The organism is Pseudomonas sp. PS02302, assembly GCF_029959585.1.
Classification (GTDB): Bacteria; Pseudomonadota; Gammaproteobacteria; order Pseudomonadales; family Pseudomonadaceae; genus Chryseomonas; species Chryseomonas aestiva.
The window spans coordinates 1-55,992 of sequence record NZ_JASCON010000006.1 but is presented as its reverse complement, the minus strand read 5'-3'; the positions used below and the strand labels follow the sequence as shown (position 1 = coordinate 55,992).

General features: G+C 66.5%; 53 protein-coding genes, 1 tRNA gene and 1 other RNA gene (1 of these 55 only partly in view). 25 read left to right on the top strand and 30 right to left on the bottom strand.

Annotated features, from left to right (window positions below):
* The 3 genes from QMX82_RS03735 to selO form a co-directional block, all read left to right on the top strand.
* A protein-coding gene (locus QMX82_RS03735; RefSeq protein ID WP_158889462.1) for a potassium/proton antiporter crosses the window boundary here: on the top strand, positions 1–579 show its 3' portion. 1,161 nt of this gene lie to the left of the window's left edge; 579 of the gene's 1,740 nt are visible here — the last part of the coding sequence; its start codon lies off the left edge, out of view; the stop codon is at positions 577–579.
* A 98-nt stretch (positions 580–677) separates the two neighbouring features.
* Positions 678–4,022, top strand: a complete 3,345-nt coding sequence (mscK, locus tag QMX82_RS03730) for a mechanosensitive channel MscK (RefSeq protein WP_282281288.1) — start codon at positions 678–680, stop codon at positions 4,020–4,022.
* A 30-nt stretch (positions 4,023–4,052) separates the two neighbouring features.
* Complete coding sequence (selO, locus tag QMX82_RS03725; protein ID WP_208694131.1) at positions 4,053–5,513, top strand: protein adenylyltransferase SelO; 1,461 nt, start codon at positions 4,053–4,055, stop codon at positions 5,511–5,513.
* Between the two features lie 27 nt (positions 5,514–5,540).
* On the opposite strand, the gene pncB is transcribed toward selO, so the two are convergent.
* The 10 genes from pncB to QMX82_RS03675 all read right to left on the bottom strand — a co-directional run bounded on the left by pncB (position 5,541) and on the right by QMX82_RS03675 (position 14,468).
* Entirely contained in the window at positions 5,541–6,743 is a 1,203-nt protein-coding gene (pncB, locus tag QMX82_RS03720; RefSeq protein WP_208694130.1) for a nicotinate phosphoribosyltransferase, read from the bottom strand.
* An 83-nt stretch (positions 6,744–6,826) separates the two neighbouring features.
* Positions 6,827–7,045 (bottom strand): hypothetical protein, encoded by a 219-nt coding sequence (locus QMX82_RS03715; protein WP_178083940.1) that lies wholly within the window; start codon positions 7,043–7,045, stop codon positions 6,827–6,829.
* A complete protein-coding gene (locus QMX82_RS03710) occupies positions 7,042–7,740 on the bottom strand; it encodes a lipopolysaccharide kinase InaA family protein (protein WP_208694129.1) in 699 nt (232 codons plus the stop codon). The genes QMX82_RS03715 and QMX82_RS03710 overlap by 4 nt, the downstream gene beginning before the upstream one ends.
* A gap of 27 nt (positions 7,741–7,767) precedes the next feature.
* Positions 7,768–8,454 carry a class I SAM-dependent methyltransferase gene (locus QMX82_RS03705; RefSeq protein WP_133863002.1) on the bottom strand — a complete coding sequence of 229 codons (687 nt, stop codon included), beginning with the start codon at positions 8,452–8,454 and terminating at the stop codon, positions 7,768–7,770.
* 91 nt (positions 8,455–8,545) lie between these two features.
* On the bottom strand, positions 8,546–9,835 hold the full coding sequence (locus QMX82_RS03700; protein WP_208694128.1) for a sensor histidine kinase: 1,290 nt from the start codon (positions 9,833–9,835) through the stop codon (positions 8,546–8,548).
* Between the two features lie 2 nt (positions 9,836–9,837).
* Positions 9,838–10,512: a response regulator transcription factor gene (locus QMX82_RS03695; protein ID WP_208694127.1), complete on the bottom strand. Its 675-nt coding sequence runs from the start codon at positions 10,510–10,512 to the stop codon at positions 9,838–9,840.
* A gap of 175 nt (positions 10,513–10,687) precedes the next feature.
* Complete coding sequence (groL, locus tag QMX82_RS03690; protein ID WP_208694126.1) at positions 10,688–12,328, bottom strand: chaperonin GroEL; 1,641 nt, start codon at positions 12,326–12,328, stop codon at positions 10,688–10,690.
* 39 nt (positions 12,329–12,367) lie between these two features.
* On the bottom strand, positions 12,368–12,661 hold the full coding sequence (locus QMX82_RS03685) for a co-chaperone GroES (protein WP_007161933.1): 294 nt from the start codon (positions 12,659–12,661) through the stop codon (positions 12,368–12,370).
* Positions 12,662–12,850: 189 nt separating this feature from the next.
* The gene (locus QMX82_RS03680; RefSeq protein ID WP_133863006.1) at positions 12,851–13,309 is read right to left on the bottom strand and encodes an FxsA family protein; all 459 of its coding nucleotides are present in this window, start codon (positions 13,307–13,309) and stop codon (positions 12,851–12,853) included.
* Between the two features lie 151 nt (positions 13,310–13,460).
* A complete protein-coding gene (locus QMX82_RS03675; protein ID WP_282281287.1) occupies positions 13,461–14,468 on the bottom strand; it encodes a DUF481 domain-containing protein in 1,008 nt (335 codons plus the stop codon).
* Positions 14,469–14,708: 240 nt separating this feature from the next.
* Between QMX82_RS03675 and QMX82_RS03670 the strand changes: the two genes are divergently transcribed.
* Both QMX82_RS03670 and QMX82_RS03665 read left to right on the top strand, forming a co-directional pair.
* The gene (locus QMX82_RS03670; protein ID WP_208694125.1) at positions 14,709–15,047 is read left to right on the top strand and encodes an MGMT family protein; all 339 of its coding nucleotides are present in this window, start codon (positions 14,709–14,711) and stop codon (positions 15,045–15,047) included.
* A 28-nt stretch (positions 15,048–15,075) separates the two neighbouring features.
* The gene (locus QMX82_RS03665; RefSeq protein WP_158889438.1) at positions 15,076–16,791 is read left to right on the top strand and encodes an AmpG family muropeptide MFS transporter; all 1,716 of its coding nucleotides are present in this window, start codon (positions 15,076–15,078) and stop codon (positions 16,789–16,791) included.
* A gap of 7 nt (positions 16,792–16,798) precedes the next feature.
* Here QMX82_RS03665 and QMX82_RS03660 read toward each other — a convergent pair whose 3' ends face one another.
* Positions 16,799–17,635, bottom strand: a complete 837-nt coding sequence (locus QMX82_RS03660; protein ID WP_410003719.1) for a mechanosensitive ion channel family protein — start codon at positions 17,633–17,635, stop codon at positions 16,799–16,801.
* Between the two features lie 104 nt (positions 17,636–17,739).
* A complete protein-coding gene (locus QMX82_RS03655; RefSeq protein WP_133863011.1) occupies positions 17,740–18,219 on the bottom strand; it encodes a YajQ family cyclic di-GMP-binding protein in 480 nt (159 codons plus the stop codon).
* A 124-nt stretch (positions 18,220–18,343) separates the two neighbouring features.
* On the opposite strand from QMX82_RS03655, the gene QMX82_RS03650 reads away from it, so the two are divergent.
* From QMX82_RS03650 to QMX82_RS03635, 4 genes are all read left to right on the top strand, one after another.
* Positions 18,344–19,258 (top strand): putative 2-dehydropantoate 2-reductase, encoded by a 915-nt coding sequence (locus QMX82_RS03650; protein WP_208694123.1) that lies wholly within the window; start codon positions 18,344–18,346, stop codon positions 19,256–19,258.
* A 43-nt stretch (positions 19,259–19,301) separates the two neighbouring features.
* Complete coding sequence (locus QMX82_RS03645) at positions 19,302–21,323, top strand: sensor histidine kinase (protein WP_133863013.1); 2,022 nt, start codon at positions 19,302–19,304, stop codon at positions 21,321–21,323.
* Between the two features lie 180 nt (positions 21,324–21,503).
* Positions 21,504–22,064, top strand: a complete 561-nt coding sequence (locus QMX82_RS03640) for a cob(I)yrinic acid a,c-diamide adenosyltransferase (protein WP_187978453.1) — start codon at positions 21,504–21,506, stop codon at positions 22,062–22,064.
* Entirely contained in the window at positions 22,061–23,125 is a 1,065-nt protein-coding gene (locus QMX82_RS03635) for an ion transporter (RefSeq protein ID WP_187978452.1), read from the top strand. Before QMX82_RS03640 ends, QMX82_RS03635 begins: the two co-directional genes overlap by 4 nt.
* Here QMX82_RS03635 and QMX82_RS03630 read toward each other — a convergent pair.
* From QMX82_RS03630 to QMX82_RS03620, 3 genes are all read right to left on the bottom strand, one after another.
* A complete protein-coding gene (locus QMX82_RS03630; RefSeq protein ID WP_208694122.1) occupies positions 23,106–23,960 on the bottom strand; it encodes an ATPase in 855 nt (284 codons plus the stop codon). The two genes, QMX82_RS03635 and QMX82_RS03630, sit on opposite strands and share 20 nt — an antisense overlap.
* Positions 23,961–24,133: 173 nt before the next feature.
* Entirely contained in the window at positions 24,134–25,078 is a 945-nt protein-coding gene (locus QMX82_RS03625; protein WP_282281286.1) for an NAD-dependent epimerase/dehydratase family protein, read from the bottom strand.
* 81 nt (positions 25,079–25,159) lie between these two features.
* On the bottom strand, positions 25,160–26,047 hold the full coding sequence (locus tag QMX82_RS03620; protein WP_282281285.1) for a LysR family transcriptional regulator ArgP: 888 nt from the start codon (positions 26,045–26,047) through the stop codon (positions 25,160–25,162).
* A gap of 99 nt (positions 26,048–26,146) precedes the next feature.
* On the opposite strand from QMX82_RS03620, the gene QMX82_RS03615 reads away from it, so the two are divergent.
* Together QMX82_RS03615 and QMX82_RS03610 are read left to right on the top strand one after the other, a co-directional pair.
* Positions 26,147–26,746: a LysE/ArgO family amino acid transporter gene (locus tag QMX82_RS03615; RefSeq protein ID WP_158889420.1), complete on the top strand. Its 600-nt coding sequence runs from the start codon at positions 26,147–26,149 to the stop codon at positions 26,744–26,746.
* A 62-nt stretch (positions 26,747–26,808) separates the two neighbouring features.
* Positions 26,809–27,774: a hypothetical protein gene (locus QMX82_RS03610; protein WP_187978449.1), complete on the top strand. Its 966-nt coding sequence runs from the start codon at positions 26,809–26,811 to the stop codon at positions 27,772–27,774.
* A gap of 9 nt (positions 27,775–27,783) precedes the next feature.
* On the opposite strand, the gene QMX82_RS03605 is transcribed toward QMX82_RS03610, so the two are convergent.
* Positions 27,784–28,398, bottom strand: a complete 615-nt coding sequence (locus QMX82_RS03605; RefSeq protein ID WP_208694119.1) for a pseudouridine synthase — start codon at positions 28,396–28,398, stop codon at positions 27,784–27,786.
* 236 nt (positions 28,399–28,634) lie between these two features.
* Here QMX82_RS03605 and QMX82_RS03600 point away from each other — a divergent pair, with 236 nt between their 5' ends.
* Positions 28,635–29,666 (top strand): MBL fold metallo-hydrolase, encoded by a 1,032-nt coding sequence (locus tag QMX82_RS03600; RefSeq protein WP_282281284.1) that lies wholly within the window; start codon positions 28,635–28,637, stop codon positions 29,664–29,666.
* 2 nt (positions 29,667–29,668) lie between these two features.
* On the opposite strand, the gene QMX82_RS03595 is transcribed toward QMX82_RS03600, so the two are convergent.
* The 4 genes from QMX82_RS03595 to QMX82_RS03580 form a co-directional block, all read right to left on the bottom strand.
* A complete protein-coding gene (locus tag QMX82_RS03595; RefSeq protein WP_282281283.1) occupies positions 29,669–30,130 on the bottom strand; it encodes a hypothetical protein in 462 nt (153 codons plus the stop codon).
* Positions 30,127–30,801: a SatD family protein gene (locus tag QMX82_RS03590; RefSeq protein WP_282281282.1), complete on the bottom strand. Its 675-nt coding sequence runs from the start codon at positions 30,799–30,801 to the stop codon at positions 30,127–30,129. The genes QMX82_RS03595 and QMX82_RS03590 overlap by 4 nt, the downstream gene beginning before the upstream one ends.
* 166 nt (positions 30,802–30,967) lie before the next feature.
* Positions 30,968–31,303, bottom strand: a complete 336-nt coding sequence (locus tag QMX82_RS03585) for a protealysin inhibitor emfourin (RefSeq protein WP_017640065.1) — start codon at positions 31,301–31,303, stop codon at positions 30,968–30,970.
* Positions 31,304–31,315: 12 nt separating this feature from the next.
* Complete coding sequence (locus tag QMX82_RS03580; RefSeq protein ID WP_282281281.1) at positions 31,316–32,377, bottom strand: M4 family metallopeptidase; 1,062 nt, start codon at positions 32,375–32,377, stop codon at positions 31,316–31,318.
* A 134-nt stretch (positions 32,378–32,511) separates the two neighbouring features.
* On the opposite strand from QMX82_RS03580, the gene QMX82_RS03575 reads away from it, so the two are divergent.
* Positions 32,512–32,585: transfer RNA gene (locus QMX82_RS03575), tRNA-Gly, on the top strand.
* A gap of 94 nt (positions 32,586–32,679) precedes the next feature.
* Here the strand turns inward: QMX82_RS03575 and QMX82_RS03570 are convergent.
* Complete coding sequence (locus QMX82_RS03570) at positions 32,680–34,857, bottom strand: hybrid sensor histidine kinase/response regulator (protein WP_336619059.1); 2,178 nt, start codon at positions 34,855–34,857, stop codon at positions 32,680–32,682.
* A 245-nt stretch (positions 34,858–35,102) separates the two neighbouring features.
* Here QMX82_RS03570 and cycA point away from each other — a divergent pair, with 245 nt between their 5' ends.
* The gene (cycA, locus tag QMX82_RS03560; protein ID WP_282281280.1) at positions 35,103–36,485 is read left to right on the top strand and encodes a D-serine/D-alanine/glycine transporter; all 1,383 of its coding nucleotides are present in this window, start codon (positions 35,103–35,105) and stop codon (positions 36,483–36,485) included.
* A gap of 15 nt (positions 36,486–36,500) precedes the next feature.
* Here cycA and QMX82_RS03555 read toward each other — a convergent pair whose 3' ends face one another.
* From QMX82_RS03555 to QMX82_RS03545, 3 genes are all read right to left on the bottom strand, one after another.
* Positions 36,501–37,772, bottom strand: coding sequence for a Y-family DNA polymerase (locus QMX82_RS03555; protein ID WP_282281279.1), 1,272 nt, complete (start codon positions 37,770–37,772; stop codon positions 36,501–36,503).
* Entirely contained in the window at positions 37,765–38,196 is a 432-nt protein-coding gene (locus tag QMX82_RS03550) for a LexA family protein (protein WP_282281278.1), read from the bottom strand. The genes QMX82_RS03555 and QMX82_RS03550 overlap by 8 nt, the downstream gene beginning before the upstream one ends.
* Before the next feature lie 96 nt (positions 38,197–38,292).
* On the bottom strand, positions 38,293–40,311 hold the full coding sequence (locus QMX82_RS03545) for a methyl-accepting chemotaxis protein (RefSeq protein WP_282281277.1): 2,019 nt from the start codon (positions 40,309–40,311) through the stop codon (positions 38,293–38,295).
* Positions 40,312–40,486: 175 nt separating this feature from the next.
* Between QMX82_RS03545 and QMX82_RS03540 the strand changes: the two genes are divergently transcribed.
* The 8 genes from QMX82_RS03540 to QMX82_RS03505 all read left to right on the top strand — a co-directional run bounded on the left by QMX82_RS03540 (position 40,487) and on the right by QMX82_RS03505 (position 47,560).
* Positions 40,487–41,950, top strand: a complete 1,464-nt coding sequence (locus tag QMX82_RS03540) for an N-acyl-D-amino-acid deacylase family protein (RefSeq protein WP_282281276.1) — start codon at positions 40,487–40,489, stop codon at positions 41,948–41,950.
* A gap of 265 nt (positions 41,951–42,215) precedes the next feature.
* Positions 42,216–42,995 (top strand): transporter substrate-binding domain-containing protein, encoded by a 780-nt coding sequence (locus QMX82_RS03535; RefSeq protein ID WP_236712125.1) that lies wholly within the window; start codon positions 42,216–42,218, stop codon positions 42,993–42,995.
* Positions 42,996–43,043: 48 nt separating this feature from the next.
* Positions 43,044–43,706, top strand: a complete 663-nt coding sequence (locus tag QMX82_RS03530; RefSeq protein WP_133862070.1) for an amino acid ABC transporter permease — start codon at positions 43,044–43,046, stop codon at positions 43,704–43,706.
* Between the two features lie 10 nt (positions 43,707–43,716).
* A complete protein-coding gene (locus QMX82_RS03525; protein ID WP_133862071.1) occupies positions 43,717–44,379 on the top strand; it encodes an amino acid ABC transporter permease in 663 nt (220 codons plus the stop codon).
* Positions 44,376–45,152 (top strand): amino acid ABC transporter ATP-binding protein, encoded by a 777-nt coding sequence (locus QMX82_RS03520; RefSeq protein WP_133862072.1) that lies wholly within the window; start codon positions 44,376–44,378, stop codon positions 45,150–45,152. The genes QMX82_RS03525 and QMX82_RS03520 overlap by 4 nt, the downstream gene beginning before the upstream one ends.
* A gap of 28 nt (positions 45,153–45,180) precedes the next feature.
* Positions 45,181–45,567, top strand: coding sequence for a RidA family protein (locus QMX82_RS03515; protein WP_133862073.1), 387 nt, complete (start codon positions 45,181–45,183; stop codon positions 45,565–45,567).
* A 14-nt stretch (positions 45,568–45,581) separates the two neighbouring features.
* Positions 45,582–46,355 carry an IclR family transcriptional regulator gene (locus QMX82_RS03510; RefSeq protein ID WP_208694110.1) on the top strand — a complete coding sequence of 258 codons (774 nt, stop codon included), beginning with the start codon at positions 45,582–45,584 and terminating at the stop codon, positions 46,353–46,355.
* A complete protein-coding gene (locus QMX82_RS03505) occupies positions 46,352–47,560 on the top strand; it encodes an amino acid deaminase (RefSeq protein WP_282281275.1) in 1,209 nt (402 codons plus the stop codon). Before QMX82_RS03510 ends, QMX82_RS03505 begins: the two co-directional genes overlap by 4 nt.
* A 4-nt stretch (positions 47,561–47,564) precedes the next feature.
* Here QMX82_RS03505 and QMX82_RS03500 read toward each other — a convergent pair whose 3' ends face one another.
* From QMX82_RS03500 to QMX82_RS03490, 3 genes are all read right to left on the bottom strand, one after another.
* Entirely contained in the window at positions 47,565–47,993 is a 429-nt protein-coding gene (locus QMX82_RS03500) for a pyridoxamine 5'-phosphate oxidase family protein (RefSeq protein WP_133862076.1), read from the bottom strand.
* 112 nt (positions 47,994–48,105) lie between these two features.
* Positions 48,106–49,044: an AraC family transcriptional regulator gene (locus QMX82_RS03495; protein WP_282281274.1), complete on the bottom strand. Its 939-nt coding sequence runs from the start codon at positions 49,042–49,044 to the stop codon at positions 48,106–48,108.
* 12 nt (positions 49,045–49,056) lie between these two features.
* Entirely contained in the window at positions 49,057–49,887 is an 831-nt protein-coding gene (locus tag QMX82_RS03490; protein ID WP_282281273.1) for an oxidoreductase, read from the bottom strand.
* 348 nt (positions 49,888–50,235) lie between these two features.
* On the opposite strand from QMX82_RS03490, the gene QMX82_RS03485 reads away from it, so the two are divergent.
* Entirely contained in the window at positions 50,236–50,976 is a 741-nt protein-coding gene (locus QMX82_RS03485; RefSeq protein ID WP_282281272.1) for an NPP1 family protein, read from the top strand.
* A gap of 83 nt (positions 50,977–51,059) precedes the next feature.
* Here QMX82_RS03485 and QMX82_RS03480 read toward each other — a convergent pair whose 3' ends face one another.
* A complete protein-coding gene (locus QMX82_RS03480) occupies positions 51,060–51,995 on the bottom strand; it encodes a DMT family transporter (RefSeq protein WP_282281271.1) in 936 nt (311 codons plus the stop codon).
* A gap of 138 nt (positions 51,996–52,133) precedes the next feature.
* Between QMX82_RS03480 and QMX82_RS03475 the strand changes: the two genes are divergently transcribed.
* Positions 52,134–52,637 (top strand): Lrp/AsnC family transcriptional regulator, encoded by a 504-nt coding sequence (locus tag QMX82_RS03475; protein ID WP_133862081.1) that lies wholly within the window; start codon positions 52,134–52,136, stop codon positions 52,635–52,637.
* A 66-nt stretch (positions 52,638–52,703) separates the two neighbouring features.
* Here QMX82_RS03475 and hrpB read toward each other — a convergent pair whose 3' ends face one another.
* A complete protein-coding gene (hrpB, locus tag QMX82_RS03470; protein WP_282281270.1) occupies positions 52,704–55,208 on the bottom strand; it encodes an ATP-dependent helicase HrpB in 2,505 nt (834 codons plus the stop codon).
* A 43-nt stretch (positions 55,209–55,251) separates the two neighbouring features.
* Positions 55,252–55,327, bottom strand: a non-coding RNA gene (locus QMX82_RS03465) — sX9 sRNA.
* A gap of 127 nt (positions 55,328–55,454) precedes the next feature.
* Between QMX82_RS03465 and QMX82_RS03460 the strand changes: the two genes are divergently transcribed.
* The gene (locus QMX82_RS03460; protein ID WP_027598502.1) at positions 55,455–55,880 is read left to right on the top strand and encodes a hypothetical protein; all 426 of its coding nucleotides are present in this window, start codon (positions 55,455–55,457) and stop codon (positions 55,878–55,880) included.
* Positions 55,881–55,992 lie beyond the last annotated feature (112 nt).

Sequence of the window (55,992 nt, the reverse complement as noted above, 5' to 3'; positions counted from 1 at the left end):
AAGCTGCTCAAGGTGACGGTGCCACCGGAGCCGGCGCCCTTCTCTCGCGCCGGTCTGCAGGTCCATCCGACCAGCGAATGGGAGCTGTTCATCTATCGCCTGGGCGCCGAGAAATGGTGCATCGGCGCCGCCCTGCGCGAGTTGAAGATGCCCGAGGGCACCCGTATCGCCGCGCTGTTCCGCGGCGAGACCTTGCTCCACCCCTCCGGCAGTACCACCCTGGAAGCCGGCGACATCCTCTGTGTGGTCGGCCACGAGCACGATCTGCCGGCCCTCGGCCGGCTGTTCAGCCAGGCACCGCAGCAGACCCAGAGATTCTTCGGCGACTTCGTCCTGGAAGCCGACGCCGAACTCAGCGCCGTGGCCGCGCTGTACGGCCTGCAACTGGGCGAGGTGGACGGCAACCAGCGCCTCGGCAGCTTCATCACCCACGAGATCGGCGGCGAACCCATCGTCGGCGACCTGGTGGAATGGAACGGCCTGGTCTGGATCGTCGCGGCCATCGAGAACAAGCGCGTGCGCAAGGTCGGCGTGAAGTTTCCCGAAGGCCGCAGCAGCGGGCCCGCACTCTTTCTTTAACGGTGGATGAACAGGGTTCGCGCCCTGGAAAGCGCTATCTTGCGCCCATGGCAGCCTGGCTTTAACCTCGCGCCTTTCCACTGCCCGACGCCCGCCGCATGCACCGCCTGTCCGCTCTGCTTCGCGCCGCCGCTCTCTGCGGTTGCCTGTTCACCCTTCCCGCCGTGGCTCAGGATTCCGGGCCGCCGGATGCCCAGCAGGTGCAGCAGAATCTCACCGGGTTGGCCGATCGCAAGCTGCCCGCCCCCGAGCAGAGCGCCGCCCAGGACAGTTTGCAGCAGACCCTCAAGTTGCTCGACCAGCGCGACCAGTACGTCAAGCAGTTGGCCGATCTGCGCCAGCAACTGGCCCAGGCGCCGCAGCAGATCAAGGATGCCCAGCGGCAACTGGCGCGACTGCGCGCCGAGCCGATCAAACCGGCCGAACAGCGCTATGCCGGCGCCACGCCCCAGGCCCTGGAGCAGCGCTTGAGCGAGACCAGCCTGGCGCTCAACAGCGTGCAGGACGACCTCAATGCGGCCAACAGTCTGGTGATCAATGCCCAGACCCGTCCCGAACGCGCCCAGGTGGACATCGCCAATCTGCAGACGCGCCTGCAGCAGATCGCCGATCTGCTCAAGAACGGGCGCGAGAACGCCAAGTCAATTACGCCCGAGCGACGCGGTCAGTTGCTGGCGGAACAGGCGGCCGCCAATGCGCAGATCCAGCTGCTGCGCCAGGAACTGGGCGGCAACAGCGTGCTGCAGGATCTCGGGGCGATCCGCCGCGAACTCTTCACCGAGCAGGTCAAGCGCTACGAGCAGGAGACCCTGGACCTGCAGACGCTGATCAGCGGCAAGCGCCGCCAGCAATCGGAAAAGACCCTGGCCGAAGCCTCTCGCGAATCGGAAAAGACCGCCGGGGACGATGTGCTGTCCCAGGAGACCGGACTCAACCTGCAACTGTCGGACTACCTGCTGCGCGCCACCGATCGCCTCAACGACCTCAATCGCCGTAATCTCGAGTCGCGCCAGCAGCTGGACCAGCTCAAGCAGACCTCCGAGAACATGGAACAGCAGATCGGCGTGCTCAAGGGCAGCGTGCTGCTGTCCAAGCTGCTCTATCAGCAGCGGGCGGCACTGCCCTCGGTCAAGGTCAACAAGGACCTCACCGATGACATCGCCGATCTGCGCCTCTATCAGTTCGAACTCAACCAGCAGCGCGCCCAGATCGCCAATCCGGAAGGCTACGTCGACACCCTGCTGGCCCAGCAGCCGCCGGAAAAGGCCACCCTGCAGCTGCGTCAGCAACTGCTCGACCTGCTCAAGACCCGCAGCGAACTGCAGGAGCGCCTCAACACCGAACTCAACGCCCTGCTCAGCGAATCCATCGATCTGCAGCTCAACCAGAACCAGCTGCGCAGCACCATCACCAGCCTGCGCGGTACCCTCGACGAGCAGATGTTCTGGATTCCCAGCAACAAGCCGCTGGACTGGAACTGGGTCAAGACCGCGCCCCGCAAGCTGTTGCAGCAGCTGCGCGACGTGCCCTGGGGCTCCAGCCTGCATGAACTCTATGTCGGCCTGGCCGAGCGGCCGCTGCTGCTACTACCGCTGGTGCTGGCCTTCGCCACCCTGATCTGGCAGCGCCCGCGCCTCTATGGCCGGGTCCACAAGCTCAACCAGGACATCGGCCACTATCAGCGTGACAGCCAGTTGCACACGCCCCAGGCGATCCTGCTCACCATCCTGCTGGGCCTGCCGGCGAGTCTGGTGCTCTGGCTGGGCGGCGTGACTCTGGAGGGTGACGAACGCGGGGTCAACGCCGCCATCGGCGCGGCCCTGCTGGAGATCGCCGCCGGCTGGCTGGTGTTCTACACGGTGTATCGCCTGCTGGCCTCCGGCGGTGTGGCCGAGACCCATTTCCGCTGGGCCCGGCCCCAGGCGCAGTCGTTGCGCCGGCTGGTCAGACGGGTGGGGCTGCTGGCCCTGGCGCTGATGGCGGTGGTGGCCATCGCCGAGCGTCAGCTGGCGGGGCTGGCCGACGACGTCCTCGGCATCCTCATCGTCCTGGTCGCCTATGCCAGCCTGGCCTGGATGCTCGGTCGCTCCCTGCTCAATGCCACCGCCCGCGAGCGCCTGCCGTTCTTCCGCCTGCTGCTCGGCCTGATGATCACCGCCATTCCGGCCGTGCTGTTCTTCGCCGTGCTCTTCGGCTACTACTACACCGCGCTCAAGCTCACCGATCGCCTGGTGGACACCCTCTATGTGCTGATGGCCTGGATCATCCTCGAAGCCACCCTGGCCCGCGGCCTGAGCGTGGCCGCGCGGCGGCTGGCCTACCAGCGCGCCATCCAGAAGCGCCAGGCGCAGCAGGAAGACGCCGAGGGCGTGGAGGTGGTGCAGGAGCCGACCCTGGACATGGAGCAGGTCAACCAGCAGTCCTCGCGGCTGTTGCGCCTGACCCTGCTGCTGGCCTTCCTCGGCGTGCTCTACCTGGTCTGGGCCGATGTGGTGGCGGTGTTCTCCTACCTGGACAACGTCACCCTCTACCAGTACACCAGCGGCACCGGCGCCGCCGCCACCCAGGTCCCTCTGACACTGCGGGTGTTCATCATCGCCCTGGTGATCGCCGGCCTCACCGTCGCCCTGGCGCGCAACCTGCCTGGCCTGCTGGAGGTGCTGGTGCTGTCACGCCTGAATCTGGCCCAGGGCAGCGCCTACGCCACCACCACCCTGCTGTCCTATGTCATCGTCGGCTTCGGCACCGTGACCACCCTGGCGACGCTGGGGGTGAGCTGGGACAAGCTGCAGTGGCTGGCCACCGCCCTCTCGGTCGGTCTGGGTTTCGGTCTGCAGGAGATCTTCGGTAACTTCATCTCCGGTCTGATCATCCTCTTCGAGCGCCCGGTGCGCGTCGGCGACCTCATCACCATCGGCAACGTGACCGGCACGGTGAACAAGATTCGCATCCGCGCCACCCATATCACCGATGCCGACCGCAAGTCGGTGGTGGTGCCGAACAAGACCTTCGTCACCAGCCAGTTGATCAACTGGACGCTGACCGACACCGTCACCCGCATCGTGCTGACCTTCGGCGTCAATCGCGGCAGCGACCTGGCCCAGGCGCAACAGCTGATCATGCAGGCGGTAAAGGAGAATGCGCGCGTCCTGCACGACCCCGAACCCTCGCTGTTCGTCACCCACTATGGCGCCACCACCCTGGATCACGAACTGCGCATCTATGTCCGGGAACTGGGCGATCGCAGTGCCGCCACCGACGAGCTGATCCGCCGGGTCGACCAGCTGCTGCGCGACGCCGGCATCAACCTGCTGTCGACGCCGCAGATGGAGATCACCCTGAAGAATCGTCACGGTGCGGAGAAACAACTGGGCAAAACGACTCTCCTACCTGAAGGGGATGCCCAGCAGGAGGCCGAGGATCCCAAGCCACCCAAGGCCTGACGGCCCCTGCGCAGACGATCCGGAATACCCATGAAACAGCTGCTCGACCTGACCTTTGACAACAGATTCGCCCGCCTGGGCGATGACTTCTCCACCCACATCGACCCCCGGCCGCTGGACGATCCTCGGCTGGTGGTCGCCTCGCCCGCGGCCCTGGCCCTGCTGGATCTGGACCCGGCGGTGGCCGAGACACCCGAATTCACCCAGGTGTTCGCCGGGGCGCAGCTCTGGGACAGCGCCGAACCCCGGGCCATGGTCTATTCCGGTCATCAGTTCGGCTCCTACAACCCCCGCCTCGGCGATGGCCGCGGCCTGCTGCTGGGCGAGGCGGTCAACGACCGCGGCGAGCACTGGGACCTGCACCTCAAGGGTGCCGGTCTCACGCCCTTCTCGCGCATGGGCGACGGCCGCGCCGTGCTGCGTTCTTCCATCCGCGAATTCCTCGCTTCCGAAGCCCTGCATGCCCTGGGCATTCCGACCACCCGCGCCCTGTGCGTGATCGGCTCCGCCACCCAGGTGGTGCGCGAGCGACTGGAAACCGGCGCCACCCTGCTGCGCATGGCCCCCAGCCACGTGCGCTTCGGCCATTTCGAATACTTCTACTACACCCGCCAGCATCAGCTGCTGGAGCAGCTGGGCGAGCATGTGCTGGCCGCGCACTTCCCCGAATTGCTGACGACGCCTGAGCCCTGGACCGCGCTGTTCCGCGAGGTGGTGGAGCGCAACGCCCGGCTGATCGCGTATTGGCAGGCCTATGGCTTCTGCCACGGGGTGATGAACACTGACAACTTCTCGATTCTGGGACTCACCTTCGATTTCGGCCCCTTCGCCTTTCTCGACGACTTCGACGCCCAGTTCATCTGCAATCACTCCGATCACACGGGGCGCTATTCCTACAGCAACCAGGTGCCCATCGCCCACTGGAACCTGGCGGCCCTGGCCCAGGCACTGACGCCCAAGGTGGCGGTGGAGACGCTGCAGGAGAGCATCGCCCTCTTCCTGCCGCTGTACCAGGCGCACTATCTCGACCTGATGCGCCGTCGGCTAGGCCTGCAGGACGCGCGGAACGAAGACCAGGAACTGGTCGAGCGCCTGCTGGCCCTGATGCAGCAGGGCGGCGTGGACTATCACCTGTTCTTCCGCCATCTGGGCGAAGACGAACCTGCCGCGGCGTTGGCCCGGGTGCGCGAGGACTTCATCGACCTGCGCGGTTTCGACGACTGGAGCCAGGCCTATCGCGCCCGCCTGGAGGCCGAAGGCGGTACCGCAGCCGACCGCACCACGCGCATGAATGCGGTCAATCCGCTGTATGTGCTGCGCAACTACCTGGCCCAGCAGGCCATCGAGCAGGCCGAAGCGGGCGACTATCGCGAGGTGCGCCTGTTGCACGAGGTGCTGTCACGCCCCTTCGAGGCCCAGCCGGGACGCGAGCGCTTCGCCCAGCGACCGCCGGACTGGGGCAAGCACCTGGAGATCAGCTGCTCGTCCTGAGAGCCGGCCCTGGCAAGGCGTCCGAACTCAGGCGCCGTTGACCTGGAAGACGTGCCGCAGATAGTGCAGGAAGTCCGGCTCGCCGCCCTGGGCCTTGCCCGGGGCGTCGGAGATCTTGGCCACCGGCTGGCCGTTGCAGCGACTCATCTTGAGCACCATGTTCATCGGCTGCACCCCGGGGATGTCGCAGGTGAAGTGGGTGCCGATGCCGAAGCTCACGTTGATCCGCTCGCGCAGGGCGCGAAACAGCGCCAGGGCCTTTTCCAGATTGAGCGAATCGGAGAACACCAGGGTCTTGGTCAGGGGATCTATGCCCAGCTGCTGGTAATGGGCGATGGCCTTTTCCGCCCACTGCAGGGGATCGCCGCTGTCGTGCCGCAGGCCGTCGAACAGCTTCGCGAAGTAGAGATCGAAATCGCGCAGGAAGGCATCCATGGTGATGGTGTCGGTCAGGGCGATACCGAGCTGACCGCGATACTCGCGCACCCAGCAGTCGAGGGCGGAGATCTGGCTGTCGATCAGTCGCGGCCCCAGTTGCTGGTGCGCCATCAGCCACTCGTGGGCCATGGTGCCCAGGGGCGCGACGTCCAGCTTCCAGGCCAGGTGCACGTTGCTGGAGCCGACGAAGCGACCGGGGAAGTCATCCCTCAGGCTGCGCACCACCATTTCCTGCACCCCGTAGGAGAAGCGCCGCCGGGTGCCGAAGTCGGCCATCTTGAACTCGGCCAGTTCATCGGCGCCCGCTTCCCGTGCCAGCCAGTCGAACTTGCGATAGAGCTGATCCCGCGCCACCTGCAGCGGCAGATCGGCATGGCGCTGGCGATTGCGCACCTCGCTGATCAGCGCCAGGATCGGCACCTCGAACAGGATCAGGTGCAGCCAGGGACCCTTAAGGGTCAGGGTGAAGCGCCCTTCTTCCTCGCCCAGGAACACATAGGAGGGATTGAAGCGAAACAGCCGCAGGAAGCGGATGAAGTCCGGGGTGATGAAGGGGATGCGCTCGAGAAAGGCCAGCTGACCGTCGCTGATGGCGACATCGGCGAGGGCATCGATCTCGGCCTGGATGGCCGCGTGATAGGGCCGCAGGTCTTCGTCGTTGCGGCAGCGAAAGGCCCACTCGACTTCCGCATTGGGATAGTTGTGCAGGACGGCCTGCATCATGGTGAGCTTGTAGAAGTCGGTGTCCAGCAGGCTTTGCACGGCCTGCTCGGAAAAACTATCGGCCATCATCGGCGGGGGCTCGGCAGCTAGAAGTCAGACGACAGGATGCCCAACTTACCGAGGAAGCGAAAGGCGCTTGACCGCCCGAGGGCCTAGCGGTTGTGGGTCTGGGTCATGCCGAAGAGAAACAGCAGCAGGTCCTGGCTACCGGTGCTGGAGGTGGTCAGACTGCGAGCCACCGGCGTCTGGCAATACTCGAGGCCTTCACTGCCGACCACCACCGCCGCCGGCCGCAGCCAGCTCGCATAGGCCAACGTGGTGACCCCGCAGAAAGCCGCGATCAACAAACCTCGAGTAATTTGTGAAGTCATGGTTCTAACCCTCTGATCTTCCGTCCCAACGCCTGTTGGTAAACGTAGAGGAGAGTTCGCCATTGCGCAGCATTCCACGACGAATGGCGGCGTAATTGCAGCATATCCCGACGGGCGGCCGTGTCTATGCCGATGCGCTGGCGACATTTCTCCAGATCGAGCAGGGCGACGGAGAATTCCTTGCCCTGAGGGCCGACCCGCTCGGCCACGAAGATGTGCTTGGGATAGAGGCAGCCGTGTTGCCAGCGGTGCCGATGCATCCGGGCCAGTACCTGGCCCAGGGTGGTCAGGAAACGCTCGTGCTCGGCTTCGCTGAGAGACTGGCCACCACCTTCGGCGTACCACTGATCGAGGTCCTGATAGCCTTCCAGAGCGGCGCTCACCAAGAGCGCGCGCCAGCCGCCCTGGGCATGCCGGGCGTCGCAGAACAGTAGTTCGGGAACCTGAATGCCCAGGTCGCGAAAGGCGATCAGCGCATCGCGCTCGCGCAGGGCAGTGGGACGCCCTAGGGGATGACGCAGACTGCGATAGAGATGGCCGACCTGGCGCTTGACGTAGGCCAGGGTACCGTCGGGAAGTTGCAGGCGCTGAACACCGCTTTCGCCACCGCGGCGGACGTTGGGGGCTTCCACCCAGTCACCCGCGGTGTTCCACCAGCGATCGAAACGCTCTTCGCCTTGCGGTACGGCTCCCATCAGCTGCCTCTCTTATTCTAAATAGCTTCAATTGGCCTTGCGCAGGACATAGACCCGCCACATGGCATAGCCCGGCAGGAAATCCAGGGCGCGGTCGACGACGAAGCCTGCCTGGGCGACCTCCGCCTCGAACTGGCTGCGCTCGACGATGAATCTGTTCTGATAACCGCCACGGTCGCGGCCCTGGGCCTTGCGACGGCGCTCCAGCGCCTGACGCCGCCAGGCCTTGAAGTTGCCATCCACCCACAACGACAGGATGACGCTGTCGCGGGTCACCCGGTGGAACTCCTGCAGCAGGGCCAGTCGGTCCGCCGATTCGCCCACATGGTGAAACAGGCGCATACAGAAAATGCAATCTACAGAATTGTCGGACAGGTCGATAGCGAAAGCCGACGTCTGTAGCGTCTTCACCCGGGCCACGACATCTGCGGGCTGCTGATCACGGGCGGTGGCCAGCATGTTTTCCGAGTAATCGGCACCAATGATCAGGCGATTGCGCTTTTCCGCCAGCAGCGGCCAGAAGCGCCCTGCCCCACTGGGCAGATCCAGCACCAGATTGGGCTGGCCGGCGATGCTCAGGGCCTGCCGCGCCAGTTGCTGGTCGCGCCAGTTGGACAGACGCCGGGCCAGACCGTCCTGATGCTTCAGGTAATACTGGCGGGCGTGGTCGGCGTCGTACTTTTGCGAAAAGGGCAGGTCGATGGGCGCTTTCACGGAGGCGGCTCCTGAGGGAGTGGAGAAGTGCCGCCACCCTACCCGGGCCCCTGTCAAACCCCGGTCAAGCCTTTGTGAAATTTCTGTAACCTTAGTCCGCTAGTCTGTCGGTGCCGAGTGCTATCTCGAAGCGGCAACCGCCCGCCGCGCTTTCACCCAGGGTCACGTGCCAGCCCTGCAGCTGGCAGATCCTGCGCACCAGCGACAGGCCCAGTCCGAGGCCCTCGCCGCGCCCCTCCGCGCCCCGCACGAAGGGCTGGAACATCGCCTCGCGCTGCTCCTCGGGGATGCCGACGCCGCTGTCTTCCACCACGAAACCGTCCGTCCCGACGTGCAGGCCGATATAACCCCGCTCGGTGTAATGCAGCGCATTGCGCAGCAGATTGCTCATCACCGAGCGCAGAAAGGGCTCGTGCCAGAGCCCCTGATCAGCCCCCGGCGCCACGCTCAGCCGCCACTGCAGGCCCTTGGCTTGCACCGCCGCCTGCCACTCCTGCGTCTGCCGCCGCGCCACGTCAGCCAGGGTGGCCCGCGGGGCCTGGGTGTCGTTGTCGCCCTGGTTGCGTGCCAGCGCCAGAAAGGTCTGCACCAGCTCCTGCATCTCCCGCGCGGCGCGGGTCATGCGCTCCAGTGGCCCCTTCGCCCGCGGCGGCAGATCCGGCGTGGCCTCGAGCAACTCGCAGGAGGAATTGATCACCATCAGCGGAGTACGCAACTCGTGGCTGACGTCACTGGTGAACAGCCGCTCCCGGGCCAGGGCAGCACGCAGGCGCTCCAGGGCATCGTCGAAGGCCCCGGCCAGCTCGCCAACCTCGTCCTTGGCGTAGTCCGGCGCCAGGGGCGGGGTTACATCGAGCAACTGGTCACGCCGGCGCACCTGACGCGCCAGCCGTACCACCGGGGCGATCACCCGCCGCGCCAGGGCCCAGCCCAGCAGCCAGGCCAGGGCCACGCTGATCAGGAAGCCGACCAGCACCACCTTGTAGAGCAGGCGTTCGCGCGCCTCGAAATCGCTCTGGTTCTGCAGCAGGACGAAGTGGTTGCCCTCCAGCTCGGCCACATAGGCATAGAAGTACTGTTGGTCCTCTTCCACTTCACTGAAACCGGCCGGCAGCTCGCGCAGGTGCGCCGGCAGCTGTGCCACCTCAGCGAGGGGCACGAAGTACAGGCGCATGTCCGGGTCCAGCACCGGCTGGCCGCCGCGCTTCATGTCGCGCTGCACCATGCGCTCCAGTTCATTGTGCAGATCGGTGGAGATCAGGCGTTCCTCGACGGTGTGCACCGCGGCGACGATCCCCAGGGCAAAGACGCCACCCACCAGAAAGGTCATCAGCACGAAGGCGATGACGATCCGTCGCGACAGGCTCAGGTGATATTCCATGGCTAGTCCTGCTCGACCAGTTTGTAGCCCACGCCGTGAATGGTGCGCAGCAGCGGCTGCTCGAAGGGCTTGTCGACCACCTGGCGCAACTGGTGGACGTGGCTGCGCAGGCTGTCGCTGTCAGGGTAGTCTTCGCCCCATACCGCTTCCTCCAGCACCTCGCGCCGTACCACGTGGGGTGACTTCTGCATCAGCAGAGCGAGAATCTTGAGGCCGATGGGATTGAGCTTGAGCGCCTTGCCGGCGCGACTGACCTCCAGGGTATCGAGGTCATAGCTGAGATCCGCGACCTGCAGCTGGCGGCGCCCGCCACCCTTGGTCCGGCGCATCACCGCTTCGATGCGGGCGGCCAGTTCGGACAGGGCGAAGGGTTTGACCAGATAGTCATCGGCGCCGGAGCGAAAGCCTTCCAGGCGATCGTCGAGTTGATCGCGGGCGGTGAGCATGATCACTGGGGTGTCGCGGCGGGCATCCTGGCGCAACCGCTGGCAGAGGGTGTAGCCATCGATGCCGGGCAGCATGATGTCGAGGATCAGCAGGTCATAGTGCTCGGTCGCGGCCAGGTGCAGGCCCGACAGCCCATCCTGGGCGCAATCCACGCTGTAGCCCTTGAGACTGAGGTAGTCCAGCAGATTGCTGAGGATGTCGCGGTTGTCTTCCACCACCAGGATACGCATGTCGCTGACCTCTTGCCCGAGCCCACCGCGGGCCTCGTTGTCGTCTGTTCCGCACAGAGCCTAACCGGCCCCGGCGGCCTCGACCAGCGCGGGCGGGCCGGCGACCGGCCATAAAAAACCCCGGTGTCCGCGAGGAGCACCGGGGTTGGGCTCGGCCCGGGGGCCGGAGCGGGTGTTACATCATGCCGCCCATGCCACCCATGCCGCCCATGTCGGGCATGGCCGGAGCGGAGTCGTCTTTCGGCAGCTCGGCCACGATGGCTTCGGTGGTGATCAGCAGACCGGCGATGGAGGAAGCGGCCTGCAGCGCGCTGCGGGTCACCTTGGCCGGGTCGATGATGCCGAATTCCAGCATGTCGCCGTATTCGCCGGTGGCGGCGTTGTAGCCGTAGTTGCCGCTGCCCTGCTTGACCTTGTCCAGCACGACGGAGGCTTCGTCACCGGCGTTGGCCACGATCTGGCGCAGCGGGGCTTCGACGGCGCGACGCAGGATGTTGATACCGGCGTTCTGCTCTTCGTTGATGCCTTTCAGGTCCTTCAGGGCGTCCAGGGCACGTACCAGGGCGACACCGCCGCCAGGCACCACGCCTTCTTCCACGGCAGCGCGGGTAGCGTGCAGGGCGTCTTCAACGCGGGCTTTCTTCTCTTTCATCTCGACTTCGGTGGCAGCGCCAACCTTGATCACGGCAACACCGCCGGCCAGCTTGGCCAGACGCTCTTGCAGCTTCTCTTTGTCGTAGTCGGAAGAGGTTTCTTCGACTTGGGCACGGATCTGCTTGATGCGGGCCTGGATGTCGACTTCCACGCCGGCGCCGTCGATGACGGTGGTGTTTTCCTTGTTCAGGACCACACGCTTGGCTTGACCCAGGTGCTCCAGAGTGGTGCTTTCCAGGCTCAGGCCGACTTCTTCGGAGATGACGGTACCGCCGGTCAGGATGGCGATGTCCTGCAGCATGGCCTTGCGACGATCACCGAAGCCCGGCGCCTTGACGGCAGCGACCTTGACGATGCCGCGCATGTTGTTGACCACCAGGGTGGCCAGCGCTTCGCCTTCGACGTCTTCGGCGACGATCAGCAGCGGGCGACCGGCCTTGGCGACCGATTCCAGCACCGGCAGCAGTTCGCGGATGTTGGAGATCTTCTTGTCGACCAGCAGCAGCAGCGGGCTGTCCAGCTCGGCCGACATGGTGTCGGGCTTGTTGATGAAGTAGGGCGACAGGTAGCCACGGTCGAACTGCATGCCTTCGACGACGGACAGTTCGTTTTCCAGGCCCGAGCCTTCTTCGACGGTGATGACGCCTTCCTTACCCACTTTCTCCATGGCTTCGGCAATGATGTTGCCGATGCTTTCGTCGGAGTTGGCGGAGATGGTGCCTACCTGGGCGATGGCCTTGCTGTCGGCGCAGGGCTTGGACAGGTTCTTCAGCTCGGCGACGACGGCAGCGGTGGCCTTGTCGATGCCGCGCTTCAGATCCATCGGGTTCAGGCCGGCGGCCACGGACTTCAGGCCTTCGGTGACGATGGCCTGGGCCAGCACGGTGGCGGTGGTGGTGCCGTCGCCGGCAGCGTCGTTGGCCTTGGAGGCCACGTCTTTCACCAACTGGGCGCCGATGTTCTCGATGCGATCCTTGAGCTCGATCTCCTTGGCGACGGACACGCCGTCCTTGGTGATCATGGGAGCACCGAAGCTGCGCTCCAGAACCACGTTACGGCCTTTCGGGCCCAGGGTGGCCTTGACCGCGTCGGCCAGGGTGTTGACACCGATCAGCAGCTTCTTGCGCGCGGAGTCACCGAATTTGACGTCTTTTGCAGCCATGTTCTGTTTCCTCTAAGAAATTCGAAAAGTGAGCGGGAATCAGCCTTCGATAACGGCCAGGATTTCGGACTCAGCCATCACCAGCAGTTCTTCGCCATCGACCTTGATGGCGTTGCTGCCGGAATAGGGACCGAAAACCACCTTGTCACCCACTTTCACCGCCGGAGCACGGACATCGCCGTTGTCCAGCACGCGTCCAGTGCCTACGGCAACCACTTCACCGCGGTTCGGCTTTTCGGCAGCCGAGCCCGGCAGCACGATGCCACCCGCGGATTTGGTCTCTTCTTCGCTGCGACGAATCACAACGCGATCATGCAGAGGACGAAGCGCCATTGTCGTATCTCCCAAAGTTCTAAGTGTTTCCAGCGCCGATGACTGCATCGGCAGTTTGTTTTTACCGGCTGCGCCGGGTGCGCCCCGTGCATGACAGGACGCGAAACCTGCTCGCCTTGCGGCGACAACCTTGCGGTGTCCGGTACATGAGGTTGTCGCCAGGCATTTCAAGGGCGGCAGGCAAAATTTTTAGCGTTTTTGCTCGTCGCGGTGCACCACTTCACCCTCGATCACCTCGGGGCGATGGGGCGCGCCCTGACCGGCGCCCGGCTGATAGCCCTGGGCACCGGGATTGCGCCGGGTCACCCGGCCGATCACCGCGCCCAGCAGGGCCTTGCGGGTCACCGGCAAGAGGCAGACGAGCGCCAGAACGTCGCTGATGAAGCCCGGGAAGATCAGCAGGGCGCCGGCGATCGCCAGGGTCAGGCCCTGGATGACTTCCTGCTCGGGCATCTGCCCCTGGGCCAGTCGCATGCGGATGCGCCAGAGGGTGGTGAAGCCGGCGACGCGCAGCAGGGCGACGCCGACCAGAAAGCTCAGCAGCAGCAGGGCGAAGGTGGCGAGCACGCCGATTTCACTGCCGATCTTGATGAGTACGGCCAGTTCCACAAAGGGGAACAGCAAGAAGAGTAAGGCGGTCACGCGCATCTCAGGTCCTTCACGGTGGAAGCCGGTTGAAAGACAGGAGATGGAGGCGGTCAAGCCGATTTCAAGGTCGCCGCCAGGCGCCCGGCACAAACGACAAGGCCGCGAAAGTCGCGGCCTTGAGGGGGTTGCCCAGGGTCAGGGAAATATCGGGTTACCAGGACACGCCGACGCCGGCGGTGTACTCGGTCTGGTTGACGTTGCCTTCGGCACCGCTGGTCAGTTCCTTGGACGCCTTGAGGTTCAGCGACGCCCAGTTGGTCACCTTGTATCTCAGGCCGACATCGCCGTCGAAGGTGAAGTTGGCGGTGTTGTCCAGCGGACGACCCAATTCACCCGTGGTGAAGAACTGGATGGTCTGACCGTACAGATAGCGGTTGTAGTCCCACTTCATGCTCGCCGAGAGGAACTGGTCGGAGCCGCCGTCCGCATACTGGTAGCGATTGTGGTTGAGCAGGCCGGTGAGCGAGAAGGCACCCAGTTCGTTGTCCCAGAACTGGTAACCGGGACCGGTACCCAGGGTCCGCTGCTTGGCCAGCGCCTGGATCCAGTCGCGCTTGTATTCGGCGCGGCCCTGCCAGAAGAATTTCTCGTCGAAGAAGCGATCCAGGGCGTATTGCAGATCGTACTTGTTGGTCGAGACGGTATCGTTGGCCTTGTAGCGGTCGTAGCTGCCGTTGGCGTTGTGCCGCAACATGCCATGCCGCGCCTGGGTCTTGAAGTCGATGTCGTACTTCTGGCTGTCCTCGGACGAGCTGATGTAGTCCAGGCCGGCGTCGATGTTGCCTTTCCAGGCGAAGTCGCGCAGGAAGGGCCGCGGCGGCACGATCTGGGTGATGCTGGCCAGGGGGACGGTCTGCTGGCCATCGGTGGTGGTGACCACCACCTGGCCGTCGTCGGCCGGCTTGAGGCTTTCCACCGGGAAATCGGGTTCGTACTTGCCGCGCTGGACGATGACGGGCTTGTCACGCTGCAGCGTCTTGATCTTGTCCCAGGACAGGGGAATGTTGCCGCCGTATTCGGTCTGCAAGAGCAGCTTCTTGCTGTCCAGCAGCTTGATGGTTCCGGTCAGACGATCGCCGTTCTTGAGCCAGACGGTGTCGGCATGGGCGAAAGAGGCGAGTGACAACAGTGCGAGCGAGGAGAGCAATCGAAAACGCATGGGCACCAGGACACCTTTGGGTGGACTTGGGTGGAAAGGTAACGAAACGAGAGGGGCGCGATTATCCGGGTGCCAGAGGCTCGCGCAACCACTCCTGGGTAAAAGTTAGGCAAGTTTCCGGAAATACTGCCCAAAGGTCGGCCGTCTTGGGAGAATGCGGCAGCTCGACACGTTTCAGCACCACCGTAACCAAACTTTTCGGCACACTGGCACTCTTCTCCCCCGGAGCAGCAGGGCGTCATGCGTGCATCCCCTCCCCTCGAATCCCGTCGCCAGGCCGTCTTCCTGGCACTGGCCGCCATTCCCGCGGGGCGGGTGGTCAGCTATGGCCAGCTGGCGGAACTCGCCGGGCTCGGTCGCGGAGCCCGCTGGGTGGGCTGGGTGCTGGGGCGCTTGCCGGAGGGCAGTACCCTGCCCTGGCATCGGGTGATCGCGGCGGACGGCCGGCCGAGCCTGACCCAGGACAGCCCCTCTGGCCGGGAGCAACGCGAGCGGTTGCGGGCCGAGGGTGTACTGCTGCACGAGGACCGGGTGGACATGCGTCGGTACCGGTGGAATCCAGCTGAGAGTGTCGAGTAGAGTGCGCGTTTTTTCCGAGCCCAAGGGCATGTTTGCACGTTTCTGGCGAGAAGCCGTCACCACCTATAAATCCAAGGCCTGCCTGGCCCTGCTGCTGCTGGGTTTCGCCGCGGGCCTGCCGGCCATGCTGGTGTTTTCCACCCTGTCGGTCTGGCTGCGCGAAGCAGGCGTGAGTCGCGAGACCATCGGCTATGCCAGCTGGATCGGCCTGGCCTATGCCTTCAAGTGGGTCTGGTCGCCCATGCTCGACCTGTGGAAGCTGCCGCTGATCGGCAAGCTCGGACGACGACGCTCCTGGCTGGTGCTGTCGCAGATCCTGGTGGGCCTGGGGCTGATCGGCATGGCGCTGTGCAATCCGCAGCAGCACCTGGAGCAACTCATCGCCCTGGCCGTGCTGGTGGCCTTCGCCTCGGCCACCCAGGACATCGCCGTGGACGCCTATCGCCTGGAGATCGCCGACGACGATCGCCAGGCCGCCCTCGCCGCCTGCTACATGACCGGCTATCGCATCGCCGCCCTGCTGGCCAGCGCCGGTGCCCTGTTTCTCGCCGAGGAGCTGGGCTCGTCCCGGCTGGGCTACAGCCAGAGCGCCTGGGCCACCACCTACATGCTGTTCGCCCTGCTGGTGCTGCCGGGCCTGGTGACCAGCGTGCTGATCCGCGAACCCGAGCCGGTGGCGCCCATGGCCATGGCGGAATCGCGCTTCGGCTTCAATCACCAGCTGGTGGCGGTCGCCCTGCTGCTGGTGATGCTGATTTCCATCCCCGCCGCCATCAATGCCGCCATCGCCCAGGCCTGGCCACGCGCCCTGCTCTACAGCCTGTTCATCGTCGGCTGCCTGTCGCCCTGGGGCCGCTATTGCTCCAAGCCCCTGAGCGATCTCATGCGCCGCATGCGCGAGCCCCTGCGATTGCGCGATGCGGCCAATGCCGAAGAACTGCCGCGCTTCGACTTCGTCCACCAGATGGTCTCGGTGATCCTGCTGATCGTGCTGATCGTGGCCGCCACCGGCGGCCTGTCGGCCCTGGCCGGCGGCTACTGGCCGCGCGGTCTGATGTACGGCCTGATCGTCTGGCTGTGCCTGACCGCGCCGGGGCGCCGGCTGATGGCACCGGTGCTGACCCCCATCACCGAATTCATCCAGCGCTACCAGTGGCAGGCGCTGCTGCTGCTCGGCCTGATCTCCACCTATCGGCTGTCCGACACGGTCATGGGGGTGATGGCCAGCGTCTTCTATATCGACGTGGGCTACAGCAAGGAAACCATCGCCGGGGTCAGCAAGATCTTCGGGGTATTCATGACCCTGTTCGGCGCGGGCCTGGGCGGCGTGCTGATCACCCGGGTAGGCATCCTGCCGATCCTTTTCCTCGGCGGCGCCGCTTCGGCGCTGACCAATCTGCTGTTCGTGGTGATCGCCTCCACCGGCGCCAACGTGCCGCTGCTGATCGCCACCATCTGCGCCGACAACGTCAGCGGCGGCATGGCCACCTCGGCCTTTGTCGCCTATCTGTCGAGTCTGACCAACCTCAGGTTCTCGGCCACCCAGTACGCCATGCTCAGCTCGCTGATGCTGCTGTTGCCGCGCCTGCTGGGCGGCTATTCGGGGGCCATGGTCGAGCACGTCGGCTACAGCTCGTTCTTCTCCCTGACCGCGCTGATGGGGGTGCCGACGCTGTTGCTGATCGCGGTACTCTGGCTGCGCCAGCGGCGCGATCCCGCCGTCGTCAAGACCGGCGGGAGCTGAGCGGGACCTAGGCGGCGGGGCTGGACTCGCCCTGCGCCTCAGCGACCGGTGCAGTGTTGGCGAAGTGCACCACTCGCTGCGGGAAGGGAATGCCGATACCCACCGCGCCCAGGCGGTCGCGGACCTGCTCGTTGAGCATGAACATCAGCGGCCAGTAGTCGCCGCTGTCGGTCCAGAAGCGCAGCGATAGGGTGATGGCGCTGTCGCCCAGGGCCGATACCACCACTTCGGCGGCCGGATCCCGATGCACCCGCGAGTCTTCCGCCAGCGCCAGCAGCACCTCGCGGCCCTTCTGCAGATCGGCCTCGTAATCCACGCCGACATCGAAGATCACCTTGCGCTTGGGCTGGCGCGAGTAGTTGGTGATGATGCCGTTGGACAGGTTGCCGTTGGGGATGGTGACGGTCTTGTTGTCCCCGGTCAGCAGGATGGTGTGGAAGATCTGGATGGAATTCACCGTGCCCAGCACGCCCTGGGCTTCGATGAATTCACCGACGCGAAAGGGGCGGAAGGTCAGGATCAGCACACCGCCAGCGAAATTCGACAGGCTGCCCTGCAGTGCCAGACCCACGGCCAGACCGGCCGCACCGATGATGGCGACAAAGGAGGTCGTGGCGATGCCGATCATGGACGCCGCGCTGACCGCCAGCAGGATCTTGAGGATAATGCTGATCAGGCTGCCGAGGAAACTCAGCAGTGCCGGGTCGGCGCCATGGTGGGCCGCCAGGCCGCTGGCCTTGGCCGAGACCTTGTTGATCAACCACCAGCCGATGGCCAGGGTCAGCAGCGCCAGCAGCACCCGGCCGGAGTACTGCAGGACAATGGGTAGCCAGCCCGCGGTCATCGCCAGCAGGTGGTTGTATTGGTTTTCGATATCCAAACGGCGTCTCCTGTTACCTCTTCAGTCAGATGCCGCCGCGCTCGGCGGCGACCCTAAAGGGAGTCAGCTCAATCACGGAAGTTCTGGTATTGCAGCGGCATGTCCAGGGACTGGCCGCGCAGCAGGGCGATGACCTCCTGCAACTCGTCGCGCTTCTTGCCGGTGATGCGCACCTGCTCGCCCTGGATGGCGGCCTGGACCTTGATCTTGCTGTCCTTGATCAGGGCGACGATCTTCTTCGCCAGCTCCTTGTCGATCCCCTCGCGCAGGACGGTCTCCTGCTTGACGGACTTGCCGGACGCATAGGCATCCTTGACCTCCAGGCACTGGACGTCGATCTTGCGCTTGGCCAGGTTGACCTTGAGGATCTCCAGCATCTGTTCGAGCTGGAAGTCGGCATCGGCGGTGAGGGTCACCGTCAGGTCCTTGGCTTCGAAGCTGCCCTTGCCGCGCAGGTCGTAGCGGCGATCAAGGTCCTTGATGGCGTTGTCGACGGCATTGGTGACTTCGTGCTTGTCCAGCTCCGATACCACGTCGAAGGAAGGCATGGATTTTCTCCTCGGTTGCGATGGGGCAGCCTTGACGCTGCGGCATGACCGACCATTATAACGACTGACCCTAGCCTTGCAGGAATCCAACCATGCCCCGCGAATCCACCCTGGAGTCACAGTTGTGAGCTGGCACGTACTGGGTGCCGGCAGTCTCGGCGGACTCTGGGCCGCGCGACTGTTTCGCGGTGGCGAACCGGTCCGGCTGATCCTGCGTGACCGTACGCGTCTGGCGCAGTATCGCGCCGGCGGCGGACTGCAACTCAGCGAAGGCGACACCACCAGCCTCTATCCGCTGCCGGCCGAGACGCCCGAGGCCGGCAATCCGATCCGCCGGCTGATCCTCGCCTGCAAGAGCTATGACGCCGAAGAAGCCATCGCCAGCGTCGCCGCGCGACTGGAACCAGAGGCCGAGATCCTGCTGCTGCAGAACGGCCTGGGCAGCCAGGATGCCGTGGCCGCCCGGGTCCCGCGGGCGCGCTGCCTGAGAGCCAGCACCACCGAGGGGGCCTATCGCGAGACCGACTTTCATGTGGTGGCGGCCGGCGCCGGGCAGATCTGGATCGGCGACCAGCTCGGCAGCCATACCCCGCCGCCCTGGCTGGACACCCTCGCGCAATTGGGTTTCCCGGTGCGCTGGACCGACGACATCGACGCCCGGCTGTGGCGCAAGCTGGCGATCAATTGCGCCATCAATCCGCTGACCGTGCTGCATCGCTGCCGCAACGGCGAGCTACGCCAGCACGCAGCGGAAGTAGCGGCGCTCTGCAACGAACTCGCGGCCCTGCTGGAAGCCATGGGCCTCGCCCCGGCGGCCCAGGGGCTGCAGCAGGAGGTCGAGGCGGTGATCGCCGCCACGGCCAACAACCGTTCTTCGATGCTGCAGGACGTGGAGCGCGGCCAGCGTACCGAGGTGAGCCATCTGCTCGGTCATGCCCTGCCGATCGCCGGGCGCCTGCGCCTGCCGGTGCCGCATCTGACGGACCTCCAGCAGCGGTTGCGGACCCGGCTCGCGGAGCGCGGATTGCCCGAGGACTAGCTGCGGGCTACCCTGCCCGCTTCCCTGTTGCCGCGGCTGCCTCATGATCCTCGCCAAACGCCTGAAGAATCTCCCGGTCGGCCGCAAGTTGCTGGCCGCCCTGCTGGTGATGATGATCGCGGTGCTGGTGGTGGCCAACGTGACCTTCATCAGTGCCGCCTACTGGATCTCCCAGGAAAGCGTGGCGCCCCAGGCGTTGCAGACTCTGGGCCGGCTGTTCGCCAGCCCGGTGCTCAGTCGCGAGGTGCTGGCCTCGCCGGAAGCGGCCCAGGTGCAGTTGCGCCAGCTGGACGGCTATGCGCCGCTGCGCCTGGCCGCGGTCTACGACAGCCAGGGCCAGCGCCTGGCCGAGTTGCACAACGGTGATCGCCTGCAGGTACCCGCGCGCTTCGAAGAGCTGCAGACCTGGCGCCTGCGGGAATTCCGTACCAACCTGCTGGTGGAACTGCCGCGCCCCGAGGGCCCACCCGGGCATCTGCTGCTGGTGGCCAGCAGCGAGCTGCCGGGCGCCTTCTACCGCGGCACCCTGACCGCCAGCCTGGCGATCCTGACCTTCAGCATCCTGCTCTGGCTGGTGGTGGCACGACAGATCAAGCGACTCATCACCCTGCCGATCCGCGAGCTGGAAGAACTTTCCCGCCAGGTGACCCGCGAGGAAAATTATTCGCTGCGCGCCAGCAAGGGCAGCGAGGACGAACTGGGTCGCCTGGCGGAATCCTTCAACACCATGCTCGGCCGCATCCAGGGCCGCGAGCAGCAACTCAAGCGCGCCCGCGACGACGCCCAGTACGCCGTGCTGCAGGCCCAGAGCCTGGCCGAGGAGACGCGCCGCTCCAACCGCAAGCTGGAACTGGAGGTGCAGGTCCGCGGCAAGATCGAGAAGAAGCTCACCGGCTTCCAGAACTACCTCAACAGCATCATCGATTCCATGCCCTCGGCGCTGATCGCGGTGGACGAGCAGTTCTACGTCACCCAGTGGAACCAGGAGGCCACCCACCTCTCCGGCACCCAGCTGGACGAAGCCCTGAACCAGCCGGTGTTTCTCGCCTTTCCCTCGCTCAAGCCGTTCCTGCCGCAGCTGAGTCGCACCGCCGAATTGCTGCGGGTGGAAAAGGTTGAGCGGGTGACCTGGGCGCTCACCGATACCCCGCGCCACTACACCCTGACCTTCTACCCGCTGATGGGCGGCGCCGGGCGCGGCGTGGTGATCCGCATCGACGACATCACCCAGCGCCTCAACATGGAAGAGATGATGGTGCAGTCGGAAAAGATGCTCTCGGTGGGCGGCCTGGCCGCCGGCATGGCCCACGAGATCAACAATCCCCTGGGCGCCATCCTGCACAACGTGCAGAACATCCGCCGGCGGCTGTCGCCGGAGTTGCCGAAGAATCTCGAGCAGGCCGCCGAATCCGGCGTCGAGCTCAATGCGGTAAATTGCTACCTGGAGAGCCGGCAGATCCCGCGGCTGCTCGACGGCATCCACCAGGCCGGCAGCCGCGCGGCCAAGATCGTCAGCCACATGCTGGCCTTCAGCCGGCGCAGCAATCGCAAGATGGAAGCCAGCGAATTGCCGCCGCTGATCGACCAGGCCATCGAGATCGCCGGCAACGACTTCGACCTGGCGGAAGGCTTCGACTTCCGCACCCTGTCGATCATCCGCGAATTCGATCCGGCACTGGGGCCGGTGCCGGTGATCGGCAATGAACTGGAGCAGGTGCTGCTCAACCTGCTGAAGAACGCCGCCCAGGCGATCCACCTGCGCGACGACGAGGAAGAAGGCGAATACGGCCGCATCACCTTGCGCACCAGGCTGCGCGGCGGCTGGGCGGAGATCCAGGTGGAAGACAACGGCATCGGTATCCCCGAGGATATCTGCAAGCGCATCTTCGAGCCCTTCTTCACCACCAAGGAGGTGGGCCAGGGCACCGGTCTGGGCCTGTCGGTGTCGTACTTCATCATCACCAACAACCACAAGGGGCAGATGGAGGTGCACTCCACGCCCGGCGTAGGGACCTGCTTCACCCTGCGCCTGCCGCTCATCCAGGCCGACTTCGACACAGCCTAGGCTTGTCTGAAAAGTGCCTGTGCTCGGCCATGCTGCGTTAAAAATCACCTGGATCGCCAGCCCGGTCGAAATGCTCATCTACTCTTCGTAAACTCCGCTTCCTCACCGATTTTTGCCTTGCCTGACCGTCGCTCGGCGACTTCTCAGACAAGCCCTTAGAACCTCATCAGGAGCTGCGCCATGGGTTTTCGCCTTACCGAGATCTACACCCGCCAGGGCGACGCCGGCGATACCGGCCTGGCCGACGGCAGCCGGGTACCCAAGGATCATCCGCGCATCGAGGCCATCGGCGCGGTGGACGAACTCAACAGTGCCCTGGGTCTGCTGCTCGCCGAGCTGGCGGACGATACCCGCCTGGCCGAGGTGAGCGACGCCCTGGCACCCTGCCAGCACCGGCTGTTCGATCTCGGTGGTGAATTGGCCATGCCCAGCTATCGCGCCCTGCAGCCGGTGGAGATCGAGCGCCTGGAAGGCGCCATCGATCACTGGAACGCCGAACTGGGGCCGCTGGAGAACTTCATCCTGCCCGGCGGCTCGCGCGCCGTGGCCCAGGCCCATGTCTGCCGTACCCTGGCCCGCAGTGCCGAGCGGCGCTGCCGCAGCCTGCACGCGGTGGAGCCGCTGGAAGGCCAGGGCCTGCCCTATCTCAATCGGCTGTCCGACCTGCTGTTCGTCGCCGCCCGCATCGTCGCTCGGCGCCAGGGGCTGAGCGAGGTGCTCTGGCAGGCCGCACGGCCATGAGCGCGCCGGCCGCACCCGCCGCGCCACCACCGCGCCGCCACGAGGGCCTGCTGGCGCTGTGGGACGGCCTGATCCTGATCCTGGTCTGCGTGAACCTGGCGCTGATCCTGTTCGACAGCCTCTATGCCCTGGGACCGCTCAACCAGGCCCTGGCCGCGGTGCTGCCCGGCTTCCACGCCTTCTATGGCGAACGCATCCATGCCCATTTCACCCGCATCGACCTGGTGTTCGTCGCCTTCTTCCTCGCCGATGTGCTGCTCGGCTGGCTGGTGGCGGTGGTCGAGCGCCGCCATGCCCGCTGGTACCACTATCCCTTCATCCACTGGTACGACGTGCTCGGCTGCATTCCCCTGGGCGGCTTCCGCCTGCTGCGGGCGCTGCGCATCGTCTCGCTGCTCCTGCGCCTGCAGCGCCTGGGGCTGATCGACATGCGCGGCTGGCGGCCCTATCGGCTGTTCAACCACTACTACCAGCTGCTCATGGAAGACCTTTCGGATCGGGTGATGATCAAGATCTGCGGCGAATTGCAGGACGAACTCAACACCCGCGACGACTTCTCCCAGAGCGTGATCGACCGCGTCATCCGCCCGCGCAAGCAGCGGCTGATCGACGGCATGGCGCTGCGCATCCAGGCAATGGTGGAACAGGGCTACAGCCAGAATCGCGCCACCCTGGAACGCCTGGTCGGCGACGTGGTGCAGGGCGCCCTGGACGAGAATCCCGACTTGGCCCGGCTCAAGCGTCTGCCCATGGGTGAGCGCCTGGCCGACACCCTGGACGGGGTGCTCACCGATATCGTCAACGGCCTGGTCCGGGAAGCGGCGGCCAGTCTGCGCACCCGCGACTTCCGCGCCCTGGCCAGTCGCCTGGCCGATCACGGCTTCGATCAGAGTCTGCCCAGCGGCGCCCAGGACAATGCCCTGGACGAGGTGCTGGTGGAGATCCTCGAGGTATTCAAGCAGAAGGTCCTGCAGCGCCGGCTCGATCAGCTCGATGGCGAACTCTGGCCGCAGGAGTGGCAGCGCAACGAGATCGATCCGATCAACGCGCCCCGGCGCTGATCTGCTGCTGCAGATTCTGCACTTGGGTCTGCAGGGTGGTGATGTTGCGGGTGGTCTGCAGGCGGAAGGCGTCGAATTCCTTGCTGTCCGGGCCCACCGGGCGGGCGTCCAGTTCGCTGCGCAATACCAGCAGGTCCTGCTGCATCTCGCCAAGCGCCTGGTTCTGGGCGCTGGGTTTCTTCAGCGCGGCGATGTCGGCCTGCAGCGCCTTGTTCTGCGCATTGAGGCTGGCCACCTGCTCGCTCAGGCTGGCGGTCTGCGCCAGGCCGTTCTTCAGTGTGGTCTGCTCCTCGGCCAGGGCCTTGAGCCGGGTATCCACCTCGCCGCTGCCGGTCTGCACCGTCTGCACCGCGGTGGAGAGGTTCTGCAGACGGTTGTCCTGGGCCTGCTGGTTGTCCGTCACCCCCTGCTGCTGGCGGGTGAGTTCGGCGACCTTGGTCTGCAGCGTCTTGACCTGCAGCAGCAGGGCCTCGCGACTGGTGGTGCCGGAGGATTCACTCTCCACCAGCTTGCCGGAGATGTCCCTCAGGCGACCCTGGGCGTCTTCGCTGATGCGCGCGAAGTTTTCCTGGGTGGCCACCACCTGCTCCTGCATCAGCACCAGTTGCTGATGACTCCACCAGGCGACCCCGGCCAGGGCCAGGGTCAGGGCCGCGACCAGCACCCACAGCGGCGCGGTGGAAGGCCCGCGGCGTACCGGGCGGGAGTGACCGGCAGCGGGTTCGCGATAGACCTCTTCGGCCTCGACCGGACGCCGACTGCCGGGACGGCGATCGTCGCGCTCCGGGGTCAGACTCGGGACGTTATCCATTTCATCGAGAAGATCGTTGCGCATGGCAGACCTGTGAGCAGAGGCAAGAAGACGGAATCGCGGCCAGTATAACGGCCGTCGCCATGGACGCGACGCAGCCGGCACGCGGATTGGCCCCGGGAGCGTGCGCCGAAACGCAGTCTGCGTCGATAGCAAAGCGCCAGCATGCCCTGCCCTGGGTGCGCTGAGGATTGCCGCTAGATCGGTCCGCTATGGGCCTGGGGCGCCCGCGGGCGATATTCTTCCAGGGCGCTCCAGGAACTGGCCTCGGGCAGGTAGCCGAAGGCCTCCTGGGCGGCACGGATGTCCAGCGTGAAGGGGCTGTCGAGCAACTCGGGCCAGCAGGATTCATGACCCGGGGTGCGCAAGCGGGCATAGAGGCGCCGGGGATCGAAGGCCTTGCGCTCGACCACCGGCGGCAGCTCGAAGCGGCGCAGCAGGAAGTTGATCGCGTCCCAGCACACCAGGGGCTGGCCATCGCTGAGGTTGAAGACCTTGCCGTGGGTGGCGGCGGGTTGCCTGAGCAGCAAGGTCACCAGGGCCTTGCGCAGGTTGCCGGCGCTGGTGAAGTCCCAGCGATTGAGACCGTTGCCACTACGCCCCAGCTGCCTGGCCTTGGCCCGCTCCAGCAACCAGCGCGCCCAGTCGCGATCGGCCAGACCGAGCACCTGGGCCGGCCGCAACACCATGACCTGGGGGCCGAATTCACCGGCGGCCAGGACCAGGCGCTCCAGTTGCAGGCGGCGCTGGGCCTCGCGGCTCCTTGGCTTTGCCGGCACCTGGTCTTCCTTGAGCGCTTCGCCGCCGCTTTCGTAGAGGCGCGCGGACGACACATAGACGAATTGCGCGACCTGCTGCTGCAGGGCGGCTTCGATCAGCACCTGACCGTGATCCAGATCGGCGGCGCTCGGCACGCCGGCCACGTCGGTGCAGTGGGCGATGGCGTCGATGTCGTCGCACAGCGCCACCACCTGCGCGGGCTGGTCGAGCAGGGCCGGGTGGTAGTCGGCGCCGCGCTCGACCAGGGCGTCCAGGGTCGCCCCGGGGCGGCCGTGCACCCGCACCAGTTGGCCGCGGTCGAGCAGATCGCAGGCCAGACCCGCACCGAGCGCCTCGCTGGCGCCCGTGATCAAGATACGCATGTCGCTGGGATTCCCGAACCTGTCCGCGGTCGCCGAGGACGACCCAGGGACCAGTGTAACCAAAGCCTTCGGCAGGCGCCGCTAGTCGCGCACCAGCCACTGGCCGGCGACGCCCTCCAGATGGCGGGTCAGCGCCTGCAGGGCGACACCGCCATTGCGCCAGTGATGCCAGAACAGCGGGACATCCACCCAGTGACCGGGCGCCAGATCCACCAGGGCACCACTGGCCAGGGCGGCCGCACTCTGGATATCGGGCAGCAGACCCCAACCGATACCGCTTAGGGCCATCTGCTGGAAACCTTCGGCGGACGGGCAGAGGTGGTAGTCGAAGGGCGCGGTGACACCGAGCTGCTCCAGGTAGCGGTGCTGCAGGCGATCGTCCGGGCCGAAGACGATGGCGGGCGCGCGCACCAGGGCCTGGGCGATCGGCCGCCCGGTCAGCCAGCGGGCACAGAAATCCGGACTGGCCACGGCGCGATAACGCATGGCGCCCAAGGATCGCACCCGGGCGCCCGCCAGGGGCTGACCACTGGCGCAGAGGCAGGCCGCCACCTCGCCCGCGCGCATACGGCGCAGCACCACGTCCTGATCCTCTACCACCAGATCCAGCAGCAGCCCCTGCTCCACCAGCCAGGGGCCAACCGCGGCCGGCCACCAGCTGGCCAGGCTGTCGGCGTTCAGGGCGATACGGAGCCGCTGCGGCACCTCTTCGGCCAGTCCCGGCACCTCGCTGCCCAGATCGGCTTCCAGCAGCCGGACCTGCTGGATATGGCGCAGCAGCCGCAGACCCGGCGCGGTAGGCTGGGGCGGTGTCTCCCGCACCAGCACCGCCTGGCCGACCCGGGCTTCGAGCAACTTGATGCGCTGGGACACCGCCGATTGCGACAGGCCCAGCCGGCGCGCCGCCCGCTCGAAGCCGCCCTCTTCCACCACCACCGCCAGGGCTTCCAGCAACTTGTAGTCGATCATCGATTCAGCTAATGCTGCATAAGGAATATTGGTTTTTCTTATACACCCAGACCCGGCAAGGTGGCAGCCATTCCTGGACAACAAGGCGACACCCTTGCAATGAACAGCTACTTCACCGGCCTCTTGACCATGGCCAGTCTCATCATGGCGCTGGGCGCCCAGAACACCTATCTGCTGGCTCAGGGGCTGCGCCGCGAGCACCATCTGGCCATCGCCGCCTTCTGCCTCACCTGCGACGTGATCCTGGTGGCCGCCGGCGTGCTGGGCCTGGCCGCGCTGATCCAGCACAGCCCGCTGCTGGTGGACATCCTGCGCTGGGGCGGCGCGGCCTTTCTGCTCTGGTACGGCGCCCAGGCGCTACGCCGGGCCTGGCGGCCGGCGGCCATCGACAAGCTGGAGACCACGAGTCCGCGCAGCCGGCGGCAGGCATTGCTCGCCGCGGCGGCCGTCTCCCTGCTCAATCCCCATGTCTATCTGGACACGGTGCTGCTGGTGGGCTCCCTGGGCAGCCAGCAGGCCGCGCCCCTGGCCTATGTGTTCGGCGCCGCCACCGCCTCCATGCTGTGGTTTTTCGGACTTGCCCTGGGCGCGGCCTGGGCCGCACCCTACCTGGCCCGTCCGGGGGTGTGGCGACTGATCGATCTGCTGGTGGCCGGGGTGATGTTTGCCGTCGCGGTGCAGTTGCTGGTCTCGACCTGAGGCTGGCCTTCGCCCGGCGAGCGCCCTAAGCTGCGGCTCTGCGTTTCCTGTCGAGAGTCCCTATGCCCTTCGCCCGCTCGCTCCGCAGCCAGAGCCTGCTCCTGTTCGGCGGCAGTCTGCTGCTGATGCTGCTGATCGCCCTGGCCGGCTTCGCCCTACTTTCCCGCGAACTGCACCGCTACCAGCACCTGATCGAGGGCCCGCTGGAGCGGCTGGTGGAGATCGACGACACCCACCTGACCTTCAAGATCCAGGTGCAGGAGTGGAAGAACTTTCTCCTGCGCGGTGGCGATGCCGACACCGCCGAGCGCTATTGGCAGGCCTTTCTAACCCGCGAAGCCGAGGTCGATCAGCGACTGCAACAGCTGGCCACCCGCGTCGACCCCGAGTTGCAACCGCGACTCCAGGCGCTGCGGACCCAGCACGGGCGTCTGGGCGAGCGCTATCGCGCCGGCCATGCCGCCTATCTCGCCCATGACCGCGATCCACGCCGCGGCGATGCCGAGGTCCGCGGTATCGACCGCGAGACCGCCGAAGGCTTCGCCGCCCTGGTCGATGAACTGCACGGCCGTACCGCCGCGCAGATCGCCACCATCCGCGCCGAGGCCCAGCGCGACATCCTGCTCGCCGGCCTGGCCCTGCTGCTCTGTGGCGGCGGCCTGCTGTTCCTGGGGGTCAGGCTGGTGGAGCGGCGGCTGGTGGACCCGCTGGTGACCTGCGCCCGGCAACTGGGGCTGCTGGCGCGCGGGCGCTTCGGCGAGCGCCTGCCCGGCGGGCGCGATGACGAACTGGGCCGCCTGACCCTGAGCACCAATCTCCTGCGCGACGCCGCCGTCCAGCACACCCACGAGCTGCGTCATCAGGCCAGCGAGGTCAGCGCCCTGAGCGCCCTGCTGGCCAGTCAGCTGCTGACCGAACCGGGTCAGCCCGCGCGCGCGATCGATCCGCAGGTCCTGAAAGAGGTCAGTCGCCGCCTCGCCGACATCGCCGGCGATCTGCAGGAGGCCGCCAGCCAGCGGCAGGATTGAGCTGCGGCGCTAGAGCTGCGCCGGTACCTCGCGCCATTGCCCCGGCGCCAGGTCGTCCAGCGTCCAGGGGCCGATGCGTACGCGCACCAGGCGCAGGGTCGGCAGGCCCACCGCGGCGGTCATGCGCCGCACCTGGCGATTGCGCCCTTCGCGGATGGTCAGCTCGATCCAGGCGGTCGGCACGCTCTTGCGAAAGCGCACCGGCGGATCGCGCTCCCAGAGCACCGGCGGCTCGGCCAGCAGGCGCGCTTCGGCCGGCAGCGTGGGGCCGTCATTGAGTTCGACCCCCTGGCGCAGGCACTGCAATTGCGCTTCGCTGGGGGTGCCTTCCACCTGGGCCCAGTAGGTCTTGGGCAGCTTGTGCCGGGGATCGGCGATGCGCGCCTGCAGCTGGCCATCGTTGGTCAGCAGGAGCAGGCCTTCGCTGTCACGATCCAGACGGCCAGCCGGATAGACACCCGGTACCACGACGTAGGCCTTCAGGGTCGCGCGGCCATCGGCGTCGGCGAACTGGGTGAGCACATCGAAGGGCTTGTTGAGCAGCAGCAGCCGCGGCGTGACCGGCGGCGCCTTGGCCTGGCGACGGGGCCGCTGGCCGGGGGTGGAACGGGTATTTCGCGACATGGGGATCGACGGCGGCTAGTAAGGGCCTGTTCAAAGGCTCGCGAGCTAGAGCCAAACAAGGCGAAAATGTCTGAGGAAGCGGATCGTACTCGCGCTCGATTTTACAAAAGTAAATGAGCATTCCGACCGGGCTGGCGATCCAGGACCTTTTCAACGCCGTTTGGCCGACGCGCAGCAGACCTTGAATAGGCTCTTAGAGGTAATCTGGGCCATCCAGTCTATTCGTCCGAGGTCCCATGCGCATCTTTCGTCCGCTGTGGCTGATCCACCTGCTCACCCTGGCCGGTTGCGCCTCGTCGGCCTACGAAGGCCCGCGCACCGACCACTTCGACGGCGAGCGCTTCCACAACCTGGCGCCGCGCGAGGACAAGAGTCTCTGGACGGTGCTGAAATGGCAGTTCACCCGCACCCGGCCGGAATGGACCTGGCAGGAAGGGCCGGCCGTGCCGACGCGGCCAGCGGCCCGGATCGAGGGCGGCGAATTACGGGTGACCTTCGTCAACCATGCCACCCTGCTGATCCAGCATCAGGGCCTCAACATCCTCGCCGACCCGGTCTGGTCGGAGCGGGTCAGCCCCTTCAGCTTCATCGGCCCGCGGCGCTATCACGCCCCCGGCGTGGCCCTGGATGACCTGCCGCCGCTGGATCTGATCTTCGTCAGCCACAGCCACTACGACCATATGGATCTGGCGACCCTGAGGCGCCTGGCCGAGCGCGCGCCCCTGACGCCGGTGGTGACGCCCCTGGGCAACGCCGAGCTGATCCGCCGCGAGACCGGCTTCGTCACCGTCAGCGAACTGGATTGGTGGCAGAGCCTGCCGCTCAAGGAGGGCCTGCGTCTGCACCTGGTGCCGGGCCAGCACTGGTCGGCGCGCAGCCGCTTCGACACCAATCGACGGCTGTGGGGTGGCTTCGTGCTGGAAGCGCCGAGCGGACCGGTCTATTTCGCCGGCGATACCGGCTGGGGCCCGCATTTCGCGCAGATCCGCGAACGCCTGGGCGCACCGCGCTTCGCCGCCCTGCCCATCGGTGCCTACGAACCGCGCTGGTTCATGCAGGACAGCCACCTGAATCCCGACGATGCGGTACGTGCCCATCAGGCCCTGGGCGCGGCCAGCAGCCTGGGCATCCACTTCGGCACCTTTTCCCTGAGTGACGAAGGACAGTTCGCCCCGCCCCGCGACCTGGCCCATGCCCGGGCCCTGCATGGCCTGGCGGACGCGGCGTTCCGGACACTGGCGCCGGGCGAGGCCTGGTCGGTGCCCTGAGGTCAGCCGCCGACCTTTGCTGTTTCGATCAAAGGCGGTAGAGAGGAAACGCTGAGCCAATCCATCAGGGTAGCTCTCATAGCAATTCCCCAATGCTGATCATAGAGGGTCCAGGCCCCCGTAATCACGATGGCCCAGAGAATGCTGAACAGCGAACCGTCCAGAAAGTATTCGGCAAAGTCCCGCTGATCCAGCTCCTTGAAGCGAGCGACGGTCTTGAGCGCTATCACCGCCGCGAGGATTTCCCAGCTGTTGCTCAGCAGTCCCGCAGCCAACACCAGGCGTTCGAGCCAACCGATGAGGCGTCCCGCGGAAAAGGCGCCATCGGCGGGTGAATCTGGCACCCCTGGCCGTCGCATGCGGATGAGCATCCTGCGACACAAGACATTGCCGAGCTCGGTCAACAGGACCAAGGCAAAGAGCGTATAGGCCAGTGCATACAATCCTTGCAGCAACCCGTTCACTGGTCGGCCTCCCTGCGATCCAGCTCTGTCAGTACCTCCAACACGGCGTTCCACTGTTGGCTATAGGCGTCGAAGTGGCCGGAGGTGCGTACCTTGTAGATGCTATGGACCGATACCTGACGCTGCTCTGCCAGCTCTGCTGGCGACTGTCCGTTCAACAGTGCCGCGATATCGCTCAATTGACGTTGCGTCCAACCCTTCTCGATCACCGTCAAACCCACCCCTAGCGCATCGAGGGCGACCTCCAACAGCGGTTCCTGTGGCAGCGAGAACCCATAACGGCAGAGCGTGCGCTTTTCATTGAGCTTGTACCGACTGCGACTGAGGCCCGGCCCCATCATGTTCCAGGCCTGCTCCGGATTTACCGCCGTTTCTATCTGGGCCAGCCCCAGGACGAAGCGGCAGTCGATATCGCACTGCAGGAGATCCAGCCTGATGTCACGCAACAGCCGAGCGCCGGCATTCAAGGAGGTCATCAGGCCCTGAAATTCGTCTCCAAGAGTGATGGTCAGCGGTGATGCCAAGACGTCGGCATAGCGCCTGTTGTGCTGCACTACCGCTTCGTTGAAAGCCTGGTGCAACTGCACGACATCGACGGCGTGTTCGCTATGCACCAAGTCGCCCATTACCACCGCGAGCGTCCTGGCGCTTTTTACCTGTTTCTGGGTCATTTTTCGCGATGTAACCATAAAGGGGTCAATCGGTTCTTTTTACCCAAAAACGGTGCGACTCGCCTAGCGCTAAATATCATCAGTAACAAACAGGGCAAAAGACAAAGGAAGCCAGGACGCTTGAGGATGCTCTCAACATCTCGCTGCTCCCGCCCATTAACCCAGGTTACTCCACCAACCCCTTATCCCAGAGCCGCACCAACTCGCTGGGCGCCCGGTCTTCGGGGATCAGCAGGGTCAGTTCGTCTTCCTGCTCGGCAGGTTGCGGGCGAAAGCGCAGCTCCACCTTGAAGTAGCGCTGATCGCCGCGCCCGACCTGGGTCGGTTCGCCAGATTCCGGCAGGCAGCGTTCCAGCACCGAGCAGATGCGCCCGCGCTGGGCGCTGTCGTACTGGCCGAATTCGATCTCCCGCGGCTTGCTCAACGCATGCAAGGGGGCGAAGCCCCCCTGTCGCGAGAGCCGCACCACGGTGTCCTTGCCCAGCGGGGGAAGTTCGCGCATCGCCTTGCTCCTCTAGCTAAGGGTGACACCCACGCCGGCCCAGGCCTCCTCGACCGCACGGACCTCGGCCGACTCGGCGCCGAAGCGACGACCGGCGTTGGAGACCGTCAAGCGGGCGAAGGCAGCAAAATCCGCATCGTTGGCCAGGCGGCTGTCGCAAAGGGTGTCGTACCAGATCGGCCCGGCCTTTTCCCAGGCGTGACCGCCCAGGGTCAGCGCGGCCAGGTAGAAGGCCCGGTTGGGAATGCCCGAATTGAGGTGGACACCGCCATTGTCTTCGCGGGTCTCGATGTAGTCGCGCATATTGCCAGGCTGGGGATCCTTGCCCAGGGTCGGATCGTCGTAGGCAGTGCCCGGCTCGGCCATCGACCTCAGGCCCTTGCCCTTGATCTTCTTGGTCAGCAGCCCGGCGCCGATGATCCAGTCCGCCTCGGCGGCGGTCTGCTTGAGCTTGTACTGCTTGACCAGGATGCCGAAGACATCGGAGACCGACTCGTTGAGCGCACCGGACTGATTGAAGTACACCAGCCCCGCCTCGCTCTCGGTGACGCCGTGCACCAGTTCGTGGGCAATGACGTCGAGGGCGATGGTGAATCGATTGAAGATCTCGCCGTCGCCATCGCCGAACACCATCTGCTCGCCGTTCCAGAAGGCATTCTGATAGTCCTGGCCATAGTGGACGGTGCCGGCCAGCGGCAGGCCCTGGCCATCGATGGAATTGCGCCCGAAGACCTCGTTGAAGAAGGTAAAGGTGGCGCCCAGGTAGTCGTAGGCCTCGTCCACCGCCACATCGCTCAGCGCCGGCTGGCCTTCCTGGCGCACCAGGCGCCCGGGCAGCTGCATGGCATTGCCGGCATCGAAGATGCTGCGCTGCGGACTGGCGTCATCGGTACGCGGCAGCGGCCCGATCGGCGCCTGGCGCACCCCGGGCCGACCGGGATTGTGCAACAGACTCTGGACGTGGCTCAGGGTGGTCAGGGCGCAGGAACGCTGGTGTTCGTCGCCATGATCGATGATGCGGCCAAGAATGTAGGGGGGAATCACTCCCTGGTAGGTGCCCGGATAACGAGACATGCGCGACCTCCTCCTCTGGGGGACAAAGGTCCCCGATCACCGCAGCGTGCGGTCCTGTCCGTTGGACCACGAAACAGCCAGACCACTCCCGCCTCTTCACCCGGAGGCAGGCTTCTGGTACAAAGGCACCCCACGCGGGCGTCGTATAATGGCATTACCTGAGCTTCCCAAGCTCATGACGAGGGTTCGATTCCCTTCGCCCGCTCCAGATTTCCGGCGGCCTCCAATCAGTCCTTGCGGACACGCTGATTGGGGGCCGTTGCGTTTCCGGGCCCTGCCAAGGGGTTTTGCGCGCGCGAAACCTACCCCGCCACCAGCCCCTTCACCCGCTGCGCCAGGGCCTCCACCGCGAAGGGCTTGGTGAGGATCGCCATGCCCGGCTCCAGGTGGCCGTCGCTGAGCAGCGAGGTTTCGGCGAAGCCGGTGATGAACAGCACCTTGAGTGCCGGACGCTGGACCCGGGCGGCGTCGGCCAGTTGGCGGCCGTTCATGCCGCCGGGCAGGCCGACGTCGGTGACCAGCAGATCGATGCGGGCATCGGAGTGCAGCACTTCCAGGCCGCCGGCGCCGTCGGCGGCCTCGATGATGACGTAGCCCAGTTCGCGCAGCAGATCGGTCACCAGCATGCGCACCGTGGGTTCGTCGTCGACCACCAGCACCGTGGCATGGGCACCTTCCAGCAGACCGGGCTGGCCCGCTGCCAGAGGCGAGCCGTACGGACGCTCCACCGGTCGCAGGGGCAGGTAAAGGCAGACGGTGGTGCCTTCGCCTGGCATCGAGCGCAGCCGCAGCTGGCCGCCCGACTGGCGGGCGAAGCCATAGATCATCGACAGCCCAAGGCCCGTGCCCTGCCCCATGGGCTTGGTGGTGAAGAAGGGTTCGAAGGCCTTGGCGGCGACCTCCGGCGGCATGCCGCTGCCGGTATCGGTCACGCTCAGGTGCAGATAACGCCCGGGTGCCAATTCGAAATCGCGGCTATCCGCCTCGCCGAGGGTGCGATGACTGGCGGCGATGAGGATACGTCCGCCCTTGGGCATGGCGTCGCGCGCGTTGATGCACAGATTGAGCAGGGCGTTTTCCAGCTGGGACTGGTCCACCAGCAGCGGCTGGTCGTCCGGCAGACTGGTGAAGTGCACCTGGATGGCCGGCCCCACGGTGCGCTGCACCAGGTCGAGCATGCCGCCCACCAGCTGGTTGACCACCGTGGCCTCGGGGGCCAGGGTCTGGCGGCGGGCGAAGGCCAGCAGCCGGTGGGTCAGGGCCGCGGCGCGCTTGGCGCTGCCCTGGGCGGCCAGCAGGTATTTTTCCAGTTCGGTGAAGCGTCCCTGGCCAATGCGCAGACTCATGAGGTCGAGGCTGCCGGAGATCCCCGCGAGCAGGTTGTTGAAATCATGGGCCAGGCCGCCGGTGAGCTGGCCGACCGCTTCCATCTTCTGCGACTGGCGCAGGGCTTCTTCCGAGCGGCGCAGTTCCTCGGTGCGCTCTTCGACGCGCTGCTCCAGGGTGGCGGTCAGGTCGCGCAACTCCGCCAGGGCGCGGTCGCGCTCGTCGGCCAGGGCACGCCGGGCATCCACGTCCAGCAGCACGCCGGGAAAGCGCAACGGGGTGCCGTCCGGCGCCAGTTCGACGTGGCCGTTGGCCTCCAGCCAGTAGTAGCGGCCGTCGCTGCGGCGGACCCGGTACTGGTGGGCATAGCGCCCACCGCGCGCGATGACGTCGGCGATGGCCGCGGCCAGGCCGGCCTGGTCGTCCGGGTGGACGGAGGCCACCACCTGCGCCAGGCTCAGGCCATCGCGGCCCAGCGCCGGGTCGAGGCCGAAGTTGATGGCGAAGGCCTCGTCGACGGTGAATCTGTCGGTGGGCAGGTCCCAGTACCAGGTGCCGATGATGGCACCGGCGGCGAGGGCCAGCTGCACACGCTCGGCGGCGGCCAGCACGCTGCTCTCCGCGGCGCGCGCGCTGTCGCGCTCGTCGATGCGCGCCGAGAGTTCCTGTTCGAGGGTCAGGTTGTGCCGGCGCAGGGCGGCCTCGGCCACATCGCGCTGGTGGAGGGCCTGGACGCCGGCGGTGGTCTCGGTGGTGATGTTGAGCATGCCGACGATGGCCTCGCCGTCACGCAGCGGGCTGTAGGAAAAGCTCCAGTAGGTGTCCTCGGGATAGCCGTTGCGGGTCATCACGAAGTGCTTGTCGACGAAGTGCAGCGCCTCGCCGGACAGCGTCCGCTCGATCAGTGGCGCGATCTCGTCCCACAGTTCCGCCCAGACCTTATCGATCGGCTGCCCCAACGCGGCAGGATGGCGCGCACCGAGAAAGGGGGCGTAGGCCTGGTTGTAGATCAGCGTCTGCTCGGCGCCCCAGGTGGCGCACATGGCGAAGGGCGAGGCCATCAGCAGGTCGTAGGTGGTCCGGAGGGCCACGGGCCAGCTGGCGCGCGCGCCCAGTGGCGTGGTTTCCCAGGCGAAACTTTCGAGATAGGACAAGGGACGACTCACTGGCAGAGGCACAGAGGGATCTCGTGGCCGTCCGGGTCCGCTACAAGGATCCGGATAGCCATGATAGGCAGGTAAGAGCCTGCCTGCCAGAGTTCCAGGTGACCGACGGCGCCGCCGCCCCCATCAGTGGCAGGCCGGCCCTGCGGCATGCTGTCCCGGTGAAACGACTGGCACGTCCGCCGTGCATCTCTTACCGTGTGGCCCCCGCTGTCGCTGTCAGGTATCCGCTCGTCATGTCCGCGTCTTCCACCCCGCCAGAGGGGCTGCAACGCAGCCTGTCCAATCGCCATCTGCAACTGATCGCCATCGGCGGCGCCATCGGCACCGGCCTGTTCATGGGCTCGGGCAAGACCATCGCCCTGGCCGGCCCCTCGATCCTGCTGGTCTATCTGATCATCGGCAGCGCCCTGTTCTTTGTCATGCGCGCCCTGGGCGAACTGCTGCTGTCGGACCTGGACTACAAGTCCTTCATCGACTTCTGCACCGATCTGCTCGGCCCCTGGGCCGGCTTCTTCTGCGGCTGGACCTACTGGTTCTGCTGGATCGTCACCGCCATCGCCGATGTCATCGCCATCGCCGCCTATGCCCAGTTCTGGCTTCCAGGCCTCGCGCCCTGGATCCCGGCGCTGCTCTGCGTGCTGCTCCTGCTTGGGCTCAACCTGGTCACCGTGCGGCTGTTCGGCGAGCTGGAGTTCTGGTTCGCGCTGATCAAGATCGTCGCCATCTGCGCCCTGATCGTCACCGGCTTCGGCCTAGTGCTATGGGGCTTCCAGTCGCCCTTGGGCAACGTCGCCAGCCTGGCCAATCTGTGGAACGACGGCGGCGTCTTTCCCATGGGGCTGGGCGGTTTCTTCGCCGGTTTCCAGATCGCCGTCTTCGCCTTCGTCGGCATCGAACTGGTGGGTACCACCGCCGCCGAAACCGCCGATCCGCGACGCAACCTGCCGCGGGCGATCAATTCCATTCCGCTGCGCATCCTGGTGTTCTATGTGCTGGCGCTGGTGGTGATCATGGCGGTGACGCCCTGGCGCCAGGTGGTGCCGGACAAGAGCCCCTTCGTCGAACTCTTCGTGCTGGCCGGCGTGCCCATGGCCGCCAGCCTGATCAATTTCGTGGTGCTGACCTCGGCCACCTCCTCGGCCAACAGCGGCATCTTCTCCACCAGCCGGATGCTCTATGGCCTGGCCCGCGAAGGTCATGCGCCACGCGGCCTCACCCGCCTTTCGCGGGCGGCGGTGCCGGCGCGCGGGCTGGTGCTGTCCTGCCTGTGCCTGCTGCTGGGTACGGTGCTGATCTACCTGATCCCCAACCTGGTCACCGCCTTCACCCTGGTCACCACCCTGGCCGCGGTGCTGTTCATGTTCGTCTGGTCGCTGATCCTGCTAGCCTGGCTGGCCTATCGCCGCAACCGTCCGGAGCGCCATGCCGCCTCGGCCTTTCGCCTGCCCGGCGGGCGCTGGGTGTGCTACGGGGTGCTGGCCTTCTTCGCCGCGGTACTGGTGCTGCTGACCCTGCAGGACGACACCCGCCAGGCGCTGCTGGCCAGTCCGCTGTGGTTCCTGCTGCTGGGCGTGGGCTACTGGTGGCGCGGGCGGCAGGCGGTACGCGCCGGCTAGACCGGCGCTGGCCGCTCAGCCCACCGTCCAGAGTTCATCGAGCCGGGTGGTGTAGCGCGGGCTGAGCAGATCGCGGCGCATCTGCCAGGCGGGATCGCGTGGAATCCGCGCCGGTCTCAGGGTCTCGCGACCGAACCGGCCGTTGATGGCGTCCAGGGTCGCCATCAGCCGGGCAGCGGCCGGATCCGGGGCGGCGGCGAAGAGATCCGCCGCCACCTCGCCACGGCCGCAGAGATCGAGCAGCAGCACCTCCGCCTTGGCATAGCCGAAGCCGTCGCGAAAGATCTCGCGCAGACCCGCCTGGGCCTGGTCATTGAGCACCCGGGTGTCGTCGCTGGGCGCCGGCAGGTTGAGCAGGGCGGCATTGGCGTAGCGGCCCTCGTCGGCGCCGTGCATGCCGGTCTGGATACTGACCCTCAGGGTGCGGCAGAGGGAGCCCTGGGCGCGCAGCTTTTCCGCGGCGCGGGCGGTGTAGCTGGCCACCGCCTCGGCCAGGGCGCCGAACTGGTACTGGCGGCGACCGAACATGCGACTGCTGCAGATCGTCTGCCGTGGCGCTTCCAGTTCCTCCAGGCTCAGGCAGGCCAGTCCGCGCAATTCCCGTGCGGTCTTTTCCAGCACCACGCTATAGCGCTGGCGCAGCGACCAGGCGTCCTGCCCGGCCAACTCCCAGGCGGTGCTGACGCCCTCCCCGCGCAGGCGCGCGGCCAGGCGCCGGCCGACCCCCCAGACGTCTTCGATGGGCGAATGCTTGAGCACCCAGTCGTGCACCGCCGGGTCGCGCAGATCCAGCACCCCGCCGGTGCGCGCCGGCCAGCGCTTGGCGGCGGCATTGGCCAGCTTGGCCAGGGTCTTGGTGCCGGCGATGCCGACGCTGACCGGGATACCCGTCCACTTCTGCACCCGCGCCTGCAGGCGCTGGCCGAGGGCATCCAGCGGTTCGGGCAGGCCGGCCAGATCGGCGAACACCTCGTCGATGCTGTAGCGCTCCAGGCGCGGCACCAGGGTCGCCAGGGTGCGCATCACCCGATCGCTGAGATCGCCATAGAGGGCGTAGTTGGAACTGAAGGCCTCGACCTCGCCGCGCCGGGCCAGTTCGCGCACCTGGAACCAGGGCGCGGCCATGGCGATGCCCAGGCGCTTGGCCTCGGCCGAGCGGGCGATCACGCAGCCGTCGTTGTTGGACAGCACCACCACCGGCCGCTGCGCGAGGTCGGGGCGGAAGACCCGCTCGCAACTGCAATAGAAGGCGTTGCAGTCGATCAGCGCCAGCACCGACTCAGCCATGGCCGAAACGCCTCAGGCTGTGGGTGGCGACGCCCCAGACCTCGAAGTCGTCGCGCTCGCCGATGACCAGGGGCGCATAGGCGGGATTTTCCGCCAGCAGGACGAAATGGGCGCCGCGCCGGCCAAGGCGCTTGAGCGTGGGTTCGCGATCGCGCACTGCCACCACGATGTCGCCGACCCGTGCCGGCCGGGCGCGATCGACGATCACCAGATCGCCGGCAAAGATCCCGGCGCCGGTCATGCTGTCGCCGCTGACCTGGATGACATAGGTGTGGGGCGCGCGCAGGTCGACCAGTTCGTCCAGCGAGACCTGGCGCTCCAGATGATCCTGGGCCGGCGAGGGAAAGCCGCACGGCAGGCGAAAATCATAGAGTGGCAGCCGGGTCTCGGACGACTCCAGGTAACCCAGGACGGTAACGGACATGACGAGGCGCTCCTGCGGATAACTGTCTATTTATACAGTCATCCGCAGCCGCCGTGTTGTAAAGTCCGACCTAACCCCCGCCGATGAGCGGCGCCCTCAGGCGCTGAGGCGAAAGCGCGAGACGATGCCGCGCAGGTCCTGGGAGAGACCGGCGAGACGCTCGGCGGTGCCGGCATCGGCTTCGATCCCGCTCAGGACCTGCAGGGTGCTGGCGCGAATGCCGGTGGTGTTGCGGTTGATATCTTCGGAGACCGCGGCCTGCTGTTCCGCGGCGCTGGCGATCTGCACGTTGACGTCGACGATGCGCTCCACGGCGGCGCCGATGCTGGTCAGGCTGACGCTGGCCTGCTCGGCCGCCGCGACGCCGGTCAGGGCATGGCCGCGACTGGCCTGCATCTGCCCGACGGCTTCGCCGGTGGCGGCCTGCAACTGCTCGATAATGCGGCGGATTTCCTCGGTGGAGGTCTGGGTGCGCGAGGCCAGGGTGCGGACCTCGTCGGCCACCACGGCGAAGCCGCGGCCCTGCTCGCCGGCCCGGGCGGCCTCGATGGCGGCGTTGAGCGCCAGCAGGTTGGTCTGCTCGGCGATGGTGCGGATCACCGCGATGACCCCGCCGATGGCCTGGCTGTGGCTTTCCAGGGCCGCGACCTTGGTGGCGCTGAGGTCCACCTCGGCGGCCAGGGCCTCGATGGCCTGTTGCGTCTGCTGCATCACCCGGGTGCCTTCCCGGGTGGCCTGATCGGCCTGCTGGGCGGCGGCCACGGCGCCTTCGGTGTTGTTGGCGACATCCGCCACGCTGGCGGTCATCTCGGTGATGGCGGTGGCCACCTGATCGGTTTCGCCCTGCTGCGTCTGCATGGTCGAACGCGCCTGGCCGATGGAGCCGGCCAGGGATCCCGAGGCCTCGGCCACCGCGTTGGAGGCCTGATCGACCTCACGCAGCGAGCGGCCGAAGGCCTCCAGCATCGCGTCCAGGCTACGGCCGATGTCGGCGATCTCGTCACGTCCGCGCAGGGCGGCGCGGCGACTCAGATCGCCCTGGGCGGCGGCGGCGGTCACCCCGACCAGTTCGGCGATCCCTTGGCGCATGGCCCGGTAGATACCGGCGAAGGTATAGCACAGCAGCAGCAGGGCACCCAGGATCAGGCCCACCACCAGATTACGCAGCGTGGTGGCATGGACCAGTCGCTCGGCCAGCAACTGGGAGAGCTGGCCCTGCGCCTCTTCCTGCACCTTGTAGTAGCGGGCGACCACGGCATTGCCCTGGGTACCCAGGGCGCGCCCGGAGACCGTACCCTCATTGGTCATGGCCGCCTGCATGCCCTGGCGGAAGTTGGCATAGTCGTCCGCCGCCTGGGCCAGGGAGCCCTTGAGGCGCTGGGCCAGCTCCGGCGCCTGACGCGCCAGGAGTCTGAGACCCTGCTCCAGTTCGTCGGCGCTCTGCCGTTCCTGGCTCACCACGCTGCGCGCCAGATTCAGACTAGCGGGATCGAAGCGATTATTGGCGCTCAGGCCAAAGGCCAGGCCACGCAGTTGGCCGATGAGGTTGATTTCCCGCGGCAGGCGCACGGAGGTGATGTCGATGAGAAAGAGACTGGTGTAATCCGAGTCCAGCGCCAGGCCGGAGGTGGCCGAGACGTAATAGAAGAGGTTCAGGGTCTGGGTCAGTTGCTCGTTCCAGGCCTCGAACACCTCCAGCGCGCTGCCCGAGGTCCCCTGCAGCAGACGCTCGGCGCCCCGCCGCAACTGGCTCAGGCGATCTCCGGTTTCCAGCTGGGTGCCGAGTTCGCGATCCAGTCGGCCCAGATCGTCATAGGCCTTGAGCAGGTTGTCACGGTTGTTCTGCCAGTCCTGCTGGGCGGAAGCATCGCCATCCTGGAGCCGCTTGGTCAGGGCGCGCTGCAACATGCTCAGGCGGGCGACCGGGGTCAGTTGCGTCAGATAGCGCTGACCGTCAATTTCCTGGACCAGGCTGACGCGCTGTTCCTGAATATCCTGATAGAGGTAGACACTGAGGAAGATCAGGGGCACCAGGACGATGGCCGCCAGGCAGGCGAATTTGGCAGGGAATCTCAGGCGATTCATTAGACTTACGACAGGGGTCAACAGATTCATGGCGAGCTCACGGGCGGCAGGAAGGGTCACTCGGGCTGTACCGCCCAATTTGTGACGTAGTAGACAAAGTATTCTGCAACAGTTCTATCGCTATCGGCCCGCCGGTTCGCTTATATGGCCCTTTGCCACTCGGCGGTCGAAAGGTGGCCCCCAACGGTCGCAGGATGGCTCTAGCATGCATGATGTAGTGATTCTCAATGCCCTTGTGCTGGATGGTCGCGACCGTCCGGGCCGGGTACTCGACGTGGCGATTTCCGGCGAGCGCATCCAGGCGCTGGGCGAACTGGCCGGGCAACCGGCACGGGAGGTCCGCGAGGGCAGCGGCCTGGTGCTGGCCCCCGGCTTCATCGATGTGCATACCCACGATGACACCATGGTCATCCGCCGGCCGCAGCAGTTGCCCAAGCTCAGCCAGGGGGTGACCACCGTCGTGGTGGGCAACTGCGGGATCAGCGCCGCCCCGGTGCGGTTGCGTGGCGAGCCGCCGGATCCGCTGAATCTGCTCGGCCCGGCCGCGGTCTTCGGCTATCCCACCTTTGCCGCCTACCGCGCGGCGGTGGAGCAGGCGCGGCCCGGCGTCAACGTGGCCGCCCTGGTCGGCCACACGGCGTTGCGCAGCAATCATCTGGACGATCTCCAGCGTGCCGCCACCCCCGCCGAAATCGCCGCCATGCGCCTCGAATTGCGTGAAAGCCTGGCGGCTGGCGCCCTGGGGCTTTCCAGCGGGCTGGCCTATGCCTCCGCCGCGGCGGCGCCGACCGCGGAGGTGGCCGAATTGGCCGCGGAGCTGGACGCCGTGGGCGGACTCTATGCCACCCACCTGCGCAGCGAATTCGCCGCGGTGCACGAGGCCCTGGACGAAGCCCTGGACATCGGTCGGCAGGCACGGGCGCCGGTGGTGGTCTCCCACTTCAAGTGCGCCGGGGTGGACAACTGGGGCCGCGCGCCGGAATTGCTCGACGCCCTGGAGCAGGCCGCCCACCGTCAGCCGGTCGGCTGCGACTGCTATCCCTATGCGGCCAGTTCCTCCACCCTGGATCTCAGGCAGGTCACCGATCGCCACCGCATCACCATCACCTGGTCCACCCCGCATCCCGACTGCGGCGGCCGCGACCTGGACGCCATCGCCGCCGACTGGGGCCTGGATCTGCAGGAAGCCGCCCGTCGCCTGCAACCGGCGGGCGCCGTCTACTACGGCATGAGCGAGGTCGATGTGCAGCTGATCCTCGCTCATCCGCTGAGCATGATCGGCTCCGACGGCCTGCCCGAGGATCCCTTCCCCCATCCGCGGCTCTGGGGCGCCTTCCCGCGGGTGCTGGGTCATTTCAGCCGCGACCTCGGCCTCTTTCCGCTGCACACCGCCGTGCACAAGATGACCGGCCTGTCCGCCGCCCGCTTCGGCCTCAGCGGCCGCGGCCTGATCGAGCCGGGCGCCCAGGCCGACCTGGTGCTGTTCGATCCCCGGCGCATCCGCGACGTGGCCGACTTCAGCGACCCGCAACGGCCTGCCGAAGGCATCCACGCCGTCTGGGTGAATGGCCGCCTCGCCTACGCCCCGGATCAGGTCATTGGCGAACGCCATGGGCGCTTCCTGCCACGCGCCGGCGATCTGCGGCCAGGCTTCCCGCCCCCCGCCTGAGCGCTACCGGGTAACGCCTCGCCCTGGTGCGCCTTCGTTACCTTCCGCCACCTCCCGGTGCCCTCCAAGGCACCGGAAGAACCCTCCGCTGCCTGCCGCTCAAGCCAAGCCCTTGATTTGCAACGCCAGGCGAATAGCTGGCACAGTCACTGCAATCTATTCCGTTGTTACGAACACACTTCCGCTATAACGGAAACGGAGAGACACTATGACAGGCAAGACGAAGGGGTGGAAAACGCTGGCGCTGCTGGTCGGCCTGGTCGCCATGACCGGCGCCCAGGCGGCCAAGCTGGACGATGTGCTCAAGCGCGGCCATCTGGTCGTGGGTACCGGCAGCACCAACGCCCCCTGGCACTTCCAGGGCGCCGACGGCAAGTTGCAGGGCTTCGATATCGATATCTCCAAGGTCATCGCCAAGGGCCTGTTCAACGATCCGGAAAAGGTCGAATTCGTCGTGCAGGGTTCGGATGCGCGCATTCCCAACCTGCTCACCGACAAGGTCGACATCAGCTGCCAGTTCATCACCGTGACCGCCAGCCGCGCCCAGCAGGTGGCCTTTACCCTGCCCTACTACCGCGAGGGCGTGGCCCTGCTGTTGCCGGCCAACAGCCGCTACCAGCAGATCGACGACCTCAAGGCGGCCAAGAGCGACCTGACCGTGGCCGTGCTGCAGAACGTCTATGCCGAGGAACTGGTGCACCAGGCCTTGCCCGGCGCCAAGGTCGACCAGTACGACAGCGTCGACCTGCTCTACCAGGCCCTGGGCACCGGCCGCGCCGACGCCGTGGCCACCGACCAGTCCTCGGTCAAGTACCTGATGACCCAGAATCCCGGTCGCTACCGCTCGCCCGACTACGCCTGGAGTCCCCAGACCTACGCCTGCGCGGTCAAGCGCGGCGACCAGGACTGGCTGAACTTCGTCAACACCGCCCTGCACGAGGCCATGACCGGTGTGGAATTCCCCACCTACCAGGCTTCCTTCAAGAAGTGGTTCGGCGTCGAGCTGCCGTCCCCGGCGATCGGCTTCCCCGTCGAGTTCAAGTGATCCTGGCCCCGGCGCGGCCCGTCCGCGCCCTCTAGGTAGACGTCGAGCATGAACTACACCCTCAACTTCGCCCCCGTGTGGCAGAACCTGGACCACCTGCTGGCCGGGCTCGCCCTCGGCCTGCAGCTGGCGCTGGTGGGCATCGCCATCGGCTGCCTGATCGGCCTGGCCACGGCCTTCGCCCTGCTCTCACCGGTGCGGGCGCTGCGCTGGCTGGCGGCGGGCTACGTCACCCTGGTGCGCAACACCCCGATCCTGGTGCTGATCCTGCTGCTGTACTTCGCCCTGCCCAGCATCGGCATCCGCCTGGACAAGCTCAGCTCCTTTCTGATCACCCTGGCGCTCTATGCCGGCGCCTACCTGGCCGAGGTGTTTCGCGGCGGCCTCATGGCGATTCCCAAGGGCCAGCGCGAGGCCGGTCTGGCCATCGGCCTGCGCGAATGGCAGATCAAGGCCTACGTCATCATTCCGGTGATGCTGCGCAACGTGCTGCCGTCGCTTTCCAACAGCTTCATCTCGCTGTTCAAGGACACCTCCCTGGCGGCGGCCATCGCCGTGCCGGAACTGACCTACCAGGCGCGCAAGATCAACCTGGAAAGCTACCGGGTCATCGAGACCTGGCTGGTGACCAGCGCCCTCTACATCCTCACCTGCTACGTCATCGCCCTGCTGCTGCGCCAGCTGGAGCGACGGCTGAGCCTGACCCGCTAGGAGCCCGATCGTGTACGAAGCCCCCTCCTGGTTCCTGGAATTGTGGAATGCCCGCCAGACCCTGGCCGCCGGTTTCGCCACCACCCTGGCCTGCTCCGTGCTGGCGGTGCTCGGCGGCACCCTGCTGGGTACCCTTGGCGGCCTGGCGCTGACCTACGGTCGCTGGCCGCTGCGCCTGCCGTTCCGCGTCTATTCCGACCTGATCCGGGGTACCCCGGTGTTCGTGCTGGTGCTGGCCTGCTACTACATGGCACCGGCCCTGGGCCTGCGGCCCACGCCCTTCCAGGCCGGCACCGCGGCGCTGCTGCTGTTCTGCGGCTCCCATGTGGCGGAGATCGTCCGCGGCGCCCTGCAGGCCATTCCGCGCGGCCAGCACGAGGCGGCCAAGGCCATCGGCCTGACCTTCGCCCAGAGTCTCAAGGAGGTGCTCCTGCCCCAGGCGCTGCGCCAGATCCTGCCGACCTGGGTCAACGCCTCCACCGAGATCGTCAAGGCCTCCACCCTGCTCTCGGTGATCGGCGTGGCCGAGTTGCTCCTGAGCAGTCAGCAGGTCATCGCCCGCACCTTCATGACCCTGCAGTTCTATCTGTTCGCCGGGCTGCTGTTCTTTCTCATCAACTTCGCCATCGAGCGGCTCGGCCGCTACCTGGAAAAACGGGTGACCCTGCCATGACCGATTCCAACGTCCCCCTGCTGAGCATCGACGACCTGCACAAGAGCTTTGGCACCGTGGAGGTGCTCAAGGGCATCGACCTGTCCCTGGATCGCGGCGATGTGGTCACCCTGATTGGCTCCAGCGGCTCGGGCAAGACCACCCTGCTGCGCTGCGTCAACCTGCTGGAAGACTTCCAGGGCGGCAGCATCCGGCTGGCCGGCGAGGCCATCGGCTATCGCGAGGAAGGCGGTCGCCGCCAGCGCCTGCCGGAGCGCGAGATCGCCCGCCAGCGCTCGCTCACCGGCATGGCCTTCCAGCAATTCAACCTGTTTCCCCACCTCACCGCCCTGGAAAACGTCACCCTCGGCCTGCGCAAGGTCAAGAAGATGGGCAAGGACGAAGCCGTGGCCATCGGCGAGCAGTGGCTGCGCCGGGTCGGCCTGATCGAGCGCCGCGATTATCATCCCGGCCAGCTTTCCGGCGGGCAGCAGCAGCGGGTGGCCATCGCCCGCGCCATCGCCATGAATCCCAGTCTGATGCTGTTCGACGAACCCACCTCGGCGCTGGACCCGGAGCTGGTCGGCGAGGTGCTGGCGGTGATCAAGGACCTGGCCCAGGACGGCATGACCATGCTGCTGGTAACCCACGAGATGAGATTCGCCTACGAGGTGTCCGATCGCATCGTCTTCATGAGCCAGGGCCGCATCGAGGAGCAGGGGCCGCCCCGCGAGCTGTTCGAGCGGCCGCGCTCCACCCGTCTCGCCGAATTCCTCGGCCGGACCTCTTTCTGAATCCTTCCCCCGTAACAGGAGCAACCTTATGAGCATCACTCGATACGGCGCCGGCGAACGCGGCGCAGGTGGCCAACCCCTGCCCTTCGCCCGCGCGGTGGAAGCCGATGGCTGGCTGCACGTCTCCGGCCAGGTGGCCATGGAGCATGGCGAGATCATCGACGGCGGCATCGTCGCCCAGACCCACAAGACCATGCAGAATCTGATCGCCATCCTCCAGGAAGCCGGCTACGGTCTGGAGCACGTGGTGCGCGCCGGCGTCTGGCTGGACGATCCGCGCGACTTCTGGAGCTTCAACAAGGTGTTCGCCGAGTACTTCGCCGGCAACGCCCCGGCGCGCGCCTGCGTGCAATCCTCCATGATGGTGGACTGCAAGGTCGAGATCGACTGCATCGCCTACAAACCCAAGAACTGAGACAACCCGGAGCCATGACCGAACCTACCCGCCAGAGAGCCCGCGGCCTGGACCGCGCCTTCGATATCCTCGATCACCTCAAGCGGGTGGGTCGGCCGCTGCGACCCAACGAGATCGCCGCCGGCCTGGGCATTCCCAAGTCCACCGTCTACGACCTGGTCGGCCTGTTGCTGGAGCGGCACATGCTCGATGCCGTGGGCCGCGACGGTCAGGTCTACCTGGGCCGCGAGCTGTACTTTCTCGGCCAGGCGCACCTGCGCCACTTCGATCTGGCCCGCGAGGCCGGGCTGCTCCTGGACGACATCGTCGCCCAGACCCGCGAAACCGCCCAGCTGTGCCAGCTCAACGGCCGCAAGTACACCGTCTCGCTGATGAAGGAAGGCGCCCGCGCCTTTCGCATCTCCTCCAATGTCGGCGAGGACGCGCCCATTCCCTGGACCGCTTCCGGGCGACTGCTGCTGGGTCATCTGAGCGATGCCGAGATCCTCGCCCTGATCGATCCGGACGACTTCATCCTGCCCGACGGCAGCCGCCTGGCCCCGACGACCTTCATCGCCGAGATCCGCGGCGCCTGCGCCGCAGGCTTCTTTTCCTTCGACAGCATCGCCGACACCTACACCCACTGCTTCGCCGCCCCGGTGCAGGATGCCAGCGGCCTGAGCATCGCCACCCTGTGCATCGTGGCGCCCCGCGCCGACGCCCAGGCCCACCATGCCGAGTACCGCCAGGTGCTGGTCGACAGCGCCCGCCGCCTGTCCCAGCGCCTGGGCGGCCAGGAGAATCCATGACCGCTCTACATGCCCCCGAGAAAGGCGCCGCCAGTCCTGGCGCCAGCCTGCTCAACGACATCGCCCTGCCCGCCCTGGTCATCCACCAGGACGCACTCGACCACAACATCGCCTGGATGCAGGCCTTCACTAGCGAGCGCGGCGCCGAACTGGCGCCCCACGGCAAGACCAGCATGGCGCCGGCGCTGTTCCACCGACAACTGGCCGCGGGCGCCTGGGGCATGACCCTGGCCACCGCGGTGCAGACCCGCGCCGCCCAGGCCCACGGTGTGCGCCGGGTACTGATGGCCAATCAGCTGGTGGGCGCGCCGAACATGGCGCTGATCGCCGAATTGCTCACCGCCGATCCGGACTTCGACTTCCATTGCCTGGTGGATCATCCCGACCAGGTCACCGCCCTGGGTGCCTTCTTTGGCGCACGCGGCCTGGCGCTGCAGGTGATGATCGAATACGGCGTACCCGGCGGCCGTTGCGGTTGCCGCAGCGAAGCCGAGGTGCGTGAACTGGCCCGCGCCATCGCCGGACAACCGGCGCTGCGCCTGACCGGCATCGAAGGCTACGAGGGGGTGATCCACGGCGCCGAGGCGGCCACCGACATCCGCGCCTTCGCCGATTCCCTGGTGCGCCTGGCGGAGGAATTGCGCGGCCAGGGCGCCTTCGCCCTCGACCGCCCCATCGTCACCGCCTCGGGGTCGGCCTGGTACGACCTGATCGCCGCCGCCTTCGACCAGCTGGACGTGCGCGAGCGCTTTCTCGCCGTCATGCGCCCCGGCAGCTATGTGGTCCATGACCACGGGATCTATCGCGATGCCCAGTGTGGCGTCCTGGCCCGCACCGGTCTGAACGAGGGCCTGCAACCGGCGCTGGAGGTCTGGGCGCATGTGCAGTCCATGCCCGAACCCGGTTTCGCCATCCTGGCGCTGGGCAAACGTGACATCGCCCACGATGCCGGCCTGCCGCTGCCACTGCGCCGCTACCGACCGGACCAGACCGCTGCCGACGCCGTCGACGTCAGCGGCTGCACGGTCACCGCCATCATGGACCAGCACGCCTTCATGGTCGTGGCCCCGGGGACGGCACTGGCCATCGGCGACATCATCGCCCTGGGCACCTCCCACCCCTGCCTGACCTTCGACAAGTGGCGCCAGGGCTGCATCGTCGACGAAGGTCTGCAGGTCGTGGAGACCTTCGCCACCTGCTTCTAGGACCTCAGGGGCGCAGCTCGCCCTGCTCCTCCCCATCCCAGTAACGCACGCGCTCGGCATGCACCTTGATGAGGATCATGCCGGGCGTGTCTGTGCCCTGGGGAAACCAGCGGTCCAAACTCTTGGTCCAGTGCGCCTCGAATTGCGCCTTGTCGCGGATCAGCTCGGCATGCCCTTCGATGCCGATGAAGAGGCCAGGCTTGCCGAGCAGACTCTTGCCCTCGCTGAAGCTCAGCCCCACCGCCGGATCCTGCTCGATGTCGCGGATCTTGGCCGAGTCCTCGTAGGCATAGAACCAGGAGTCCCCGTCGTATTCGACGTCGCCGTTGTTGCTCATCGGCCGGCTGGTCAAACGCCCGGTGCCGGTGGTCAGCATGCAGAAATCCAGATCGCGCATCGCTTTGGAAAGGTCGTGCAGGGTCTTGTCGGCCATGGGGGTCGCTCCGGTTGGGCGGGCAGGCAGTGCCCGTCTGCATTCAGACCGGGGGCGGCGGCCGCTTGGTTCCGGCGGGGCGATCGCGACCGGGCTTTTCGGACGGACAGCCCTAGTGCGAAGAGACATAGACCGCCGTCGCAGGCGGTGCCGGCAACGCATAGGTGGCCTTCATCCAGTCGATCTCCGCCAGCGGTGTCCGGCCGAACAGCCGCTTGAATTCGCGACTGAACTGGGAGGCGCTCTCGTAGCCTACGGCAAAGGCAGCGTTCGCCGCCGGGAGGGCGTCGCGCAGCATCAACAGCCGCGCCTGGTGCAGACGGGTCGACTTCAGATACTGCATGGGCGTGGTCCCCGTAACGTCGCGGAAGTGGCGATGGAAGCTGGGCTGACTCATGCGCGCTTCCTGCGCCAGCGCGGCGACGTCCAGGCGCTCGGCATAGCGGGCGTGCAGGGTGCGCAACGACCGGGCGATGCGGCCGAAACGACCCTGGCGATCCAGAGCCGCACGCAGTGATCCGCCCTGGGCGCCGGTGAGGATCCGATAGTAGAGTTCGCGCAGCAGCGCCGGCCCCAGCAGCCGGGCGTCCGTCGGCACGCTCAAGGCCTCCAGCAAGCGCAGCGTCGAGGCGCGCAGCGGTTCATCGATCGGCGAGGCATAGAGCCCGCGGGGCGCTTCCCGCGCCGGTCCCAGTTCGCTGTCGAGCTGCAGCACCAGGTCCCCGAGCAGCCGAAAGTCCAGCCTTAGATAGATGGCCAGCAGCGGTGCCTCCGGACTGGCATCGGTCTCCATGGTGAAGGGCACGGGCACGGAGACCACCAGGTAGTGCTGGGCATCGTACTGATAGACGCGCTCACCGAAGTAGCCGCGCTTGCCACCCTGGCAGACGATGACGACCCCGGGATCATAGAGCACGGGTACGCCGGTCAGCGGGCGATCCGAACGCAAAAAGCGTACATCCTCCAGGGCGCTGAGGTTGTAGCCTTCCTGGGGCGCCAGCCTGCCCAGCAGCGCCACCAGACGCCTGGCAAGGGGATCGCTCGGATTCATGGGGCCTCCGCGTCAGCCATCGGTGGAAAGGGTCAGGGCCTCCCAGCGCTCGATCTCCCGACTGGCCGTGGCCAGACGTTCGCACACCAGCTGCAAGGCATCGCTCCCCAGCAGCAACTGCGCAGGCGGTGCCGGCAGGGCGATGAGCTGCAGCAGGGCCTGGGCCGCCTTGCGCGGATCGCCGAGCTGCTTGCCGCTCTTGGCCTCCCGCGCCGCACGGATCGGCGTGAACTGTTCATCGTAGTCGGCGATGCAGCGGGCGCTGCGACGCATCGAGCGGCCCGCCCAGTCGGTGCGAAAGGAGCCGGGCGCCACGGCGGTGACCCAGACGCCGAACGGTGCCAACTCCTGGCCCAGGGCCGCGGAGATGCCTTCGAGGGCAAACTTGCTGCCGCAATAGTAGGAGATACCCGGCAGGGTGATGGTGCCACCCATCGAGGTGATGTTGATGATATGACCGCGGCGCCGCTCGCGGAAGGACGGCAGGAAGGCCTTGGTCACGGCGACCGCCGCGAAGACATTGACCTCGAATTGCTGACGCAGCTCTTCCAGCGGCGATTCTTCGAGAATGCCCTCATGGCCGTAGCCGGCATTGTTGACCAGGACATCCACCGGCCCGTGGGCTGCCTGAACCTCGGCCACCACGGTTGCCAGGCGAGCTTGGTCCGTGACATCCAGCAGCACGCCATGAGCCCGGTCCGACAAGGCGGCGAAGGCCTGAAGATCGGCGTCCCGGCGCACGGTGCCGATGACGCGGTGGCCGGCCGCGAGGGCTTCCCGCGCCAGGGCGTTGCCCAGGCCGCTGCTCACCCCGGTGATGAAAAGGGTCTTGTGCTCGTTCATGGTCCACTCCCATCGTTGGAAGCGGCCATGCTAGCGCCGGTGCCTGGCGCCTTCGTTGCCGGATGGTCTGGAGGTCTTGCCTAATCCTCTCGATCCGTACATTCCTGGCCAGGGCTTCGAGGACCTGCACTCATGCAGATCGGTTATCCCGCTGTCGCCTTACGCCAAGGCTCCCTTTCTTCGGCCGCAGCTGCCATTCAAGTGTCACCGCCGTTAAATAAAACCAACAAGCGCGCCAGGGAAAATCCCAGCTGACCAGGTTCGACTTGGTTGCCGATACAGCAACTTTCGGCAAGCACCCCATCTTCGAATGAACGCCAGCCCTACTACTTAGCGGAGAGATTCTTCATGAGCAGTAAGATCTCGCTATTGATGGTATCCACGACACTCTGCCTGACGTCACCCGTATTCGCCGCCGTTATCAACCACGATCAGGTACAACAGATCCGTGCCGACGCCACCGCCGTCGAATACTACTATCAGCCGATGATTGCCGACGGTCCGGACTCCTGCAACAACTATCCGGCGGTGGATTCCGCGGGCAATGTCAGTGGCGGCCTGCATCCTTCGGGCGCTCCGGATGGGCATTGTCGCGGCACCAACGGTCAGGTCTATTCGCGCATGGCCGAATACTTCAAACACTGCGCGATCCTGTATTCCTGGTATTTCCCCAAGGATCAGCCGCCGAACTATCTGGGCGCCGCCGGCGGTCATCGCCATGACTGGGAAGATATCGTCGTCTGGACCAATGAGTGCAAAGTCGGCTCGCCCATATTGAAGATAGACTATTCCACCCACGGCAAATACCAGGTGAATTTCAATCCCCCCGTCTGGCGCGGCCGCAGCGGTTATCTTGCCCAGGGCGTCCATCCCAAGGTCACCTATCATGCGGCCTACAAGGGCTTCGCCGACCACTCCCCCGATGCTACCAACGACATGGGGCGCAGCCAGCCGCTGATCAGCTGGAGCCGGATGCCGGTACCCGCCAAGAACACCCTGAACAGCTATGACTTTGGCGCGGCAAACGTACCCTTCAAGGATGGCGGGGCCTTCTGGTCCAACCTGCAGAAGGCCTGGCAGACCCAGTGACCCTGTAGAGTCGCTGGGGCTCCCTGGCTGCGTGGCCGCAGGCGTCCAGCCAACGATGTGCTGGCGACTGCGGAGACACCCCGCTAGCGACGCCCGGTCCGCGTAGCCAGGGCCGACACCCCGACCCCCAGGATCACCAGACCGAGCCCTGCGAGAAACAGCGGGGAGACGGTCGCGCCAAACGCCAGACAGGAGAAGGCGGTACCCACGAGCGGCACCCCCAGAGTGAAATTCGACATGCCGAACGTGGAGATCCTCCGCCCATGCTCCGCCGAGATGACGAAGCAGGCCGACGTCGCGATCGGACCGATGAACAACAGCGCCTCGACCAGCGTTCGATCCCAGACGATGGCGATCGGCGGCCCCTCGACGAGGTAGGCGGCAATCGCCAGGGGGATGGTGGCCAACAGCATCTGCCAGGGCGCCAGGAGCAGGGCCGGGGTTACCCAGCGGTGGCGCTTCACATGCAGGATGACGAATGCCCAGCTCACCGCCGCCAGCAGCAGGAAGGCCGCCCCCACGAGGGTGTCCTGCTGCGTCCAGTCGAGCTCTCCAGGGGAGCAGACCGCGACGACGCCCGCCATCCCCACCAGCAGCCCGGCAAGCTGCAGCCGGGTCGGCGCTTCACGAAACAGCACCCAGGCCACGACCACGCACCACAGCGGCGTGGTGTAGGCCAGGAGCACGGCCTTGCTGGTGTCGACATGCACCATCGCCACCATGCCGAGTCCGGTAAAGGTCATCATCTGCAACAGGCCCACGCTGGCGACGATGGGCAGGTCCTGCCGGGTGGGCCGCCTGAGTTGCCCGCGCACGCCGAGATAGGCGAACAGGCAGAGCGCGGCACTGGCGAATCTGAGGGTCGCCAGCCAGAGCGGCGGCACGCTGTGCAGGGCAAGCTTCGTCACCGGCCAGCTACTGCCCCACAGCAGCACCATGAGGCCCAGGCACAGGTAGGTGGAGGAGATGCCCCGGCCCTTGATGCGGCTTTTCGCCAGATGCTGGATTGAAACGCTCATGGTGCCACCCTGTCGCAAGCAGATTGCCTAGGGTCATGATGCGGCGATACCAGCGAAAAAACGCACCTATCTGTTCCTCTAAAAATAGAATATGGGTAAGTTCTACCCACAAAATGAACAGCATAGGAAAATCTTACCATGAGCCGAGCGACGCTCGATGAGGCCAGCCTGCGTATCCTCGATGCGCTTCAGGAAAATGCGGAGCTCAGCAATGCGGAGCTGGCCGACATCGTGGGCCTTTCCGCTTCGCCCTGCTGGCGCCGCGTCGCGGAAATGAAGGAGCGTGGCGTCTTGCGTGGCGCCGTGACGCTGGTCGATCCGGCAGCGCTCAACCTGGCCATCAACGTCTTCGTGCATGTGTCGCTCAAGCTTCAGGACAAGCAGTCCCTGGAGATCTTCACCAATGCGATCAAGGAGCGCCCGGAAGTGATGGAGTGCTACCTCATGAGCGGCGAGGCGGACTTCATGTTGCGGGTGGTGAGCGAAGACCTGAGCAAATACCAGACGCTCCTGCTCGACTGCCTGACGTCGATCCCCGTCGTGGCCAGCATCAGATCGAGCTTTGCCCTGAGCCAGGTGAAATACACCACGGCCCTGCCCACCAATCATCTGCGAAAGCGTCCGGCCGGCAGCAACGGTTGAGCGTTTGGGAGCGCCAGAGCACCCAGGCGGCTGCGCCCCACGTTTTTGCCCGCTCCGGGGTTTACTTCACGTCCCCCGCGGCTTGGCTCGCGCCGTGGGTTCGGCGATCAAGGGATCGTCCGGCCAGTAGTGCTTGGGATAGCGACCCTTGAGATCCTTCTTTACCTCGCCGTAGGTATTGGCCCAGAAACTGGCCAGGTCCTGGGTGACCTGCACCGGTCGCCGCGCGGGCGAGAGCAGGTGCAGCTTGACCGCCAGTCGTCCACCGGCGAGACGCGGGGTGTCGGCCAGGCCGAACAGCTCCTGCAGCCGTACCGCCAGCACCGGCGGCTGCTCGCTGTAGTCCAGGCGGATGCTGGAGCCGGAGGGCACCGCCAGGCTGCGCGGCGCCAGCTCGTCCAGTTGCCGCGGCAGCGGCCAGGGCAGCAGGCCCTGCAGCATGGCGGCCAGGTCAAGAGTGGCGAAATGGGCCAGCCGGGTGACGCGCTCCAGATAGGGCAGCAGCCAGTCTTCCAGGCTGACCAGCAGGGCGGCGTCGCTCACATCCGGCCAGTCGCTCGTCTGCTTCTGCTGCAGGTCCAGCTGGCGCAGCAGCGCCACCCGCGCCTGCCACTGGCGCAGCTCCGGCGTCCAGGGCAGCAACTCCAGGCCCTTGCGCCGCACCAGCCCGAGCAGCGCCCGGCTGCGGGCGGCGGCGTCCAGATTCTTCAGCGGCTCGCGACTCAGCACCAGTTGGCCGATCCGCCGCTGGCGTTCCGCACGCAGCACCCCCTCGCGTTCATCCCAGTCCAGTTCGTCGTGACTCACCACCTGCTCGGTCAGCGGCCCTTCGAACAGCGCCGGATCCAGTTCGGCGGCGAGGTAGATGCGCTCTTCGCGCTGTCCCTGGCGACTGCCCAGGTCGGCCACCACCAGCCAGGGCGATTTCATCAGCCCATCCGGCTCGCCAAAGCTGGCGGCCCGGCCATTGGCCAGGCGATAGTCCTGGCCGCCGGCCTTGCGCTGCTGGGCGATGCGATCCGGATAGGCGCAGGCCAGCAGCGCCCCGGTCCAGCGCGGATGCTCGGGATCGGCCACCGGCTGCCCGGCCGGGCCGCGCAACAGGCCGCGATACTGGCGGATCAGCTGACGAATGCGCGCCACGCCGCCGCGCGGACCCCGGCCTTCGCCGGCCAGCAGCAGGAGACGGGTGTGCAGATCGGCGCCCTGCCCCGGGGTCAGGTCGCGCTCGCCCAGCAGCGCGGCGATCTCGCAGGCGCGCTCGGCCAGGCCCCAGGCCTGACCGCGCAACAGCAGGTGGGCCAGCCGCGGATGGGCCGGCAGGCCGCTCATGGCCTGGCCGTGAGGCGTGAGCGCGCCTTGCTCGTCCAGGGCGCCCAGCCGCAGCAGCAGATCGCGCGCCTGGGCCAGGGCGGCGGCGGGCGGGGGATCGAGCCAGGCCAGCTCTTCCGCGTTCATGCCCCAGCGCGCCAGTTGCAGGGCCAGACCGGCCAGGTCGGCCTGGAGGATCTCGGCGCTGTCATAGGCCGGCAGCTGCTGATGCAGCTCTTCCGACCAGAGTCGATAGCAGACCCCCGGTTCCAGGCGGCCGGCGCGGCCCTGGCGCTGGGTCGCCGAGGCACGGGAGATGCGGCGGGTGGTCAGGCGGGTCATGCCGCTGCCGGGATCGAAAGCCGGCACGCGCGCCAGACCCGCGTCCACCACCACCCGCACCCCTTCGATGGTCAGGCTGGTCTCGGCGATGTTGGTGGCCAGCACCACCTTGCGCGTCCCCGCCGGCGCCGGCTCGATGGCCGCGCGCTGAGCGGCCAGCTCCAGCTCGCCGTGCAGCGGACAGAGCAATACCCCCGCGGGCAGTTGCTCCGCCAGGCGCTCGGCGGTGCGGCGGATCTCCGCCTGGCCGGGCAGAAAGACCAGCAGGCTGCCGGTTTCCTCGTCCAGTGCCTGCAGCACCGTGGCGGCCACCCGCGCCTCCAGGCGCTCGTCCTGGCCGAGCGGTCGGCTCCAGCGGGTCGTCACCGGAAACATGCGCCCCTCGCTGCGCACCACCGGCGCTCCGCCCAGCAAGGCAGCCAGGCGTTCGCCTTCCAGAGTGGCCGACATCACCAGCAGCTTGAGCGGGGTGTCACGCAGCAGTTCGCGGCCGCTCAGGGTCAGCGCCAGGGCCAGGTCGGCGTCCAGGCTGCGCTCGTGGAATTCGTCGAAGATCACCAGGCCGACGCCCTCCAGCGCCGGATCGTCCTGCAGCCGTCGGGTGAGGATGCCCTCGGTGACCACCTCGATGCGGGTGCGCGGACCCACCCGACTTTCCAGGCGGATGCGATAGCCCACCGTCTCGCCAACGCCTTCGCCCAGCTCCGCGGCCAGGCGCTCGGCGGCGGCACGCGCCGCCAGCCGGCGCGGCTCCAGCAGCAGGATGCGCTGACCGGCCAGCCAGGGCTCATGCAACAGCGCCAGGGGCACGCGGGTGGTCTTGCCGGCCCCCGGCGGCGCTTCCAGCACGCAGTCATCGCGGTGGGCGAGGGCCTGGCGCAGCTCGCGCAGGACAACATCGATGGGCAAGGGCGTCATTGGGCACGGCCGGTGGTCTCAACAGGGCGGGCAGTATAAGAGCGGCTAACAAAATGTAGCGAGCGGCTGTCAGGCAGGTGCGCGCGGCGCGCAGGAACCGCAGTGTACGAGTGGTACATGAGGATTCCGAGCACTGCACGCGCCTGTATGGCAGACGCGCAGTAGTTTTGTTTGTCGCTCTAAAGCGTCTCGCCCGCTGTGATTCCGGCCGTTATAGTGGCGGCCTCATCCAACCGGAGGTTGTCTATGTCGATGCGTACCCGCGCGGTATGTGGCGTCCTCGCCGCAGCCCTGTTCACCCAGCTGACCGCTTGCGGTTCGCTGTTCTATCCCGAGCGCCGCGGCCAGATCACCGGCAGTGGCCGGATCGATCCGGGCATCGTCGCCCTCGATGCCATCGGCCTGCTGTTCTACATCATTCCCGGCCTGATCGCCTTTGGCGTGGACTTCGCCACCGGCGCCATCTACCTGCCGGACAACAAGCGCGCCGAGGTCGATCCGGGCGAGCTGAACAAGGCGGTCAACCCGGACGGCAGCGTCGATCGCGCACGCCTCAAGGCCATCATCCAGCAGGCCACCGGCCACAGCCTGCCGCTGGACGATCCGCGCCTGCTGCAGCGCAGCGGCAGCAACGAGCAGCTCGCCAGCCTGGGCCTCGCCCCGCGCGCCTGATGAGCGACCCGCACGGCACCGAGCGGCTCCTGCGTCGCGGCCCCCCCCCCCCGGGGGGGGGGGGGGCGGCGCGGGTGCGGGGCCGGGGGGGTTTTCAAATCTGACGCGGCCG

Coding starts and splice junctions, on each gene's coding strand:
- mscK (WP_282281288.1), top strand. CDS start 678: ATGCACCGCCTGTCCGCTCTGCTTCGCGCCGCCGCTCTCTGCGGTTGC.
- selO (WP_208694131.1), top strand. CDS start 4,053: ATGAAACAGCTGCTCGACCTGACCTTTGACAACAGATTCGCCCGCCTG.
- pncB (WP_208694130.1), bottom strand. CDS start 6,743: ATGATGGCCGATAGTTTTTCCGAGCAGGCCGTGCAAAGCCTGCTGGAC.
- QMX82_RS03715 (WP_178083940.1), bottom strand. CDS start 7,045: ATGACTTCACAAATTACTCGAGGTTTGTTGATCGCGGCTTTCTGCGGG.
- QMX82_RS03710 (WP_208694129.1), bottom strand. CDS start 7,740: ATGGGAGCCGTACCGCAAGGCGAAGAGCGTTTCGATCGCTGGTGGAAC.
- QMX82_RS03700 (WP_208694128.1), bottom strand. CDS start 9,835: ATGGAATATCACCTGAGCCTGTCGCGACGGATCGTCATCGCCTTCGTG.
- QMX82_RS03695 (WP_208694127.1), bottom strand. CDS start 10,512: ATGCGTATCCTGGTGGTGGAAGACAACCGCGACATCCTCAGCAATCTG.
- groL (WP_208694126.1), bottom strand. CDS start 12,328: ATGGCTGCAAAAGACGTCAAATTCGGTGACTCCGCGCGCAAGAAGCTG.
- QMX82_RS03685 (WP_007161933.1), bottom strand. CDS start 12,661: ATGGCGCTTCGTCCTCTGCATGATCGCGTTGTGATTCGTCGCAGCGAA.
- QMX82_RS03680 (WP_133863006.1), bottom strand. CDS start 13,309: ATGCGCGTGACCGCCTTACTCTTCTTGCTGTTCCCCTTTGTGGAACTG.
- QMX82_RS03675 (WP_282281287.1), bottom strand. CDS start 14,468: ATGCGTTTTCGATTGCTCTCCTCGCTCGCACTGTTGTCACTCGCCTCT.
- QMX82_RS03670 (WP_208694125.1), top strand. CDS start 14,709: ATGCGTGCATCCCCTCCCCTCGAATCCCGTCGCCAGGCCGTCTTCCTG.
- QMX82_RS03665 (WP_158889438.1), top strand. CDS start 15,076: ATGTTTGCACGTTTCTGGCGAGAAGCCGTCACCACCTATAAATCCAAG.
- QMX82_RS03660 (WP_410003719.1), bottom strand. CDS start 17,635: ATGACCGCGGGCTGGCTACCCATTGTCCTGCAGTACTCCGGCCGGGTG.
- QMX82_RS03655 (WP_133863011.1), bottom strand. CDS start 18,219: ATGCCTTCCTTCGACGTGGTATCGGAGCTGGACAAGCACGAAGTCACC.
- QMX82_RS03645 (WP_133863013.1), top strand. CDS start 19,302: ATGATCCTCGCCAAACGCCTGAAGAATCTCCCGGTCGGCCGCAAGTTG.
- QMX82_RS03640 (WP_187978453.1), top strand. CDS start 21,504: ATGGGTTTTCGCCTTACCGAGATCTACACCCGCCAGGGCGACGCCGGC.
- QMX82_RS03635 (WP_187978452.1), top strand. CDS start 22,061: ATGAGCGCGCCGGCCGCACCCGCCGCGCCACCACCGCGCCGCCACGAG.
- QMX82_RS03630 (WP_208694122.1), bottom strand. CDS start 23,960: ATGCGCAACGATCTTCTCGATGAAATGGATAACGTCCCGAGTCTGACC.
- QMX82_RS03625 (WP_282281286.1), bottom strand. CDS start 25,078: ATGCGTATCTTGATCACGGGCGCCAGCGAGGCGCTCGGTGCGGGTCTG.
- QMX82_RS03620 (WP_282281285.1), bottom strand. CDS start 26,047: ATGATCGACTACAAGTTGCTGGAAGCCCTGGCGGTGGTGGTGGAAGAG.
- QMX82_RS03615 (WP_158889420.1), top strand. CDS start 26,147: ATGAACAGCTACTTCACCGGCCTCTTGACCATGGCCAGTCTCATCATG.
- QMX82_RS03610 (WP_187978449.1), top strand. CDS start 26,809: ATGCCCTTCGCCCGCTCGCTCCGCAGCCAGAGCCTGCTCCTGTTCGGC.
- QMX82_RS03605 (WP_208694119.1), bottom strand. CDS start 28,398: ATGTCGCGAAATACCCGTTCCACCCCCGGCCAGCGGCCCCGTCGCCAG.
- QMX82_RS03600 (WP_282281284.1), top strand. CDS start 28,635: ATGCGCATCTTTCGTCCGCTGTGGCTGATCCACCTGCTCACCCTGGCC.
- QMX82_RS03590 (WP_282281282.1), bottom strand. CDS start 30,801: ATGACCCAGAAACAGGTAAAAAGCGCCAGGACGCTCGCGGTGGTAATG.
- QMX82_RS03585 (WP_017640065.1), bottom strand. CDS start 31,303: ATGCGCGAACTTCCCCCGCTGGGCAAGGACACCGTGGTGCGGCTCTCG.
- QMX82_RS03580 (WP_282281281.1), bottom strand. CDS start 32,377: ATGTCTCGTTATCCGGGCACCTACCAGGGAGTGATTCCCCCCTACATT.
- cycA (WP_282281280.1), top strand. CDS start 35,103: ATGTCCGCGTCTTCCACCCCGCCAGAGGGGCTGCAACGCAGCCTGTCC.
- QMX82_RS03555 (WP_282281279.1), bottom strand. CDS start 37,772: ATGGCTGAGTCGGTGCTGGCGCTGATCGACTGCAACGCCTTCTATTGC.
- QMX82_RS03550 (WP_282281278.1), bottom strand. CDS start 38,196: ATGTCCGTTACCGTCCTGGGTTACCTGGAGTCGTCCGAGACCCGGCTG.
- QMX82_RS03545 (WP_282281277.1), bottom strand. CDS start 40,311: ATGAATCTGTTGACCCCTGTCGTAAGTCTAATGAATCGCCTGAGATTC.
- QMX82_RS03540 (WP_282281276.1), top strand. CDS start 40,487: ATGCATGATGTAGTGATTCTCAATGCCCTTGTGCTGGATGGTCGCGAC.
- QMX82_RS03535 (WP_236712125.1), top strand. CDS start 42,216: ATGACCGGCGCCCAGGCGGCCAAGCTGGACGATGTGCTCAAGCGCGGC.
- QMX82_RS03530 (WP_133862070.1), top strand. CDS start 43,044: ATGAACTACACCCTCAACTTCGCCCCCGTGTGGCAGAACCTGGACCAC.
- QMX82_RS03520 (WP_133862072.1), top strand. CDS start 44,376: ATGACCGATTCCAACGTCCCCCTGCTGAGCATCGACGACCTGCACAAG.
- QMX82_RS03515 (WP_133862073.1), top strand. CDS start 45,181: ATGAGCATCACTCGATACGGCGCCGGCGAACGCGGCGCAGGTGGCCAA.
- QMX82_RS03510 (WP_208694110.1), top strand. CDS start 45,582: ATGACCGAACCTACCCGCCAGAGAGCCCGCGGCCTGGACCGCGCCTTC.
- QMX82_RS03505 (WP_282281275.1), top strand. CDS start 46,352: ATGACCGCTCTACATGCCCCCGAGAAAGGCGCCGCCAGTCCTGGCGCC.
- QMX82_RS03500 (WP_133862076.1), bottom strand. CDS start 47,993: ATGGCCGACAAGACCCTGCACGACCTTTCCAAAGCGATGCGCGATCTG.
- QMX82_RS03495 (WP_282281274.1), bottom strand. CDS start 49,044: ATGAATCCGAGCGATCCCCTTGCCAGGCGTCTGGTGGCGCTGCTGGGC.
- QMX82_RS03490 (WP_282281273.1), bottom strand. CDS start 49,887: ATGAACGAGCACAAGACCCTTTTCATCACCGGGGTGAGCAGCGGCCTG.
- QMX82_RS03485 (WP_282281272.1), top strand. CDS start 50,236: ATGAGCAGTAAGATCTCGCTATTGATGGTATCCACGACACTCTGCCTG.
- QMX82_RS03480 (WP_282281271.1), bottom strand. CDS start 51,995: ATGAGCGTTTCAATCCAGCATCTGGCGAAAAGCCGCATCAAGGGCCGG.
- QMX82_RS03475 (WP_133862081.1), top strand. CDS start 52,134: ATGAGCCGAGCGACGCTCGATGAGGCCAGCCTGCGTATCCTCGATGCG.
- hrpB (WP_282281270.1), bottom strand. CDS start 55,208: ATGACGCCCTTGCCCATCGATGTTGTCCTGCGCGAGCTGCGCCAGGCC.
- QMX82_RS03460 (WP_027598502.1), top strand. CDS start 55,455: ATGTCGATGCGTACCCGCGCGGTATGTGGCGTCCTCGCCGCAGCCCTG.